Here is a 56,337-nt window from a genome sequence, read left to right as displayed (position 1 = left end):
GGACTACTTGTCGCTTTTGGCTCGTCGTTTGGGCGTGAAAGTCGAGGCACGCCGCTATCCGGACTGGACATCCGTGCTGGACGCGGCATGCCGGGGCGAGATCGATGTGGTCATGAACATCGGCCTGAGTGCCGACCGAACCCGTTGCATGGTCTACACCTCGGCCTATGTCGAAGCGCCGCTGGCGGTGGTCGGACGACCTGGAGACCTGCGTGCTTCGGAGATGCCGGATCTTGACGGACTGCGCGTCGTGATCGAGCAGGATTTCCTGACCGCACCGCAGGTGCGTGCACGATTTCCACGCGCTCGACAACTTGTCGCAAATGGCACTTTGGCGGCGTTGCAGATGGTCAGAGACGACAAGGCCGACGTCTATATCGGTAATGCCTATGTCGCCACCGAGCTGATCGCGGCCCATCAGCTGAAGGGAGTGGTGCTGCTGCGGCCCAGCGATCTGCCGCCGGAGCGGGCGCACTTCGGCGTCCCCAACAGCAAGCAACCGCTGGCCGAGGCACTGGATCTTGCGCTGGCTGCCACCAGCCAGGCGCAGCGGGACGCGCTGGCCCAGCGCTGGCTGCGGCCTCCGGAATGGTCCGCGTCGGCGCAGCTGGCCCTGAGCCAGGCCGAAAAGCGCGTGCTGCAGCAGCCGTTGAAGATCACCTTCGCGCCCAATGCCGCGCCGCTTTCGTTCACCGACGACGACGGCCAGCCCAGCGGCCTGACCAGCGAGTACCTGCGGCGGCTGATCCAGGTCGGCGCCAACCTGGAGGTGGAAACCAGCCACGACTGGTTCGAGGTGCGCGAGAAGGCGCTGCAGGGTGAGGTGCAGGCGGTGATGGGCATTCCCACCGATTCGCGCTACCTGGGGCCGGACTGGGTGTTCAGCCAGCCCTTCATCAGCGTGCCGAGCGTGATCGTCGGCACGCGCGACAGCCCGGCGATCCTGGGGCTGGCCGATCTGCAGGGCAAGCGCGTGCTGCTGTCCGACCCGGAACGCCTGCGCGGCTACGTGCTGCAGCAGGCGCCACGGGCAAAGATCATTCCCGCGCGCAGTGGCGAGCAGGCGTTGCAGCGATTGGCCAATGGCGAGGCCGATGCCTACGTGGGCAACCTGGTCCTGGTCGATCACCTGTTGCGCAACCGCTTCCCGGGCCGTCTGCAGATCCTTGCGCCGGCCGGATTCGGCGACCAGCTGGCGCTGGCTGTCGACCGTCGCCATGCCGCCCTGGCGACCACCTTCGACCGCCTGCTGCTGCAGATGTCACCGCGGGAGCATGAGGCGCTGCGGGGCGACTGGCTGGCCGTGGAGTATCGCAGTGGCGTGGACTGGGACGCCGTGCTGCATTGGGGGCTTCCGCTGCTGCTGGTGCTGCTGACCGGGGCGGTGGTGCATGGCGTCGGTCACTGGCGGCTGCGCCGGGAGGTGGCCGGTCGCCGCCATCTGGAGCAGCGCCTGGCCGAGGTCACCGACAATCTGCCTGCGGTGGTCTACCAGGCACGTCGCGACGCGGACGGCAGCCTGGCCTTCCCCTTCATCGCCGGCGACCTGCAGGCACTGTTCGGCATTCCGCGGCAGCGTGCCGAGCAGGATGCGCAGGCGCTGCTGGCGCGGATCGAGGACACCGACCGCCAGGCCGTGCTGCAGGCCATCGACCAGGCGGCCCGCCAGTTCGCGCCGCTGGCCTTCGAGTTCCGCCTGCTGCCGGGTGATGACGGCACGCCCGCGCGCTGGGTACGCAGCCAGGCTCACCCTTACGCCACCGAGGCCGGCGCCGTCACCTGGAGCGGCTACTGGGTGGACGTGACCCAGGCACGCGCACAGGCCGATGCGCTGGCGGCGGCCAAGATCGAGGCGGAACAGGCGGCCGAGGCCAAATCACGCTTCCTGGCCACGATGAGTCATGAGATCCGCACGCCGATGAGCGGTGTACTGGGCATGCTGGAAGTGCTGGCGCACTCGCCGCTGGATGCAGAACAGCAGCGCATCCTTGCCGTGATCGAGGATTCTGCGCAGATGCTGCGGCAGATCCTCGATGACATCCTCGACTACTCGCGCATCGAAGCCGGCGCGCTGCGCCTGGAACCGGTGCCATTGTCACTGCGGACCCTGCTGGAAGGCGTGTGCCGGCTGATGTCGGCGCAGGCCAGCGCGCGTGGCCTGGCCCTGCACGTGCAGATCGATCCGCAGCTTGCTCCGGCGCATGAAGTGGATGGCGTGCGCCTGCGGCAGATCGTCTTCAACCTGCTCAGCAATGCCATCAAGTTCACCGCGCAGGGCGATGTGTGGCTGCGGCTGGAGGTGCTCGGGCCGACTGCCGCCGATGGCAGCCAGCCGTTGTGCCTGAGCGTCATCGATACCGGCATGGGCATTGCGCCGGAACAGCTGCAGCACCTGTTCGCGCCGTTCACCCAGGCTGGTGCGTACATCCAGCGCGACCATGGCGGAACCGGCCTGGGCCTGAGCATCTGCCAGCGGCTGGTGCAGATGATGGACGGCACGTTGACCCTGCAGAGCACGCTCGGCGAGGGCACCCGCGCGGAGGTCCGTCTTTCGCTGGTGGAAGCCGGCATCGAGGACGTCGCCGTGCTGGCGAGCGAGCACGAGCAGGCGGCGCTGCTGCCGACCGCGCTGCGCCAGAGCCGCGTGCTGGTGATCGAGGATCATCCGACCAACCAGGCGATGATGGCCTGGCGGCTGCAGCAGCTGGGCCTTCCGCACGTGCTGGTGAGTGATGGCCAGCAGGCGCTGGACCGGTTGGCGTCGGAACGCTTCGACCTGGTGATCACCGATTGCCGCATGCCGGTTCTCGATGGCTTTGCGTTCACCCGCCTGCTGCGCGAGCGCGAAGGCCGCCAGGGCCAGGCGCGCATGCCGGTACTGGCATTGACGGCCAGCGTGCTGGACGACGACGCGCGACGTTGCCGCGAGGCCGGCATGGATGAGGTGCTGGCCAAGCCTTTGTCGCTGGCTACGCTGCGCGCGGCGTTGATGCGATGGCTGCCGCAGGCGTCCGTGGCACCGGAGGCGACCGCCGAGTCGTCCGCAGCGGTGGAGGGCGACGCATCGCTGGACCTGGCGGGCCTGCAGCGGCGCTTCGGTTCGCATGCGGTCGCCGTGCAGCTGGCCGCCACCCTGCTGCAGGCCAGCGAGGTGGATATCGCGGCCGTGCAGCGTGCGGTGCAGGCCGGCGACCGCGAGGCCGCCGCCCTGCACCTGCATCGCCAGGCCGGGGGGCTCGGGGCGGTGGGTGCGCATGCGCTGGCAACGCAGGCCAATGCCCTGGTCGAACGCCTGGAAGACGCCGGAGAAGTGGACAGCGCGCCGTTGTTCGCCGAAGTCCAGGCGTTCCTGTCACGCCTGCAGCAGCAGCTGCAGGGGCTGTCTCACTGAGCGGACTGCTGCTGCAGGTAAGCGATCACCAGCGCACGTCGTTCGGCGCTGGGAAACGCGTTGTACATGCGCGTGCCGGGCACCTGCTGCGTTGGTGACTGCAGGAAGGCATCCAGGGTCTGCGCGGTCCAGACGATGTCGGCCCGGCGCATGCCCTGCGAATAGCCATAGTCGGGCAGGCTGCCAGCGCGGCGTCCGATCACACCGTGCAGGTTGGGGCCGAACCGGTGGATGCCACCGGCCTGCACCGTGTGGCAGCCCGCACACAGTTCGAATGCGCGCTGCATCGCCTGTTGTCGCGCCTGCTCAGGCGTGGCCGGTGGCGTGGCCGTGCGCTGGCAGCCGCTGCACGCCAGCAGCAGGACGAGGGCAGGGAGCAGACGGAAGGCACGCATGGGCGGAGAGGATAGCCGTGGCCGCCGTGGGCCGGGCTGCGACACGCGGTCGCAGCCCGCTGCGGTCACATGCCCGAGTAGTTCGGGCCGCCGCCGCCCTGGGGGGTCACCCAGACGATGTTCTGGGTGGGATCCTTGATGTCGCAGGTCTTGCAGTGCACGCAGTTCTGCGCGTTGATCTGCAGGCGTGCGTTGTCGGCTTCGCCAACGAACTCGTACACGCCGGCCGGGCAGTAGCGCGCTTCCGGGCCGGCGTACTCGGCCAGGTTCACCTTCACCGGAATGCTCGGGTCCTTCAGGGTCAGGTGGCTGGGCTGGTTCTCGTCGTGGTTGGTGCTGCTCAGGAACACCGAGCTGAGACGATCGAAGGTCAGCACCCCGTCCGGCTTCGGGTAGCTGATGCGGGTGTGCTGGGCCGCCGGCTCCAGGCAGGCGTGGTCCGGCTGCGTACGGTGCAGCGTCCACGGCGGGTTGCGCACGCCCAGCTTGGGCAGCAGCCACTGCTCCACACCGGTCATCAGCGTGGCCACGGTCTGGCCCTTCTTGAACCACTGCTTGAAGTTCTTTGCCTGCTGCAGTTCGGTGAACAGCCAGCTGGCTTCGAAGGCCTGCGGATAGGCGCTCAGTTCATCGTGCTGGCGATCGGCGGCCAGCGCGTCGAACGCGGCGTCGGCGCACAGCATGCCGGTCTTGATCGCGGCGTGGCTGCCCTTGATGCGGCTGGCGTTGAGATAACCGGCCTCGCAACCGACCAGCGCGCCACCGGGGAACACCGTCTTCGGCAGCGACAGCAGGCCGCCGGCGGTGATCGCACGCGCGCCGTAGCCGATGCGGGTACCGCCTTCCAGATGCTTGCGGATATCCGGATGGGTCTTGAAGCGCTGGAATTCCTCGAACGGGCTCAGCCAGGGGTTCTTGTAGTCCAGGCCGACCACGTAGCCGATGGCGACCTTGCCGCCGTCGGCGTGGTAGAGGAACGCGCCGCCGTAGGTGTCGCTGTCCAGCGGCCAGCCGGCGGCGTGCACCACCAGGCCCGGCTCATGCCTGGCCGGGTCGATCTGCCACAGTTCCTTGATGCCGATGCCGTAGGCCTGCGGGTCCTTGCCTTCGTCCAGCTTGTAGCGGGCGATCAGCTGGCGGCCGAGGTGGCCGCGCGCGCCTTCGGCGAAGACCGTGTACTTGGCGTGCAGTGCCATGCCGCGCTCGAAGGCCGGGCCGATGCTGCCGTCCTTCTCGATGCCCATGTCGCCGGTGGCCACGCCGATCACTTCGCCGGTGTCGCCGTACAGCACCTCGGCGGCGGCGAAGCCGGGGAAGATCGCCACTTCCAGCGCCTCGGCCTGCTGCGCCAGCCAGCGGGTCACTTCGCCCAGGCTGATGATGTAGTTGCCTTCGTTGTGGAAGCACTCCGGCAGCAGCGCATTGGGCGTGCTGCGCGACCCGGTCTCGCTGAGGAACAGGAACTCGTCGCGGGTGACCTTCTGCTTCAGCGGTGCGCCGCGTTCGGCCCAGTCCGGGAACAGTTCGGTCAGGGCGCGCGGGTCCATCACCGCACCGGACAGAACATGTGCACCGGGCTCGGAGCCCTTCTCCAGCACGCACACCGACAGTTCGCGGCCGGCTTCGATCGCACGCTGGCGCAGGCGGATCGCGGTGGCCAGCCCGGCTGGGCCGGCACCGACGATCACCACGTCGAACTCCATTACTTCACGCGGGGGCAGGGCGTTGGCTTCAGCGCTCATCGATTGCATGACTCGTGGGTAGTGCCGGTAGCAGGGCCACCGGCGGTTGCCTGGAAATCGCGCGTGCAGCCACGGCGAAACGGTTGTTTGAATGTGTCAGGGTACCGGGACGGGCGTGATCGAGCTAGATAGACGCCGTTCACCGCACGATTGCTGCAGCGCAGCGTAGTGCCTCAGCCCTGGTGGGGGCTAACCCTGGTCGGCACGCGCTGCCCGGATGACCGACAATGGCCGGGTCCTGACTGCGTGTGAGTGCCATGGCTTTGCATCCGTACGATCTGTTCGATGTCCGTTCCCTGCTCAACGAGGAAGAGCGTGCGGTGCAGGAGAGTGTCGCCCGCTTCACCAACGAGCGCGTGCTGCCGATCATCGGCGATGCCTTCGACCAGGCCCGTTTTCCGTCTGAACTGGTGCCGGAGATCGCGTCACTGGGCCTGCTGGGTGCAACGCTGCCGACCGAGTACGGCGGCGGTGGCCTCGGCGCGGTCAGCTACGGCCTGATCTGCCAGGAGCTGGAGCGCGGCGATTCGGGCCTGCGCAGCTTCGTCTCGGTGCAAAGCTCGCTGTGCATGTACCCGATCTACGCCTATGGCAGCGAGGAACAGCGCCAGCAGTGGCTGCCGGCGATGGCGCGCGGCGAACTGATCGGCTGCTTCGGCCTGACCGAGGCGCACGGTGGGTCCGACCCGGCCAGCATGAAGACCCGAGCGGTACGCGACGGCAGCGACTGGCGCATCAGCGGCAGCAAGATGTGGATCACCAGCGGCCCGGTGGCCGACCTGGCCATCGTCTGGGCACAGACCGAGGACGGCATCCAGGGCTTCGTGCTGGAGAAGGGCATGGCCGGTTTCACCACGCAGGAAATCAAGCACAAGATGAGCCTGCGCGCCTCGTTGACCGGCGCGCTGTTCTTCGACGATGTGCGCGTGCCCGACAGCCACCGCCTGCCGAACGTGAAGGGCCTGAAGGGGCCGCTCGGGTGCCTGACCCAGGCGCGTTACGGGATCAGCTGGGGCCCGATCGGCGCGGCCATCGCCTGCCTGGATGAAGCGCTGGGCTACGCCAAGGAGCGCGTGCTGTTCGGCCGCCCGCTGGCCGCCACCCAGAGCGCGCAGATCAAGCTGGCGGAAATGGCCCGCCGCATCACCACCGCCCAGCTGCTGGCCCTGCAACTGGGCCGGCTGAAGGAAGCCGGCCAGCTGCAGCCGCAGCAGGTCAGCCTGGCCAAGTGGAACAACTGCCGCATGGCCATCGACATCGCCCGCGAGTGTCGCGATCTGCTCGGTGGGGCTGGCATCACCACCGAACACGTGGCGATCCGGCACGCGCTGAACCTGGAATCGGTGATCACCTATGAAGGCACCGAGACCGTGCACCAGCTGGTGATCGGCCGCGAACTGACCGGCATCAACGCGTTCTGACAGCGGGTTCCAGTGGGTGCCAACCTTGGTCGGCACATTTCTTCGGCGCGCATCCGGGCATCGGTGCGGACCAAGGTCCGCACCCACCATAAGCAGGTCACACGTACGTGTAGAGCCGAGCCCATGCTCGGCTGCTTCCTCTCACGCGCCGCCGGCAAACCCGTGCTGCCGCCAGGCTTCATACATCACCACGGCAACGGTGTTGGAAAGATTGAGGCTGCGGTTGTCCGGCCGCATCGGCAGGCGCAGGCGCCGGCCCTCCGGCAAGGCATCGAGCACATCCTGCGGCAGGCCACGGCTTTCCGGGCCGAACAGGAAGGCATCGCCCTCTTCAAAGGCCACGCTGTCGTAGCGCACGCTGGCGCGGGTACTGAGTGCGAACAACCGATTCGGTGCGATCCGCGCCAGCGCGGTGTCCAGGTCGGGGTGCACCTGCAGGCGCGAGTACTCGTGGTAGTCCAGGCCGGCGCGCTTGAGCTGCTTGTCTTCCAGTGCGAAGCCGAGTGGCTCGACCAGGTGCAGCTGCGCGCCGGTGTTGGCGCAGAGCCGGATCACATTGCCCGTGTTGGGCGGGATTTCCGGTTGGAACAGGATCACGTGGAACTGGGGTGCGGCATTCATCGGCGCAGTGTACCTGCGACGGCTGCCAGTACGGCGCACGCCCTGCCAGGGCAGGGCGGGCACCGCTTACGGGCGCAGCAGGACCTGGGCGGTTTCGGTGGCCAGGGCCTGCAGGTCGGCCGCGCTCGGACGCACCTGCAGGGTCGGCAGGTTGACGATCACCTGGTTGGCGACGCTGGTGGCGGCGGCGGCCAGGGTGGCGGCGTAGCGCTGGGCTTCCAGTTCGGCGGCCAGGGCGACGCGCTGTTCCAGGCTCGGGCGCACTTCCACCGAGGCCAGGGTGGTGATCGGCATCGCGGCGGCGACCGGGGCGGCGGTGAAGCCGTCGCGTTCGGCCAGCTGCTCGGCGCTCGGCCGCACTTCCACGGTGGCCAAGGTCGGGATGCTGCTGGCGCGTTCCCAGGCCTGCTGGGCCAGCTGGTCGGCGGCCGGGCGAACCTGCACGGTGTCCAGGGTCTTGATGGATTCGGAGGCCTGCACCGACGAAACAACCGCGGTGCCGGCGATCAGGGCGATGGCGATGGCAATGGTCTTGGCGTTCATGACGGGGCCTGTTTAGTGTTGTTGAGCGGTGGTGTGGTAGTAAGGTAGAACACCAATTCGGGGGATGCAAGGGAAATTTTCGATTTCTTGCATTTGTTCAGTCTTCAGTCAGCTTTTGTCTGAAGCCCTTCTTGGCGCAGGAAGTACCAAGCAAACCCCGTGCCAACTTTTAATCATTGATTTGAAAGGGTTTTTATTCCGCCTGAAAGTGTCCGCGGGGCGGACACCTGTCCATCCGCGGGGGCGCGGACACTGTCCGGACGCGGGGGCGGGGGAGACGTGACTGCTGTCGGGGCCGTCGACAAGGCCCTGAACGGCTGCGAGGGCAAACACCCCCAGTGACTGCTGGCGGATTCCGGGCACCGGATGGGCACGCTAGGATCGGGCTTCACCAACGTGACCAAGGATCCGGAAATGTCTCTCGCCCTGCGCCCGCGTGCTGCACTGCTCGCTGTTGCCCTCAGCACTGCCCTGGGCACGCTCGCGCCCACTCCTGCACTGGCGGCCAAGACGGTCACGCCGGCCAAGGTCGATATTCCGTTCGAGCAGTTCACCCTGCCCAACGGGCTGCGCGTGATCGTGCATACCGATCGCAAGGCGCCGATCGTGGCGGTCAACGTCTGGTATCACGTCGGCAGCAAGGACGAGCCTGCGGGCCGCACCGGTTTCGCCCACCTGTTCGAACACCTGATGTTCCAGAGCAGCGAAAACCACGACGGCGAGTATTTCGAACCGTTCAAGCAGGTGGGTGCCACCGGCCAGAACGGCACCACCAATACCGATCGCACCAATTACTTCGAGAACGTGCCGACCACCGCGCTGGACATGGCGTTGTGGATGGAGTCGGACCGCATGGGCCATCTGCTCGGTGCGATCGACCAGGCCGCGCTGGACGAGCAGCGTGGCGTGGTGCAGAACGAGAAGCGCCAGGGCGAGAACCAGCCCTACGGCCAGGCCTGGGAGAAGCTCAACCGTGCGATGTACCCGGCCGGCCACCCGTATCACCACAGCGTGATCGGCTCGATGAACGACCTCAACGCGGCCTCGCTGGATGACGTCAAGACCTGGTTCCGCACCTGGTATGGCCCGAACAACGCGGTGCTGGTGCTGGCGGGCGATATCGACGTGGCCACCGCCAAGGAGAAGGTGGCCCGTTACTTCGGCAGCATCCCGGCCGGTCCGAGCATGGCGCAGCCGAAGGTCGACGTGGCCAAGCGCCCGGCCGACACCCGCGAGACGATGACCGACAAGGTGCCGCAGTCGCGCATCTACCGCGCCTGGAACGTGCCGCAGGTCGGCACCACCGACGTCGACCAGCTGCAGCTGCTGGCCTATGTGCTCGGCGGCGCCAAGTCCTCGCGCCTGAGCCAGCGACTGCAGCACCAGGACAAGCTGGTGGACAACATCAGCGCCGGCGCCTACGCCTCGCAGCTGGGTTCCAACTTCATCGTCATGGCCACGGTGAAGCAGGGCCAGGATCCGGCCAAGGTCGAGAAGATCATCGACGAAGAACTGGACCGGTTGATCAAGGAGGGCCCCACGGCCGACGAGCTGGCGCGTGCCAAGACCGGCTCGCGCGCAGCGTTCATCCGCGGCATCGAGCGCATCGGTGGTTTCGGTGGCAAGGCCGACGCACTGGCCGAATGCGCGGTCTACACCGGCGACCCGGGCTGCTTCCGCACGTCGCTGGCCAACATCGACAAGGCGACCGCGGCCGACCTGAAGCGCCTGGGCGCGCAGTGGCTGGACGTCGGCAGCCACACGCTGGTGGTCGAACCGGGCGAGCGCGTGGCGCTGAAGGAAGATCCCTCACAGGCGCCGAAGCCGTTCAACGTGCCGGCGGTGGACCCGAAGTACAGCACCCTGCCGGAGCAGGTGGACCGCAAGGCCGGCGTGCCGCAGACCCGTGAATTCCCGCAGCTGAAGTTCCCCGCCCTGCAGCGCGCCACGCTGAAGAACGGCACCCAGGTGGTGCTGGCCGAGCGCCACGAGATTCCGGTGGTGCAGTTCAGCTACCAGTTCCCGGGTGGCTTCACCGCCGACCAGGGCCGCAAGCCGGGCACCGCCAACTTCACCATGAACCTGATGACCGAAGGCGCCGGCAAGCTCGGCTCGCTGGCCTTCGCCGATGCCGCCGATGCGCTGGGTGCCAGCCTGGACGCCGGTGCCGGCCTGGATTCGGTGACCGTGGACCTGTCGGCACTGAAGGAGAACCTGGTGCCATCGCTGGCCCTGTACCGCGATCTGCTGCGCGAGCCGCGCTTCGAACAGGCCGAGATCGACCGGGTCAAGGCCACCTGGATCGCCGGCATCCAGCAGGAGAAGGTCAACCCGAACGCGGTGGCCATGCGCGTGCTGCCGCCGCTGCTGTACGGCAAAGGCCATCCGTACGCCATTCCGTTCACTGGCAGCGGCGATGAAGCGGCCATCAGCAGCCTCACCCGCGAGGATCTGGTCGACTTCCACCGCGACTGGCTGCGCCCGCAGGATGGCACCCTGATCGTGGTTGGCGATACCACGCTGGCCGAGATCGTGCCCCTGCTGGACAAGCAGCTGGGCGACTGGAAGGCCACGGGCGATGCGCCGCAGGTGAAGGCGGCCACCGATGTGGCGCTGCCGAAGGGCCCGCGCGTGTTCCTGATCGATCAGCCGGGTGCGGTGCAGGCAAACCTGTTCGCCGGCCAGGTGGTGCCGCCGTCCAGTGACGCCAGCTCGACCCGCTTCGATATCGCCAACGGTGTGATCGGCGGTGACTTCACCTCGCGCCTGAACATGAACCTGCGCGAGGACAAGCACTGGTCCTATGGCGCGCGCAGCAGTGCGCCGAACTCGGTCGGACAGCGGCCGTGGGCGGCCAGTGCGCCGGTGCAGATCGACAAGACCGGCCCGGCGCTGGCCGAGATGCAGAAGGAAATCGTCGAGTTCAGCACGGGCAGCAAGCCGGCCACCGCTGCCGAGGTCAACCGCATCCGCAACATCCAGACGCTGAGCCTGCCGGGCGCCTATGAGACCGCCAGTGCGGTGGCCGCGACCATCAGCGGCATCGTGCAGTTCAAGCGGCCGGATGACTATGTGCTGCGTCGCAAGGCCGAGATCGAGGCGATGACGCCGGCCCAGGTGCAGCAGGCTGCGGCCGAGATCAAGCCGCAGGCGCTGACCTGGGTAGTGGTGGGCGACCTCAAGCAGACCGAGGCGGCCGTGCGCGCGCTGAACCTGGGCGAGGTGACCGTGCTGGATGCCGAAGGCAAGCCGGTCAAGAAGTAAGGGACAGGCCTGCCCGCCACGGCGGGCAGGCCTCCCGGCTACCCTCGATTCAGGCGGTTCAGGCAGAATCCCCCTCATACCCTTCCAGGATCTGCCCATGCGCGTTCTGCTGCTTTCCTCCCTGCTGCTCACCGTCACCGCCTGTACCTGGGTGCCGATCGAACCGGCCGGGAAGACCGTCCGCGTGCTGCCGGCCGGGCCGGCGCCGACCGGCTGCATCACCAAGGGCGAGGTGGTGGTCACCGTGAAGAGCAAGGTCGGCTTCTACAATCGCAACCCGCTGCGCGTGCAGGAAGAACTGGAAACGCTGGCCCGCAACGAGGCTCCCAGCGCCGGCGCCAATGCCGTACAGGCCGCCGCACCGCCTGCCGATGGCAGCCAGCGCTTTGCCGCCTTCCAGTGCCCGCCGCGCTGAATCCTTCACCATACGGGCAAGCCTGAATTCGTAAAGATGCGGTGAAGGCCCGGGGGGTTATAGAATAGCGCCCCCTTTTGCCTGAGCCTTGGCGCTAACCTCGATGCTCTTCAAGAATGTCTCGATCGCCGGCCTGGCACACGTCGATGCGCCTCATACGCTGACGACGAAGGAAATCAACGAACGCCTGCAGCCGACGCTGGACCGGCTGGGCATCCGCACCGACGTGCTCGGCGATATCGCCGGCATCCACGCCCGCCGCCTGTGGGACAACGGCGTGCTGGCCTCGGACGCGGCCACCATGGCCGGTCGCAAGGCACTGGAAGATGCCGGCATCGAAGCCACCCAGGTCGGCCTGCTGGTCAATACCTCGGTCAGCCGCGACTACCTGGAGCCGTCCACGGCCTCCATCGTCTCGGGCAATCTGGGTGTCAGCGACGAATGCATGACGTTCGATGTCGCAAATGCCTGCCTGGCCTTCATCAACGGCATGGACATCGCAGCGCGCATGATCGAGCGCGGTGACATCGACTATGCGCTGGTGGTGGATGGCGAAACCGCCAACCTGGTGTACGAGAAGACGCTGGAGCGCATGACCGCGCCGGACGTCACCGCCGACGATTTCCGCAACGAACTGGCGGCGCTGACCACCGGTTCGGGCGCTGCCGCCATGGTGATGGCGCGCTCGGAACTGGTGCCGGATGCCCCGCGCTACAAGGGCGGCGTCACCCGTTCGGCGACCGAATGGAACCAGCTGTGCCTGGGCAACCTGGACCGCATGGTGACCGACACCCGCCTGCTGCTGATCGAAGGCATCAAGCTGGCGCAGAAGACGTTCACTGCGGCCAAGATCGCGCTGGGCTGGGCGGTGGAAGAACTGGACCAGTTCGTCATCCACCAGGTCAGCCAGCCGCACACCGCAGCATTCATCAAGAACTTCGGCATCGACCCGAAGAAGGTCATGACCATCTTCGGCGAGCACGGCAACATCGGCCCGGCGTCGGTACCGATCGTGCTGAGCAAGCTCAAGCAGCTGGGCAAGCTGAAGAAGGGTGATCGCATCGCGCTTCTGGGCATCGGCTCGGGCCTGAACTGCTCGATGGCCGAAGTGGTCTGGTAAACAGACCCCTGCGTTGAATCCTGGGGCCGGTACTACCGGCCCTTTTTACAGGTGCGACCCGATGTCCAAGCTTCCCGGTTACCCCGCCCATCCCCAACGCTTCGAGGTCCGCCCCGGCCTGTCGATGAACTATCTCGACGAGGGCCCGCGCGACGGTGAGGTGGTGGTGATGGTGCACGGCAATCCGTCGTGGAGCTATTACTGGCGCACGCTGGTGGCCGGCCTGTCGGACAAGTACCGTTGCATCGTGCCCGACCACATCGGCATGGGCCTGTCGGACAAGCCCGATGACCGTGGCTATGCGTACACGCTGCAATCGCGCGTGGATGACCTGGATGCGCTGCTCAGGCACCTGGGCATCACCGGCCCGGTGACCCTGGCCGTGCACGACTGGGGCGGCATGATCGGCTTTGGCTGGGCGCTGTCGCACCACGCGCAGGTCAAGCGGCTGGTGGTGCTCAACACCGCCGCGTTCCCGATGCCGGCAGCGAAGAAGATGCCCTGGCAGATCGCGCTCGGACGGCACTGGAAGATCGGCGAGTGGATCATCCGCACCTTCAATGCCTTCTCCGCCGGCGCATCGTGGCTGGGCGTGGAGCGGAAGATGCCCGCCGACGTGCGCCGCGCGTATGTATCCCCGTACAACAGCTACGCCAACCGCATCAGCACCATCCGCTTCATGCAGGACATTCCGCTGGGCCCGGCCGACAAGGCGTGGTCGCTGCTGGAGCGTGCAGGCAAGGCGCTGCCGTCGTTTGCCGATCGCCCGGCCTTCATCGGCTGGGGCCTGCGCGACTTCGTGTTCGACCACCATTTCCTGCAGGGCTTCCAGGCGGCGCTGCCGCAGGCCCAGGTGCATGCCTTCAAGGACGCGGGCCACTACGTGCTGGAAGACAAGCACGAGGTGCTGGTGCCGGAGATCCGCGCCTTCCTGGACGCGAACCCGATCTGATCGGATCCCCTCGGTAGCGCCGGGCCATGCCCGGCGTTGTCGTACAGGGGTCAGAGCCCTTCCGTGCCGGAAACGCGCCCGACCCCGACCGTCACGCCGCGATCGGCGCCTGCGGCGGAGACGACGGGCTGCTGCCGTTGTCGTCCGGATGATCGTCGTCGTTGTCCGCCTCGTCGCGCCAGCGCCAGTCGGCCAGCGTCAGCGGGTCCAGGCCGTAGGCGATGCGGGCCTTGTCGCACTGCGGGCTGGCCTTGCCGTACTCCCATGAGGCATCCACTTCGCGGCACACGCTGGGCCGGTTGGGGTGGATCGTGCAGCGCGAATACACGCCGATCTGCGCATCCAGTGCCACGCAGCGCACCGGTTTGGAGTGGGTGCCGCGCATGCACAGGCGATGCGGGTCGAGCACTTCGGTCAGCTGGTGGGGCACGCCGCCCGGGGTGACCTCGTCCGATTCCATCCAGTGGAAGGCCACGCGGTACTGGGTGCAGCAGGCGCCGCAGGTCATGCAGGGGTGTTGCATGGGCAAGTCGCCTCGGGCGGCAGTCGGAATCGGGAACGAGGCTGCGGATTTTCCACGAAGTGAGCCGCCGCGCAAGAAATTCCGTAAGCGGCGACAATGAACGGATGAACCGACCCTGCAACATTGCTGCGCGGTTGCCTGAACTGGCCCGTGAACGCCCCGACCAGATCGCCATCCGCTGCCCCGGCCGCCGCGGCGCCGGCAACGGCATGGCGGCCTACGATGTGACCCTGGACTATCGGCAGCTGGATGCCCGCAGCGACGCCATGGCCGCCGGCCTGGCCGGCTACGGGATCGGGCGCGGCGTGCGCACGGTGGTGATGGTGCGGCCCTCGCCGGAGTTCTTCCTGCTGATGTTCGCCCTGTTCAAGCTGGGTGCGGTGCCGGTGCTGGTCGATCCCGGCATCGACCGGCGCGCGCTGAAGCAGTGCCTGGACGAAGCCCAGCCGGAGGCCTTCATCGGCATCCCGCTGGCCCACGTGGCACGGCTGGCGCTGCGCTGGGCGCCGTCGGCGACCCGCCTGGTCACGGTGGGACGGCGGCTGGCCTGGGGCGGGACCACCCTGGCCGCGCTGGAGCGCGCGGGCGCGCAGGCCGGGCCGATGCTGGCGGCCACCGACGGCGAGGACATGGCCGCGATCCTGTTCACCAGCGGCTCTACGGGCGTGCCCAAGGGCGTGGTCTACCGCCATCGCCATTTCCTGGGCCAGATCGAGCTGCTGGGCAGCGCCTTCGGCATGGAGGCCGGCGGGGTGGACCTGCCGACCTTCCCGCCCTTCGCCCTGTTCGATCCCGCATTGGGGTTGACCTCGGTGATCCCGGACATGGACCCCACGCGGCCCGCGCAGGCCGATCCGGCACGCCTGCATGATGCGATCCAACGCTTCGGCGTGACCCAGCTGTTCGGCTCGCCTGCGCTGATGCGGGTCCTGGCCCGCCATGGTCGGCCGCTGCCGTCGGTGACCCGGGTGACCTCGGCCGGTGCCCCGGTTCCGCCGGATGTGGTCGCCACCATCCGTGGCCTGCTGCCGGCCGGCGCGCAGTTCTGGACGCCGTACGGTGCCACCGAATGCCTGCCGGTGGCGGTGGTGGAAGGCCATGAACTGGAGCGCACCCGTGCGGCCACCGAGGGCGGTGCGGGTACCTGCGTGGGCAACGTGGTGGCCCCGAACGAAGTGCGCATCATCGCCATCGACGATGCACCGCTGGCCGACTGGTCGCAGGTACGCGTGCTGGCCACCGGCGAGGTGGGCGAGATCACCGTGGCCGGCCCCACCGCCACCGACAGCTATTTCAATCGTCCGCAGGCCACCGCTGCGGCGAAGATTGCCGAAACGCTGGCCGATGGCAGTACCCGCATCGTGCATCGCATGGGCGATGTCGGCTATTTCGACGCGCAGGGCCGTTTGTGGTTCTGCGGACGCAAGACCCAGCGCGTGGAAACCCCGCACGGCCCGCTCTACACCGAACAGGTCGAGCCGGTGTTCAACACGGTGCAGGGCGTGGCACGCACCGCGCTGGTCGGCGTGGGTCCCGCGGGCGCGCAGGTGCCGGTCCTGTGCGTGGAACTGCAGCGTGGACAGTCCGACAGCCCGGCGCTGCATGAAGCGCTGCGCGCCCTTGCCGGCGCACGCCTGCCCGAGGCCGGGCTGCAGCACTTCCTGGTGCATCCGGCGTTTCCCGTCGATATCCGTCACAACGCCAAGATCGGCCGCGAGAAGCTCGCCGTCTGGGCCAGCGCCGAACTGGAGAAGCGCGCATGAAGATCCTGGTCACCGGTGGTGGTGGTTTCCTTGGCCAGGCGCTGTGCCGCGGGCTGGTCGAGCGCGGCCACCAGGTGCTGGCATTCAACCGCAGCCACTACCCGGCGCTGCAGGCGCTGGGAGTGGGCCAGATCCGTGGCGACCTGGCGGACCCGCAGGCCGTGCTGCATGCGGTGGCCGGTGTCGATGCGGTGTTCCACAACGGTGCCAAGGCCGGCGCCTGGGGCAGTTACGACAGCTACCACCAGGCCAATGTGGTCGGCACTGACAATGTCATCGCTGCCTGCCGTGCGCATGGCATCGGCAGGCTGGTCTATACCTCCACACCGAGCGTGACCCATCGTGCCACCCACCCGGTGGAAGGACTGGGCGCGGACGAGGTGCCCTACGGCGAGGATTTCCAGGCGCCGTACGCGGCGACCAAGGCGATCGCCGAACAACGGGTGCTGGCCGCCAACGACGCGACGCTGGCCACGGTGGCGCTGCGCCCGCGCCTGATCTGGGGGCCGGGTGACCAGCAGCTGGTGCCGCGCCTGGCCGAGCGCGCACGGCAGGGCCGGCTGCGCCTGGTCGGTGATGGCAGCAACAAGGTCGACACCACCTACATCGACAACGCCGCGCTGGCGCACTTCCTGGCATTCGAGGCGCTGGGCCCGGCGGCGGCCTGCGCCGGCAAGGCCTACTTCATCTCCAATGGCGAGCCACTGCCGATGCGCGAGCTGGTCAACAAGTTGCTGCAGGCCGTGGGCGCCCCCCCTGTGGAGAAGGCAATCAGCTTCAGGACCGCCTACCGGATCGGTGCGATCTGCGAGCGCCTGTGGCCGCTGCTGCGGTTGCGCGGCGAGCCGCCGTTGACGCGTTTCCTCGCCGAGCAGCTGTGCACGCCGCACTGGTACAGCATGGAGCCGGCGCGCCGTGATTTCGGCTATGTGCCGCAGGTCAGCATCGAGGAAGGGCTGCGTCGGCTGAAGGCCGCGTCGTCATGACGGCAGCCTCACGGCGCTGAAGACTTCATCGCGCGCAGAACCGGCCATCACCGGTTGCACACCGCCGGACCGGGAGGATGGACCCCACGCCACCCACGGCCGAATATCTGCGAGGAGCGCCATGCTGCATTACGCCGTCATTTTCTTCGTCATCGCCATCATCGCCGCCGTGCTCGGTTTCTCCGGCATCGCCGGCGCGGCCAGCAACATTGCCTGGATCCTGTTCGTGGTGTTCCTGGTCCTGGCGGTGATCTCGATGTTCCGCAAGCGCGGCTAGTGAGCCCCGGAGCAGTGCCGGTCGATGGCCGGCGCTGCTCCGGCGGAAGCGGTTGTTTCCTGTAGTACCGGGTACTGCCTGGCCTACAGCAGCCTGTGATCGGCTTCGTGCCGTTCCAGCGCCAGTTCGATCAGGCGCGTGATCAGCGTGGTGTAATCCACGCCACTGGCGCCCCACAGCTTCGGGTACATGCTGATGCGGGTGAAGCCCGGCAGCGTGTTGACCTCGTTGATGACGACGCGGCCATCGCCGGTCAGGAACACATCCACTCTGGCCATGCCGGCGCACTCCAGCGCCTGATACGCCTGCAGGGCGATCTGCCTGATCCGCTGCTGGGTGGCATCATCGATGTCGGCCGGGACCACAACGTCGGCGCCATTCTCGTTGAGGTACTTGGTGTCGTAGGCATAGAACTCGTCGTGCACCACTACTTCGCCACACACGCTGGCCTGCGGCTGCTCGTTGCCGAGCACCGCACATTCGATCTCGCGGCCGGCCACGGCCGCTTCCACCAGAACCTTGTGGTCGTAGCGCAGCGCCCGTTCCAGCGCGGCCGCGAAGCCGGCAGCGTCCTTGACCTTGCTCACCCCCACCGACGAACCCTGGTTGGCCGGCTTCACGAACAGCGGCAGACCGAGCTGGGCGATGACGCCGTCGACATCGATGTTCGCAGCCTGGTGGCGACGGATGCACTGCCAGGGCGCCACCTGCAGGCCGGCATCGCGCAGCAGGCGCTTGGTCACGTCCTTGTCCATGGCCACGGCCGAGCCCAGCACCGGTGAACCGACGAAGGGCAGGTTGGCCATGCGCAGCAGGCCCTGCAGCGCGCCATCCTCACCCAGCGGACCATGCACGATCGGCAGGACAACGTCGATCTGGCCGAGCACGGCAGCCGGATCGGCGGGCTGCAGCTGCGCCTGTCCGGCGCCCGGGTGCACCGACAGCGCGACGCCGGACCGGTGCAGCGCGATGCGCGCCGGATCATCGGCGTTGAGCAGGAAGCTCCCGGCCTGGCTCAGATGCCATCGGCCCTGCTTGTCGATGCCGATCAGCACCGGCTCGAAGCGCTCGTGGTCGAGTGCGTCGAGGATGTTCTTCGCCGACTGCAGCGAGACTTCGTGCTCGGAGGACTTACCACCGAAAATGATGCCGACCCGGGTCCTGCTCATGGGCAATGCGATGTCCTGGACGTTGCGTGGCCCCACAGCATGGACCTTCCTTCGCCCGGCAGGTGAGGCGGAGACGAACCCGCACCCATCCGCGCTGCCCGGCCCAAGCCCGGCACCCACGAAGGTAGAATGGGGCCATGGCTCTTTCCCTGCTCAAGTCCCTCAAGCCGGTCGCCGGCCGTGCCCTGCAGATCGCCCTGAACCGCGCCCTGGCGCTGGATCCGGATACCCGCCACGCGTTGGCCGGTCTGGATGGCCGCCATATCGATCTGACCCTGGAGGCTCCTGCGCTGGCCATGCGCATCAGCGTTGACGGTGACCAGCTGCGGGTGGGGCCGGTGGATGCGCAGGAAGCCGATCTGGCCGTACGCAGCAGCCTGTCGGGGGTGCTGGCCCAGCTGCCGCTGCTGGCCAATGCCCGGCGCGCCGACAGCACCGGCAAGGGACGCGTGCGCGTGGCCGGCGATGCCGAGTTGGCGCGCCGCCTGCAGCAGCTGGCCAAGGGCTTCGACCCGGACTGGCAGCAGCCGTTCGTCAGCGTGTTCGGCGAGGTGCTGGGCGTACAGGTGGCCAACACACTGCGCGGCGCGCTGCAGCACGCCCGCCAGGGCGTGATCGATCTGGCGCACAGTGCAGCCGAATTCATTACCGAGGAATCGCGCGACGTGGTGCCGCGCGCCGAGCTGGACGCGTTCCACGACGATGTGGATGTGCTGCGCGATGATGTCGAGCGCCTGGGTGCACGCGTGCAGCGCCTGCGGGGTGCGGCATGAAGGCGGTGCTGCGGGCCAGCCGCATCGGCCGGGTGATCCTGCGCTACCGCCTGGATGACCTGCTGCAGGACACGCCGGCCGAACGCTGGCTGCGCCTGGCCAAACCCTTCGTTCCGCGGGCCTCTGCCGACATCGCCGCGCAATCGCGTGGCGCACGCCTGCGCCTGGCGCTGCAGGACCTGGGTCCGATCTTCGTCAAGTTCGGGCAGATCCTGTCGACCCGTCGCGACCTGGTGCCGCCGGACGTGGCCAACGAACTGACCCTGCTGCAGGACCGGGTCAAGCCGTTCGACGGCGACACCGCGCGCCGCATCGTCGAGGACGCGCTGGGCCTGCCGGTCAGCGAAGCCTTTGCCAGCTTCGATACCGAACCGCTGGCGTCGGCCTCGATCGCGCAGGTCCATGCAGCCACGCTGGCCGATGGCCGCCAGGTGGTGGTCAAGGTGCTGCGCCCGGGCATCGAGAAGCAGATCGACGCCGATATCGCCCTGCTCAATTCACTGGCCACGCTGGTCGAGCGCACCCACCCGCGTGCCGACAAGATCCGCCCGCGCGAAGTCGTGGCGGAAGTGGAGAACACCCTGGCCGCCGAGCTGGACCTGCAGCGCGAAGGCGCCAACGCCAGCGTCCTGCGCCGCTTCTGGGAGAACTCCGACGACCTGTACGTGCCGGAAGTGATCTGGAGCCACACGGCCGAGCGCGCGCTGACCCTGGAGCGCGTGTGGGGCATTCCCTCCGATGACATCGTGGCACTGGACGCCGCCGGGATCGATCGCAAGGCGCTGGCCGCCAAGGGCGTGCGGGTGTTCTACACCCAGGTGTTCCGCGACAACTTCTTCCACGCCGATGCGCATGCCGGCAACATCTGGGTCGACCCCGATCCGGCACGCCGCAGCGATCCGCGCTTCATCGCGCTGGACTTCGGCATCATGGGCCAGCTGTCGCAGGAAGATCAGTACTACCTGGCCGAGAACTTCATGGCCATCTTCAACCGCGACTACCGCCGCATCGCCGAGCTGCACGTGCAGGCGCGCTGGATGCCGGACCACGTGCGCATCGACGACCTGGAAGCGGCGGTGCGGTCGGTGTGCGAGCCGTACTTCACCCGCCCGCTGTCGCAGATCTCGCTGGCGGAAGTGCTGATGAAGCTGTTCCGCGTGGCGCAGCGCTACCAGCTGACGCTGCAGCCGCAGCTGATCCTGCTGCAGAAGACCCTGTTGAACATCGAAGGCGTCGGTCGCCAGCTCGACCCGCAGATCGATATCTGGGCGGTGGCCAAGCCGGTACTGGCGAAGATCCTGCGCGAGCGCTACAGCCCGCGCAGGGTGATGCGCGAGCTCGGCAAGCGCCTGCCGGAAATCATGACCCACGCACCGGACATGCCCCGCCTGGTGCATGCCTGGCTGACCCAGCAGGTGGAGGGACGTCACGAGCTGGCGATGCGCTCGCGCGATCTGGTATCGCTCGATGCCAGCGTGCAGCGCCTGCAGAAGCATGCGGTCGGTGCCATCACCGGCGTCGGCCTGCTTGCCATTGCCGCCTTGATGTACGTGTTGCAGCCGCCCGGCTGGTACTGGGGCGACCTGCCGATGTGGAGCTGGCTGTCGGGCGCGGTGGGTGTGGCCGCATTGGCCCGGGCGTGGTGGAAGTAGCCGGCGTGCTGCAGGCGCTCAAGGACGAATTGGTGCGCTTTGGCGCCGACAACGATGCGCGCGAAAGCGAGCGGGCCCGGCGCATGCTCAACATCACGCCGGATACCGGTGCGCTGCTGTCGCTGCTGGTACGTTTCGGACAGGCGCGGCGCGTGCTGGAGATCGGCACCTCCAACGGCTATTCCACCCTGTGGCTGGCCGAGGCTGCCGCTGCCATCGACGGCCATGTGACCACGCTGGAGTACGCTGCCGACAAGGTGGCCCTGGCCGGCGCGACCTTCGCCCGCAGCGGCCTGCAGGCGCATATCACCCTGATGCACGCTGACGCCGGGGCGTGGCTGGCGCAGGCGGCCGATGCCAGCATCGACCTGCTGTTCCTCGATTCGGATCGCGAGCAGTACGCTGGCTGGTGGCCGCACCTGCGCCGCGTGCTGCGGCCCGGTGGCCTGCTGGTGGTGGACAACGCGATCTCCCACGCCGAACAGATGGAGCCGCTGCGTGCAGCACTGGTGGCCGATCCTGATGTCAGCGTCAGCCTGGTGCCGGTGGGCAACGGTGAACTGCTGGCACTGCGCAACGTTTGACTGCCTCGCGGCACAAACCCGGGGTCAGATCCCTTTTCCGCAGGAAAAGGGATCTGACCCCATACAGGCCGCCCGTATAATCGCGCGGTGAGCACCGAACCCGATACCCTCGCCGCGGTCGAGACCGACACCGCCCCCCTTCGGCTCCTGCACCTGGATGAACGCCTGGCGGTGGTCGACAAGCCGGCCGGGCTGATGGTCCATGACAGCAAGCTGGCCCGTGGCGAAGATGATTTCCTGGCCGATCGCCTGCGTGAGCAGCTCGGGCGCCCGATCTTTCTGGTGCATCGGCTGGATCGTGCCACCAGTGGCTGCCTGCTGCTGGCCTTCGACCGTGACACCGCCAGTGCGCTGGGCAAGGCCCTGATGGGCGGCGAGGTGGCCAAGGACTACCTGACCATCTGCCGCGGCTGGCCGGCCGAGGCGTCCTGGCGGGTCGACCACGACCTCGACGGCGGCCCCGGAAAACCGGTCAAGAAGCCTGCCATCACCGACTTCCAGTGCCTGGCTACCGGCGAGCTGCCGGTGCCGGTCGGCGAGTTCGCCCGTTCGCGCTATGCGCTGCTGCGCTGCCAGCCGCAGACCGGACGGTTCCGGCAGATCCGCCGGCATCTCAAGCATCTTTCGCACCACATGATCGGCGACACCAGCCACGGCGACGGCCGCCACAACCGCATCTTCCGCATGCAGGGGGTGCACCGCATGCTGCTGCACGCCGAGCGCCTGCGTTTTCCGCATCCCGAGGGCGGCACGGTGGATGTGCGGGCGCCGCTGGACCGGGAATTCCAGAAGGCACTGGACCTGTTCGGCTGGCGGGTGGAGTGAAGGCAGCGCCGGGCATGGCCCGGCGCTACCGCCTCACTTCTTTTCCGGCTCGTTGACGATCGCTTCCAGATCCTTCTGCAGGTCGGCGAACAGCGGCTGCATGCGCGACTGGATGGCCACCATCACGTTCTGCATCAGCGCCGGGGTCTTGTCGAGCAGACTCTGGCCCGCCGGGCTCTCGTAGAACTCGGCCATCGCCAGCACGTCTTCCTTGCTGAAGGTCTTCTTGTAGAGATCCACGTACATCGGCCGCAGCTGCTGCCATGACAGGGCCTGGCGCAGGGTCTGGCTGGTCCGTGCCTGGATGCGCTTGAGCTGCTCCTGCTGCTGGGCATTGAGCTGGCGCTGCGACGCGACCTGCTGGAACTGCTGCTGCTGCATCGCCTCGATCTGCGGCAGCATGGTGTCGATCATGCTCTGCGCGCGGGAGGCCGACAGCAGGCGGTTGATGTCGCCGTCGGTCGGCGCGGCGGCCAGGACCGGGGCGCTGGCCACGGCAAGCGCCAGCAGAAGGGCAGCACGGCGTAGCAGGGCGGGCAGGGTGGATGCGGAGCGGATCATGCGAAGCTTCCTGCGGTACATGGGACGGCCAGCATACCCGCTGGCAAGGCGAAGGCGGCGTGTTCGGTGCCTGATCGGCGGCATACGGCGCGCGATGCCGCACTCCGCCACGTGGCTGCCGTTACAATGCGCGGATGGGCAGTGGACCGGTCACCATCAGCGCGCAGCTTGAAATCCCCGACGGCGAGATCGTCGAGCGTTTCGTGCGTGCCAGTGGTGCCGGTGGCCAGAACGTCAACAAGGTGTCCACCGCGGTGGAACTGCGTTTCGACGTGGCCAACTCGCCCTCGTTGCCCGAACCATTGCGCGCGCGCCTGCTGGCGCGGCGTGACCGGCGGATGACCGGCGAAGGCGTGCTGGTCATCGACGCGCAACGCTTCCGGACCCAGGATCGCAATCGCGAGGATGCGCGCGAGCGGCTGGCGGCCTTCATCCAGGCCGGGTTGAGCGTGCCCAAACCGCGCAAGGCCACCAAGCCGACCCTCGGGTCGAAACTGCGTCGTCTGGACGCCAAACGCGGGCGCGCGCAGATCAAGCGCGGGCGCTCCTCACGTGACTGGGAGTGATTGCTTGAACAACCCGACTCCGTTGCTGCCGGCCATCCCGCCGAACATGCCGCAGGTCAGATCCAACCCGTTCCTGCGCTGGCTGGCGCGCTGCACCCTGCGCATGGGCGGCTGGAAGGTGGTCGGCACCCTGCCGGACATCCCGAAGCTGGTCTTCATCATCGCCCCGCACTCGTCCAACTGGGACGGGTTCTGGGGCATGGCGGCCAAGATCGCACTGGGCATGAAGGTCAAGGTGCTGGGCAAGGCGTCGCTGTTCTGGTGGCCGCTGGGCCCGCTGCTGCACCGGCTGGGCGTGATCCCGCTGGACCGCAGCTCGCCGCAGGGAACCGTCGGCCAGGCCGTGGACCTGATCCGCAACAACGACAGGATGTGGTTCGCGATCACCCCGGAAGGCACCCGCAAGGCGGTCAAGGAATGGAAGGCCGGATTCCTGAAGATCGCGCGGATGGCCGACGTGCCGATCCTGACCGCCTATTTCCATTATCCGGAGAAGGTCATCGGCGTCGGTCCGCTGTTCCATCCCACCGGCGATGACGTGGCCGACATGGCCGCCATCCGCGAGTTCTACCGGCCCTGGATCGGCAAGACCCGCGGTACGGTCTGAGCCGGCCGCCAGTGAAGGTCCAGACGCCACGTCCGGCACATGCCGGGCGAGCGCGACAGGAGTAGGGTGGACGGTCGGCATCCCATCCCGTCTGCCCAAGGAGCGTTTTACATGTCGCGTACCGTAGTCCTGGCCGCCGCCATCAGCCTGGCGCTGGCGGCCTGTTCCGGCAAGGAGTCCACCCCCGTGTCCGCAGCCCAGAATACCCCGGCCCAGCAGCCGGCCGATGCCTCCACCAACCCGCTGCTGAGCGCCAGCACGCTGCCGTTCCAGGCGCCGCCGTTCGACAAGATCAAGGACAGCGACTACCTGCCGGCGTTCGAGGAAGGCATGCGCCAGCACCTGGCCGACGTGCGCAAGATCGCCGACAACAGCGAGCCGGCCACCTTCGACAACACCATCGTGGCGATGGAGCGCAGCGGCGAGACCCTGACCCGCGTGTCGCGCATCTTCTTCGGCCTGGTGCAGGCCGATACCAACGATGCGCGCCAGAAGATCCAGGAAGAAGTCGCGCCGAAACTGGCCGCGCACCAGGACGAGATCAGCCTCGACCCGAAGCTGTTCGCACGCGTGAAATCGCTGTACGACCAGCGTGACACGCTGGGCCTGGACCCGGTGCAGAAGCGCCTGGTCGAGCATTACTACGACGGCCTGGTGCGTGCCGGTGCGCAGCTGTCCGACGCCGACAAGGCCAGCCTGCGCAAGCTCAACGTGGAAGAGACCACGCTTTCCACCCAGTTCCATACCCGCCTGGTCGCCGCCACCGCAGCCGCTGCCGTCATCGTGGACGACAAGGCCAAGCTGGCCGGCCTGGATGAGAACGCGATCAACACCGCAGCTGCCGATGCGAAGGCGCGCAAGCTTGACGGCAAGTTCCTGCTGCCGCTGCAGAACACCACCCAGCAGCCGGTGCTTGGTTCGCTGAGCGACCGCGACCAGCGCGCCGCCGTGCTCAAGGCCTCGGAAACCCGCGCCGAGCGCGGTGATGCCAACGATACCCGCCAGACCGTGCAGCGCCTGGCCCAGCTGCGTGCGCAGAAGGCCAAGCTGCTGGGTTTCGACACCTTCGCCGACTACCAGCTGGGCGACCAGATGGCCAAGACCCCGGCCGCCGCGCTGAAGCTGCTGACCGACACCGTGCCGGCTGCCACCGCCAAGGCACGTGCCGAAGCCGGCGAGATCCAGAAGGTGATCGACGCGCAGAAGGGCGGTTTCCAGGTTGCGGCCTCGGACTGGGACTTCTACGCCGAGCAGGTACGCAAGGCCAAGTACGATCTGGATGAGTCGCAGATCAAGCCCTACTTCGAGCTGGACAACGTGCTGCAGAACGGCGTCTTCTACGCCGCCACCCAGCTGTACGGCATCACCTTCAAGCCACGTACCGACATTCCGACCTACCACCCGGACATGAAGGTGTATGAAGTGTTCGACAAGGACGGCACCTCGCTGGCCCTGTTCTACACCGACTACTTCAAGCGTGACAGCAAGTCCGGCGGCGCGTGGATGGACGTGTTCGTCGAGCAGGATGGCCTGACCGGCGCCAAGCCGGTGGTCTACAACGTCTGCAACTTCACCAAGCCGGCCGAAGGCCAGCCGGCGCTGTTGAGCTTCGACGACGTCACCACCCTGTTCCACGAGTTCGGCCACGCCCTGCACGGCATGTTCTCGAACGTGAAGTACCCCTCGATCGCCGGCACGGCCACCTCGCGCGATTTCGTCGAGTTCCCGTCGCAGTTCAACGAGCACTGGGCGCTGGATCCGAAGGTGTTCGCCAACTACGCCAAGAACTACAAGACCGGCGAGCCGATGCCGCAGGAACTGGTCGACAAGATCCTCAAGGCGCGCAGCTTCAACCAGGGCTACGCCACCACCGAGTACCTGTCGGCTGCGCTGCTGGACCTGGCCTGGCACACGCAGAAGGCCGACGCGCCGCTGCAGGATGTCGGAGCCTTCGAAGCCAGCGCGCTGAAGAAGTTCAAGGTCGATCTGCCGCAGGTTCCGCCGCGCTACCGCACTACCTACTTCGACCACATCTGGGGCGGTGGCTACTCGGCCGGCTACTACGCCTACTTCTGGGCGGAGGTGCTCGACCATGACGCCTTCCAGTGGTTCACCGAGAACGGCGGCCTGACCGCGGCCAATGGCCAGCAATTCCGCGACAAGATCCTCTCGCGCGGCAACAGCGTGGAGCTGTCGACCCTGTACCGCGATTTCCGCGGCAAGGACCCGTCGGTGGAACCGCTGCTGAAGTTCCGCGGGCTGAAGTAAGAAAGCGAAAACGGCGGGGGCGACCCCGCCGTTTTTCTTTCTGTAGCGTCGAGCCATGCTCGACGTTCTTCCGTAGAGCCGAGCCCATGCTCGGCTGATGTTTCCTGGAAAGGCAGCCGAGCATGGGCTCGGCTCTACAAACAGCCTTACGTCCCCACGTGCACCCGGTTCGCCTGTTCGGCAAGGCCCAGGTGATCCAGCGCGATATCCAGCGCCAGCACGTAGCTCTGCGCGCCATAGCCGGCGGCGATGCCCAGGCGCTGGCCGATGCCGGCCGGCAGACAGGGCTCAGCCACCGCGCCGTCGTCATGCACCTCCACGTAGGCGTTGTGCAGATAGGGCAGCAGGCGCTGCAGACGCAGGCTGCCGGCACACGCGCCGGGATCGAGCAATGTCACTTCGCCGCGGCTGTGATCGGCCACGCGCAGGGCATCCAGCAGTTCCTGTTCCGAACCGCAGGCACGGATGGCCACGCTGGTGCCGGCATCGATCGCACGGTGTACCAGCGACTTCAGTACCGGTGCCGGCAGCGGCAGTGCGGTACGGATCAATGTGCCGGCCGCTTCCGGGCCGCGGATGATGAAGATCGACATGGCTCAGCCCTCCTGCGCCAGGCGGCGGCCGACGATGGCCAGCGACAGCGGATAACCGGCCTGCTGGCTGCGCTGGTCGACCACCACCGCGGCCGGCCCATGCTGCAGGCGCAGGCGCGCGTCCAGGCCGGGTTCGCGGGCGCTCTGCAGTTCGATGTACTGCGCCGGCAGCCGCTCCAGGGCGGCCTGCAGCGCGCTGCCCTCGGCCTGCCATTGCGCCTCGTCGGCCACGCCCACGTCCAGCAGTACCCAGTCGGCCGAGCGCGCCTGCGGCTGGCACAGGCACTGGCGCACTTCGGACAGGCTGGCGCAGTCGCTGCACAGCACGCGGTGGCCGGACAACTGCGCCGGCAGCTGCGGACGCGGTGCCGATGAAGAGGCGTGGCGGATCACCAGGAGGGTCATACAACACCTTGCGGAAAGCGCCGTTCGGCGCGGTGGGCAGACGATGCGCGCTGTGCCCGTAAAGGTGCGATGCCGGGCGCCGGGCCCGGGCGTAAAACCTGCGTAACCCTGCATCGGCAGCGCCGGGCCATGCCCGGAGACCACATGGCGCGGCCGTTCCAACACTCCGCCGGGCATGGCCCGGCGCGACCGGGAACCTCTTGCACCCGGATGGGGTCTGAAGACCCTGCCACCCCATCGGAACCTGACATGGATGCTGTTGCCCGACCGCCGTTCCCGCAACGCGCTCTCGCCTGGCTGAAGAAGGAGGCGCTGCCGCTGCTGCTCATGCTGGGCCTGCTCGCCGCCGCCCGCGACACCCTCGCCAATCATTACGTGGTGCCCAGTGGCTCGATGCAGCCGACCCTGCAGCCCGGTGACCGGGTGGTGGTGGACATGCGTGCCTATGGCCTGCGCCTGCCGTTCACCAACACGTCCCTGCTGTCCACCGGCCAGCCGCAGCGCGGCGAGGTGGCGGTATTCGATTCGCCTGCCGACGGCACCCGCCTGATCAAGCGGGTCGCCGCCGTGGCCGGCGACCACGTGCAACTGCACGAGGGCCACCTGAGCATCAATGGCCACCCGCTGCAGATGGCCGAGCTGCAGGACGTGGAGGCCTTCGGCAGCCGCCGTGCGCGCCTGGACCTGGACATGGGCGGTGGTCCCGACATTGCGGATCTGGTGGTACCGGCCGGCAAGCTGCTGGTACTGGGGGATCATCGCGGCAACAGTTTCGATGGCCGCTTCTTCGGCTTCGTCGACGCCGACAAGGTCTACGGGCGCGCGGTGGCCGTCTACTACCGCCGTGGCGAGGGCTTCCAGTGGCAGCACCTGTGAGCTGAATCGATACGTCAGGGATATCAATCCTGACTTTTCAGGTTATGGATCGACTGGATGGACGGGCCTACTCTGGGGCCCGTTCCCTCCCACCCCGGCCGCCCCTACGGCCCTTCGATCCCATGACTGGCGAAACCGCCGCGGCCCCCGAACGTCGCTTCCCTCCTGCCGATTCCAGCCCCGAGACGCGCATCCAGCAGGGCACGCCAGCGTTCCGCCGCACGGCGGTCGCGCTGTTCCTGGCCGGCTTCTCCACCTTTGGCCTGCTGTACGCGGTGCAGCCGTTGCTGCCCGAGTTCAGCCGCCACTTCGGCGTCTCCGCCGCCGGCAGCGCGATGTCGCTGTCACTGACCACCGGCACGCTGGCCGTGGCGATGCTGCTGGCCGGGCTGCTGTCCGACGCCGTGGGCCGCAGGCCGTTGATGATCGTCGCCCTGCTGGCCTCGGCCATCCTCTCGCTGAGTACCGCCCTGGTCGATGACTGGACCACGCTGCTGGTGCTGCGCACCCTGCTGGGCCTGGCCCTGAGTGGCGTGCCGGCGGTGGCGATGACCTATCTGGTCGAAGAAATGGACAGCCGCGCACTGGGCCTGGCGATGGGCCTGTACATCGGCGGCAACGCGATCGGTGGCATGAGCGGGCGCCTGCTCGCCGGCATCATCGCCGACCATTGGGGGTGGCGCTGGGGCATCGGCGTGGTCTCGATCATCGCCGTGGCCAGCACCGTGCTGCTGTGGCTGCAGCTGCCACCATCGCGGCATTTCCAGGCCCGTCGCGGCGGCCTGCGCCAGCTGCCGTCGCGCTGGCGCACGTTGTTCGCCGATCCCGGCCTGCCGTGGCTGTTCGCCACCTCCTTCGTGTTGATGGGCGTATTCGTCACCCTCTACAACTACCTCGGCTATCACCTGCTGGCGCCGCCGTACCACCTCAGCCAGACCGTGGTCGGGCTGATCTTCAGCGTCTACCTGGTCGGTACGTTCAGCTCGGCATGGATGGGCCAACAGGCCACGCGGTACGGCCGTGGGCGCGTCCTGTCGATCTCCTTCGTGCTTATCGGTGCCGGCATCGCGCTGCTGGCGATGCCGTGGCTGACCACGATGGCGCTGGGCATCGCGCTGGTGACCTTCGGCTTCTTCGGCGGTCATTCGGTCGCCAGCAGCTGGGTCGGCAGCCGGGCGGGCATGATGCGCGCGGAAGCCTCGGCACTGTATCTGTTCGCCTACTACCTGGGGTCGAGCGTGCTGGGCGGTGTGGGCGGGCTTGCCTACGCCGCGTGGGACTGGCTGGGGGTGTGCGCGTTCGCGGCAGTGCTGACCCTGCTTGGCGGTGGCATCGTCTGGGCGTTGCAGCAGCGCGCCCCGCAGCCGGTGACGGCCTGATGCTCGCCGGGCCATGCCCGGCGAGCGCGCAGCGCGGCGCTTCACTCTTCGGCGAATGCGCCGCGCAGCAGGCCGGCGAAGTTGCGGATCAGCGGCGTCACTCCCTCACGGCGCCATGCCAGCTGCACCTCCGAGTGCGCGCCGGCATCGGCCAGCGCGACAAAGCGCGCGCCTTCCACCCGGATGTGGTCGCACGAGGACGGCAGGATCGCCGCACCCAGGCCAGCCGCCGCCAGGCTGATCAGCGTGGACGCCTCACCGGCTTCCTGCACGATGCGTGGAGTGAATCCGGCAGCCGCGCACAGCGCGATCATGTGGTCATGGATGCCGGCGCCGGCACTGCGTCGAAAGGCCACGAACGGTTCCTGCGCGAACGCACGCAGCGACAGCGTTCCCTGTTCCGGGAGCCGGCGCAGGGCAGGGTGGTCGGCATGCACGATCAACGCCAGCGGATCGACGAACAGGCTGTGCGCAACCAGTTCCGGCGGCAGCGCGCGCTTGCGGATGATGCCCACGTCCAGTGAACCGTCGAGCAGGGCGTCGATCTGCTGCAGCGTGTTCATCTCGCTCAGCTGCAGCCGCACCTGCGGATACTGCTGGCGGTAGCGCAGGATCGAGCGCGGAATCTGCGGCGACAGCGGTGTGGCCCGGGTCAGCCCGATATGCAGCTCACCCTGTTCGCCGCGCTGTGTGCGCTGCACCTCGTCCATTGCCGTCTCCACCTGCTGCACGATGGCCCGCGCGCGCTCCTGCAGCAGTTCGCCGGCAGGCGTCAGCTGCACGCGGCGATGGCTGCGCACGAACAGGCGCGCCCCGATCAGGTCCTCCAGCTGGCGGATCTGCTGGCTGAGCGGCGGCTGCGACATGCCCAGCCGCTCGGCCGCCTGGCCGAAGTGCAGGGTCTCGGCAACGGCAAGGAAATAGCGCAGGTGGCGCAGTTCGATGGACATGCGCCCAGTCTATTCATCGCCGGCCGGAAATGAATCAGAGGTTGGATCCGACCCCGTGCCGACCAACGGTCGGCACCCGCCAACAGCAGCTGGCACTAAACAGCAGAGGGAAACTGTCGAAGGCGGGGTGGGTCCGGTTGCGGGGGTGTGAGCGGCATGGATGCCGCGACCAAGCCCCCATGGACGGGTTTACGGCGCCCCCCGCAACCGGACCCATCCCGCCGTCCCACACATAGCCAGCTGTTGCCGTTGCTTCGGCTTGAGGCTTCGGCAGGTGCAGGGCGGCAGCCCTGCAAACCAGAACCCCCTCACCGCTCGGAGTGCCCGCTCTGGTCGTAATCGCGCGGGCTGAACAGTTCCGGCTGGATCAGCTCGATGAACGCTCGTGCCTGCGCCGACAGCGCCTTGCCGCGGCGCACGATCACGCCATAGCTGCGCTCCGGGAACCAGCGCTTCATCGACCGCGCCGCCAGCCGCTCGTGGTCGGCCTCGTTCAGGCACAGCGCCGGCACGATGGAAATACCCATGCCCATCGCCACGTACTGCTTGATTACTTCCCAGCCGCCCACCTCGAGGGCGACGGTGTACGCGATGCGATGGCGCTGGAACACCTGGTCGACCAGACGGTAGGTGATCTGCCGCTTCGGCGGCAGCACCAGCGGATAGCGGGCGATGTCGGCCAGCTCCAGCTCCGCGCCCCGGGCCAGCGGATGGTCATGCGGCGCGATCAGCACCTGCTCGAAACGATAGGCCGGGGCGTAGCTGAGGTCGGCGGGCACGTCGGTCATCGAGCCGATGGCAAGGTCAGCGGCGTCCTCGCGCAGCAGGTCGGTGCCGTCCGCGCTGATCGCGTTGTGCAGGGTCAGGCGCACGTCCGGGTGATGCATGCGGAAGCGCTCGACGATCTTCGGCAGCAGGTACAGGATGGTCGAACTGTTGGCCGCGATGTTCAGTTCGCCCGCATCCAGCCCGCGCACCTTGTCGCGGAAGCACGCCTCCAGCCCGTCCAGGCTCTCCACCAGCGGTTGCGCCATTTCGTACAGCAGCTGGCCCTCGCGGCTGGGCACCAGGCGGCGGCCGCTGCGCTCGAACAGCGGTACGCCCAGCTCCCGCTCCAGCGCCTGCAATTGCAGGCTGATGGCCGGCTGGCTGACGAAAAGCGCCTCAGCCGCCCGTGAGACTGAACCCAGACGCACGGTCTGGCAGAACGCACGCAAGGGCTTCAGGCGGTCGGATTTGTAGGAAAAACGAGGACTTGGCGAGCTGCGCGTGGTCATGGCGTAACGAGTATTAGCACAATTTATGTAAAGCATTGCAAAAACTGTTTTGCCAAATACTGAGCGCCGGCGGCACGGTGGAGACGTTCCCCACTGCTGGAGTCGTCCCATGTCCGCCGTCGCTTCCGCTGTTCCCTCCCCCGCCGCCAAGGCCACGCCCGGCATCGCCCTGGCGACCCGGGTGGCCGGCCAGGACACCCTGCTGCCGGCGCCGCTGCTGGCCCTGCTGGTGTCGCTGCACCGGGCGGTGGAGCCGGGTCGGCAGGCGCGGCTGCAGGCTCGCCGTGAGCGCCAGGCGTTCTTCGACCGCGGCGGCCTGCCGGACTTCCGTGAGGACACCGCCGCGATCCGCAGCGGCGACTGGACCGTCGCACCGCTGCCGGCCGCGCTGCAGGACCGCCGCGTCGAGATCACCGGCCCGACCGATCCGAAGATGGTCATCAACGCGCTGAACTCCGGCGCCAAGGTGTTCATGGCCGACTTCGAGGATTCGACCTCGCCGACCTGGCGCAACCTGCTGGCCGGGCAGCAGTCGCTGGCCGCTGCGGTGCGTGGTGACCTGGAGTACACCGCGGCCAATGGCAAGCACTACACCCTGCGCCCGTACGACGAGCAGGCCGTGCTGATCGTGCGCCCGCGTGGCTGGCATCTGGACGAGAAGCACGTCCGCATCGATGGCCAGTTCCTGGCCGGTGGGCTGTTCGACGCGGCGGTGTTCGCCTTCCACAACGCCCGCACGCTGCAGCGCAAGGATCGTGGCCCGTACTTCTACCTGCCCAAGCTGCAGAGCATGGAAGAGGCGGCCCTGTGGGAGACCGCGCTGTCGCACATCGAAGGCATGCTGGGCCTGCCGCACGGGCAGATCAAGGTGACCGTGCTGATCGAAACGCTGCCGGCGGTGTTCGAGATGGACGAGATCCTGCACGCGCTGCGCGACCGCATCGTCGGCCTGAACTGCGGGCGCTGGGACTACATCTTCTCTTACCTGAAGACCTTCCGCCGCCACGCCGACCGCGTGCTGCCCGAGCGCGGCCAGGTGACCATGACCCAGCCGTTCCTGAAGGCGTATTCGGAACTGCTGATCCAGACGTGCCACCGCCGGGGGGCACATGCGATGGGCGGCATGGCGGCGCAGATTCCGATCAACAACGACGCCGCTGCCAACGAGCAGGCGATGGCGCGTGTGCGTGCCGACAAGCTGCGCGAGGTGAGTGCAGGCCATGACGGCACCTGGGTCGCGCATCCGGCGTTGATTCCGGTGGCGATGGCGATCTTCGACGAGCACATGCCTGCGCCCAACCAGCACCACGTCCTGCGTCAGGACGTGCGCGTGGGCCGCGACGAACTGATCGCGCGTCCGCCGGGCACCATCACCCGCGCCGGCTTCGAGGGCAATGTCGAAGTCTGCGTGCGCTACCTGGCCGCGTGGCTGGACGGCAACGGTTGCGTGCCCATCCATCACCTGATGGAAGACGCGGCAACCGCCGAGATCAGCCGCAGCCAGTTGTGGCAGTGGCTGCATACCCCGGGCCAGCAGCTGGACGACGGCACTGCCATCGACTTGGCACTGCTCGACACCACCCTGGCGCAGTTGCCCGCACGCCTGGGTGATACCACGGCGCTGCCCGGCGGCGCGCGCATCGGCGAAGCCATCGCCCTGCTTGGCGAACTGAGCCGCAACGATGAACTGACCGACTTCCTGACCCTGCCGGCCTACGCGCGCATCGACTGATCCCCGCGCCCGTTTCCACGCCGCTTCCCTTCCCGCTGCACGCACCACTGAACTGGAGATAGACATGAGCACCCTGCCCACTGCCGAACAGATCCAGCACGACTGGGATACCAACCCGCGCTGGGAAGGCATCCAGCGCAACTACAGCGCCGCCGACGTGGTGCGCCTGCGCGGCACTGTCCATATCGAGCATTCGCTGGCCCGGCTGGGCGCGGAGAAGCTGTGGAAGTCGCTGCACGAGCGCGAGTTCGTCAACGCGCTGGGCGCACTGACCGGCAACCAGGCCATGCAGCAGGTCAAGGCCGGCCTGAAGGCCATCTACCTGTCCGGCTGGCAGGTGGCGGCCGATGCCAACCTGGCCGGGCAGATGTATCCGGACCAGTCGCTGTATCCGGCCGATTCGGTGCCGGCGGTGGTCAAGCGCATCAACAACACGCTGCTGCGCGCCGACCAGCTGCATCACGCTGAAGGCAAGGACGACATCGATTTCCTGCAGCCGATCGTAGCCGATGCCGAGGCCGGCTTCGGTGGCGTGCTCAATGCGTTCGAACTGATGAAGGCGATGATCGAAGCCGGCGCCGCGGGCGTGCATTTCGAGGACCAGCTGGCATCGGTGAAGAAGTGCGGCCACATGGGCGGCAAGGTGCTGGTGCCGACCCGCGAGGCCATCGAGAAGCTCAACGCGGCGCGGCTGGCGGCCGATGTGCTGGGTGTGCCGACCCTGCTGGTGGCGCGCACCGACGCCGAAGCGGCCGACCTGCTGACCAGTGACATCGACGGCAACGATAAGCCGTTCACCACCGGCGAGCGCACCGTCGAAGGCTTCTACAAGACCCGCAACGGCCTGGAACAGGCCATCAGCCGCGGCCTGGCCTATGCACCGTATGCCGATCTGGTGTGGTGCGAGACCGGCAAGCCGGACCTGGAGTTCGCGCGCAGGTTCGCCGAAGCCATTCATGCGAAGTTCCCCGGCAAGCTGCTGGCCTACAACTGCTCGCCGAGCTTCAACTGGAAGAAGAACCTGGACGACGCCACCATCGCCAAGTTCCAGAAGGAGCTGGGCAGCTATGGCTACAAGTTCCAGTTCATCACCCTGGCCGGTTTCCACGCGCTGAACTACGGCATGTTCAACCTGGCCCACGGTTACGCGCGCCGGCAGATGAGCGCCTTCGTCGAGTTGCAGGAGGCGGAGTTCGAAGCGGCCGAGCGCGGCTTCACCGCGGTCAAGCACCAGCGCGAGGTCGGCACCGGTTACTTCGACGCGGTCACCCAGGCGATCCAGCAGGGACAGTCCTCCACCACCGCGCTGACCGGTTCGACCGAAGAAGAGCAGTTCCACAGCGAACGCGCGGCCTGATCCAACGGTGGCCGTGCGATCGGCTGCCGACACCGCTCAGGGTGGCCAGGGAAGGGCCAGACAACGCCGGCCGGTCGGGGGACCTGCCGGCGTTGTTGTATCCCCTCGGCCCGGTCCCGCATGGCATCCGCGTCAATCGGGCGCACGCCTCGCCACGCAACTTGGCCCAAACCCTGTGAAGACGGGCATCAGCTTGATCCGGCAGGAATTTTTACGGACAGTCGTGCTCCCAAGGTGCAGCCCCCGGTCTCCACGCACCTACCGGCTGTCGATTCGTAAAAATGAGATAGGGCGCACACTTTAAAGCGGTGCTATGCTCCGCGGCTCACCAGGGGACGCTGGCGGCGGGTGCAGGGAATGACCGGCAGGGGTGCGGCCGAGAACACTGATGCAACGACCGGTATCGCCCATGTGGCGATGGCCGAGATCGTGCATGCGCTGCTGTCCGATGCCGAGGTCGCATTGTTCGCCAGATTCGGCCGGCCGCGCCGGCTCGAAGCCGGGCAGTGGCTGTTCCAGCGCGGCCATCGTGGCGAGCGCATGTACGTGATCCTGGAAGGCCGGATCGAACTGGATTTCGGCGAGGATCTGGTGATCAAGGTCCTCGGCCACCAGGAGTTCTTCGGCGAGCTGGGCCTGCTGGTCGGCGATCACCTGCGCAGTGCCGGTGCACGTGCGCTGGTCGATTGCCAGGTGCTGGAACTGGGGCCGGCCGATTTCCAGCGTCTGGTCGATGCCGATCCAGGGCTGGTGGCCTACTTCCTGCGCCGTACGATCATGCGCGTGCTGACCAACGAGCAGGCCCTGATCAGCCAGCTGCGGCGCCGCAACCACGATCTGGAAACGGCGCTCGACAATCTGTACATCACCACCCACCAGCTCACGCACACCCGTGAGCTGGTGCGTACCGACGAACTGACCGGGCTGCACAACCGCCGCGGGCTGACCCTGTACCTGCAGGAGTGCCGGGCCGATGGGCAGGGCGCACCGCAGGGCCTGCTGCTGATCGATTGTGATCGCTTCAAGCAGATCAACGACCGGCACGGTCACCAGGCCGGCGACCGGGTGCTGCAGAGCATGGGCAACATCCTGCGCTCGATGGCCGGCGAACACGACCTGGCCTGCCGCCTGGGCGGCGATGAGTTCTGCCTCATCCTGCGGCGCGGCACCCACGAAATCGTGCAGCATGCCGCCGAGTTCATCCTCAGCGCGGTGCATGGTCTACTCGAACGCAGCCATGGCACGCCCCATGTGAGCCTGGTGAGCATCGGCGCCAGCCTGCTGGCGCCGGATGCGGACTGGAGCGAGTGGTATGCGCGTGCGGACCGAGCGCTGTACCAGGCCAAGCGCGATGGCGGCAACTGCCTGCGCTGGGTGGACGCGCCGGACGGGCACTAGAGCGGAGACACCGGTGATGAAGGGCGACAAAGGAACGTCGGCGCCACACAACCAGCAGCTGCGCGCGCTGCTGTTCACCGACCTGTGCGATTCGCTGCAGCTGGTTGAGCGGATCGGTGATGTGGCGGCGGCCGAGCTGTTCCAGCAGCATGACCGTCTGGTGCTGGGTCTGCAGCAGCGCTGGAACGGGCAGCTGATCGACCGTTCCGACGGCCTGTTCGTACTGTTCGAGCGCACCATCGATGGCGTCGGTTTTGCCCTGGCCTACCAGACTGCGGTGGAGGCGCTGGGGCGTGAGCGCGGCATCGTGCTGCGCGCGCGTGCGGGCCTGCATGTCGGTGACGTGCTGTTGTGGAACAACAGTGCCGAAGCAATGGCCCATGGCGCCAAGCCGGTGGAGGTGGAGGGCCTGGCCAAGCCGATGGCGGCGCGGCTGATGCAGCTGGCCTGGCCGGGCCAGGTGTTGCTGTCGGCCACCGCCGAGCAGATGGCACGGCGCGCTACCTCCACGCTGCCCTGGGCCAGCGAGGCGCTGCGCTGGAAGCACCATGGGCGCTGGCGCTTCAAGGGCATCACCGAGCGCCAGGATGTGTTCGAGATCGGCCTGCGTGGCAGTGCGCCGCTGCGTCGACCGCGCTCGGGCGAGAAGGCATGGCGCGATCTACCCTTGTGGCGGCGTCCCGCGGCCGTGGTCACCGAGGCCGCGCTGGCGGTGACGCTGGGCGTGCTGCTGTGGATGCTGCTGCGCCCGGCGCCGGCCATCGCCTTCGCCGAACGGGACTGGGTGATCCTGGCCGCGGTGCAGAACACCACCGCCTATCCGCAGCTGGACAGCAGCCTGGAGCAGGCGCTGTACATCAGCCTGGGTCAGTCACGCTTCGTCAACATCCTCAGCGAGTTGAAGGTGCGCGACACCCTGCAGCTGATGCAGCGCTCGCCACAGGCACGGCTCGACCGAGGCCTGGCCATCGAGGTGGCCCTGCGCGACGGCGCACGCGCGGTGCTGGTACCGAGCGTGCTCGAGCTCAACGGCAAGGTGCGGGTCAGTGTCGAAGTGGTCGATCCGCACAGCGGCCAGACCGTCTATACGCGCTACGCCGATGGTCGAGGCCTGGAATCGATCCTGACCTCCACCGACCACGTGGTGGCAGCGCTGCGCGCCGACCTGGGCGAAGCGTTGCGTGATGTCGGTCGCGATCAGCGACCACTGCCCACCGTGGCGACGGCCAATCTCGATGCCCTGCATGCCTACGCCAAGGGCGTCGATGCCACGGCGGCCGCCCGCTACGACGACGCACTGATGTTCTACGAGCAGGCCACCCGGCTCGATCCCGCATTCGCCTTTGCCTATGTGGGGCAGATGACCATCCAGCACGCCAAGGGCAACCTGGAGCAGGCCGCCGTGCTGTACCGAAAGGCGGTCAGCCAGCGTGCCCACCTGACCGCACGCGACCAGCTGTACCTGGACGCGTGGGCAGCGGATTTCGCAGGCGCACCGCCCATGCGCATCGCCGACAAGTGGCGCCTGCTGACCGAGCTGTACCCGGACGACCCGGCCGGTTGGATGAACTACGCCAAGATCCTGTACACCCAGGGCGACTATGACGGCGCCCTGGCCGCAACACAGCCGCTGCTGGCCCGCCAGCATTCTCGGCGTGCACTGGTGCTGGTGTTCGTGGCGCGGGTGCAGCTGGCCCGTGGCGAAGTCGCCGCAGCCGAAGCGGCGCTGCGTGGCGCACGCCTTCATCCGGGCTGGAATGGCGATGGCATGGAGCCGGTGATCGCCGCGCTGGCTGGTGATTTCGAGGCCGCCAATGCCGGTTTTGCGGCGATGCCCGTATCGGGGCCGGGGACGCGCATGTTGCGCGCGGCGGTGCTGGCCATGCAGGAGCGCGCGCACGAGGCAGCCACCGACATGCGGCAGGTGGCTGCCCAGTGCACGACGGTCGGTGGGCTGTGCGACATCTACGCGCTGCAGGCACTGGCCTGGCGCGAACAGGAAGGCGACCACGTGACGGCGCAGGAATACCTGCGTGTGCTGGACCGGGCGCTGGCCGCGGTCGACCGTCGCCATCCTGCGCCAGCGCGCCGCAATGCATTCATCGCCCTGGCGGCGGCCTATCATGCCGCGCGCGCAGGCCACGCCTCGGTGGTGATGCAGCGCAGGGACCCGCTGCAGGCCCTGCCCGAGCGCGACGCGGATCCGCGTCTGCGCGAGCTCTGGAACCTGCTGCGTGCCCGCATGGCCTTCGACCAGGGTGACCTGGACCAGGCGCAGGACCTGCTGGCGCAGCAGCCGTCGGCGAACCTGTTCCAGTGGCGGGTGCTGCAGCTGGATCTGGTGACCGCGCGCGGCGACCAGGCCGCGGTCGCACGGCAGGCGGCGTGGCTGCAGCGCCACGCCGGCCTGGCATTTGCTGAAGACACCGGTGACTACGCTCTGTTGCCACTGAACGCGATGGACGTGCAGCGGCTGGCGGCAGGCCGCGCCGCCGCAGTGATGCCTGACAAGGGCACGGTGGCCGCGCCCTGAGGCCGGTCTATCGATCCAGGCCGGGCAGGCCATCCTCGAACAGGAACGGCACGGTGAACGAGGCACGCGCGTCCAGCAGCTCCCGCAGGCGCGGAGCGGCCTTGGCGAACTCGGCCTTGCTGCCCAGCGTGGCCAGCGGCGTATGGCAGGCGCGCACGCAGTCTTCATCGGCGCCCAGATCGAGCAGTGCCTGGCCCGGATCAGCGGCGAAAGCCTTGCGGAAGTCATCGTCGCTGGACAGGCGTTCCAGCAGCTGCTGGACGACGTGGGTGGGAAGCGGTGAAGAAGACATGGCGTGCAACCGACGGGCTGGGAAAATGGAAGTATCGGCGGCGATCGTGCGAAGTTGATGGCAGGCACGTGCATCGCGCTATGATCGGCGCCCCCGCAGGCCTTTCGATTGCACGCCGATGAGATTCCGCCGTTGCCGGACACTGTTCGTCGAGCCGGTCGAACGCCCGGCCTTTGCATTGGCCGACCTGATGGCCGGCGGCACCGGGGTGACCTTCGAGCAGCGGCTGCAGGTGCGTACCGCCCACCTGCCTTCGGCATGCGAGATCGATGCCGACAGCTGCGCCTGGCTGTTGGCCTGCAGCGCCGAGCATTGGCAGCCGATGCCGGAGGATGCGGCCTGCCGCCGCCGCGTACTGGCGCTGCTGCAGCAGGGACTGTTGGTGAGCGACGATCCGGCCCATGCCGAGGCCTGTGCGGCCGAGCAGCGCGTGCGCGACAGCCACTGGTGGCCGCTGTCGGCGCTGCACTACCAGCAATCCTGCTGGGATGGCGTGGACAGCAGCGCGGACATGCAGCGTCAGCAGCTGGTGACCGCGCGCGACCTGGTCCGCAGCTTCGGCAATCCGCCGCCGGAGGCGCCGCCACGCCAGCCCGGCGCGCTTGCGCTGCCCCGCTGCGATGATGATCCGATGCAGGAACTGCTGCAGGCGCGTGCCACCTGCCGGAATTTCGATGCGACCCGCGCGCTGCCGCTGCCGTTGCTGGCACGGCTGCTGCAGCAGGTGCTGATGGCGCAGGCACAGGTGGAAACCGATCCGGACGTGCGGTTCCTGAAGAAGAACGTGCCCTCGGCCGGCAGCCTGCATCCGCTGGAAGCCTATCTGATGGTGCGCGACGTGCAGGGCCTGGCGCCGGGGCTCTACCATTACCACGCAGTCGCGCATGAACTGGCCCCGCTGCCGGTGCAGCCCGACGATCCCGCAGGGTTCCGCCTGCGCCTGCTGGCGGGCCAGCACTGGTTCGCCGATGCCCACGTGCTGCTGGTACTGGTGTGCCGCTTCGAGCGCACCTTCTGGAAGTACCGCAACCACGCCAAGGCCTACCGTGCGGTCATGCTCGACGCCGGGCACATCTCGCAGGCGTTCTACAGCGCGGCCACCGCACAGGGCCTGGGCGCGTTCGTCACGGCGGCCATCAACGAGGCCGAGGCCGCGCGCGCGCTTGCCCTGCAGCCGATGGCGGAAGGCGCGCTGGCGGTATGCGGCTTCGGCTGGCGCGCGGCAACGATGCAGACCTCGGAGATGGACCCGGCGGGCCGTGTCTGGCCCGCCAGGATCACGCCGTAGCGTGGCTCAGGTCGCTTCGAAGTCGACCAGCACCGCGCCGTCCCCGACCTGGTCGCCGGCCTTCGCCCGGTAACCCTTCACTGTGCCGTCGGCCGGTGCCTGCAGGGTGTGCTCCATCTTCATCGCCTCGAGTACCACCAGCGGCGTGCCGCGCTTGACCTGGGCACCGGCCTCGACCAGCGTGGCCACGATCCTGCCGGGCATCGGCGCCAGCAGGCTGCCTGCATCGGCCACCGCATGCTCCGACTCGCCGACCGGGTCGTGCAGGGTGAAGCGGTGCTGGCCATCGGCGCCGAACAGATACAGCTGGTCACCCTCGCGCAGCAGCTGCAGTGACCAGCGACGGCCGTCCAGCTGCACCGTCAGGTGCTGGCTGTCGAGGCGACCGAGCACCGACTGCGGGGCCGCATCATCAAATTGCACACGCCAGCCATCGGCCTGTGCCCACACCTTCAGCACGTGCCGGCGCTCTCCCTGCTGCAGCGGCAGCACGCGGGGCGCGGGCGCACCCAGGCGCCAGCCATCCTGTGCGCGCCAGGGCGAATGGGGGTCGCGCGGGTCGCTGCCGGCGTCGGCCATGCTGGCAACCGCGGCGACCGCGGCCAACTGCCACAGTGCATCGTCGCTGTCACCGATGGCGCTCAAGGCGGCCTGCTCGCGTTCGATCAGTGCGGTATCCAGCCGGGCGTGCGCGAATGAATCGGTGTGGACCAGCCGGCGCAGGAAACCGGCATTGGTGGTCACGCCCACCACCTGGCAGTCAGCCAGCGCCTGGCTCATGCGGTGCAATGCGCTGTCGCGGTCCACATCCCAGACGATCAGCTTGGCGATCATCGGGTCGTAATACGGCGTGATGGCGTCGCCTTCCTCCACGCCGGTATCCACGCGCACGGTGGCCGAAGCAGCCGGCAGGCGCAGGCGGCGCAGGGTACCGGTGGACGGCAGGAAGCCGCGGTCGGCATCTTCGGCGTACAGCCGTGCTTCGATCGCGTGGCCTTGGATGGCCAGCTGGTCCTGGCGCAGCGGCAGTGGCTGGCCGCAGGCCACGCGCAGCTGCCATTCCACCAGGTCGGTACCGGTGATGAACTCGGTGACCGGGTGCTCGACCTGCAGGCGGGTGTTCATTTCCATGAAGTAGAAATCACCGTCCGGGCCGGCGATGAACTCCACCGTGCCCGCGCCGACGTAGCCCACGGCGCGTGCAGCGTCGACCGCCGCCTGGCCCATCGCCGCGCGGCGCTCGGCACTCATGCCCGGTGCCGGGGCCTCTTCCAGCACTTTCTGGTGCCGGCGTTGCACCGAGCAGTCACGCTCGAACAGGTAGACCGCATCACCGTGGCTGTCGCCGAACACCTGGATCTCGATATGGCGCGGTCGCTCGACATACTTCTCGACCAGCACGTGGTCGTTGCCGAACGCCGAGGCGGCCTCGCGCTGGCAGCTGGCCAGCGCATCGATGAAGTCCTCGCTGCGTTCGACCTTGCGCATGCCCTTGCCGCCACCGCCGGCGCTGGCCTTGATCAGCACCGGATAGCCGATCGTATCGGCCTGCGCGCGCAGGAAGTCCGGCGCTTGCTGGTCACCGTGATAACCCGGCGTCAGCGGCACGCCGGCTTTGGCCATCAAGGCCTTGGCTGCGCTCTTGTCACCCATCGCGCGGATCGCGCTGGCCGGCGGCCCGATGAAGGTGATGCCGGCGGCGGCACAGGCATCGGCGAAGTCGGCGTTCTCGGACAGGAAGCCGTATCCGGGATGGATCGCCTGCGCGCCGCTCCGGCGTGCGGCGTCGAGCAGGGCCTCGCCGCGCAGATAGCTCTCGCGTGCGGCGGCCGGTCCGATATGGATGGCCTCGTCGGCCAGGCGTACGTGGCGGGCATTGCGGTCCGCATCGGAATACACCGCCACGGTGGCGATGCCGAGGCGGCGGCAGGTGGCGATGACGCGGCAGGCGATTTCGCCACGGTTGGCGATCAGGACTTTGGTGAACATGGCGACAGGCTCGGTCATGGCGCGGGTTACATGCGGAACACGCCGAAGCGCGTCTGCTGCGGGGCGGCGTTGAGGCTGGCCGACAGCGCCAAGGCCAATACCCGGCGGGTATCGGCCGGATCGATCACGCCGTCGTCCCACAGGCGCGCGCTGGCGTAGTACGGGTGGCCCTGCTGCTCGAACTGCTCGCGGATCGGCGCCTTGAACGCGTCCTCTTCCGCGGCGGCCCATTGCCCGCCCTTGGCTTCGATGCCATCGCGACGCACCGTGGCCAGCACGCTGGCGGCCTGTTCGCCACCCATCACGCCGATGCGTGCGTTGGGCCACATCCACAGGAAATTCGGCGAATAGGCCCGCCCACACATGCCGTAGTTGCCGGCGCCGAACGAGCCGCCGATCACCACGGTGAACTTGGGCACCTTCGCGCAGGCGACCGCCATCACCAGCTTGGCACCGTCCTTGGCGATACCGCCCTGTTCGTACTTGCGCCCGACCATGAAGCCGGTGATGTTCTGCAGGAACAGCAGCGGGATGCCGCGCTGGGTGCACAGCTCGATGAAGTGCGCGCCCTTCAGCGCGGACTCGGAGAACAGGATGCCGTTGTTGGCGATGATGCCGATCGGGTAGCCGTTCAGATGGGCGAAGCCGGTGACCAGGGTGGCGCCATAGCGCGGCTTGAACTCATCGAAGCGCGAGCCATCGACCAGGCGTGCGATCACCTCGCGCACGTCGTAGGGCTTGCGCGTGTCGGCCGGGATCACGCCGTACAGTTCGTGCGCCGGCAGCAACGGTTCCTCCGGCGGCTGCATCGCCATCGCCGGTTCCGGCTTGCGCCAGTTCAGCTGGGCGATGATCGCGCGGACCCGTGCCAGCGCCTGCAGGTCGTTGTCGGCCATGTGGTCGGCCACGCCGGAAATGCGCGTGTGCACGTCCGCGCCGCCCAGTTCCTCGGCCGTTACCACTTCACCGGTGGCCGCCTTCACCAGCGGCGGGCCGCCGAGGAAGATGGTGCCCTGCTCGCGCACGATCACCGTTTCATCGCTCATCGCCGGCACGTAGGCCCCACCGGCGGTGCAGCTGCCCATGACGCAGGCGATCTGCGGGATGCCCTGCGCGGACAGGTTGGCCTGGTTGTAGAAGATGCGGCCGAAGTGGTCGCGGTCGGGGAACACCTCGTCCTGCAGCGGCAGGAAGGCGCCACCGGAGTCGACCAGATAGATGCACGGCAGGTGGTTCTGCTCGGCGATCTCCTGCGCACGCAGGTGCTTCTTCACCGTCATCGGGTAATAGGTGCCGCCCTTGACCGTGGCATCGTTGGCCACGATCACGCACTCCACGCCGCTGACCCGGCCGATGCCGGCGACCACGCCGGCTGCCGGCACAGCGTCGTCATACATGCCATGAGCAGCCAGCGGCGCGATTTCCAGGAATGCGCTGCCGGCATCGAGCAGGGCGTCGATGCGGTCGCGTACCAGCAGCTTGCCGCGCGCGGTGTGCTTGGCGCGTGCCGCCTCGCTGCCGCCCAGGGCAGTGCGGGCGAGGGTGGCGTGCAGATCGTCGACCACGGCCTGCATCGCCGCGCGGTTGCTTTCAAACGTGTCGCTGCCCGGTTGCAGCTGGCTGTTCAGGACGGTCATGGGGTGGCCTTACAGAGTGCGCTGGAACAATTCACGGCCGATCAGCATGCGGCGGATCTCCGACGTGCCCGCACCGATCTCGTACAGCTTGGCGTCGCGCCACAGGCGGCCGGTCGGGTACTCGTTGATGTAGCCGTTGCCACCGAGGATCTGGATCGCCTGCCCGGTCAGCCAGGTGGCCTTCTCGGCGGCGTACAGGATCGCACCGGCCGCGTCCTGGCGGGTGGTACGGCCCTGGTCGCAGGCGCGCGCCACGGCGTACACGTAGGCGCGGCAGGCGCCCAGGCCCACGTACATGTCGGCGATCTTGGCCTGGATCAGCTGGAAGCTGCCGATCGCTTCGCCGAACTGGTGGCGTTCGTGCACGTACGGCATCACCACGTCCATGGCCGCAGCCATCAGCCCCAGCGGGCCGCCGGACAGCACCACGCGCTCGTAGTCCAGGCCGGACATCAGCACGCGCACGCCACCGCCGACGCTGCCGAGCACGTTCTCTTCGGGAATCTCGCAGTCCTGGAACACCAGCTCGCAGGTCGGCGAGGAGCGCATGCCCAGCTTGTCCAGCTTCTGCGCGGTGGAGAAACCCGGCATGCCCTTTTCAACCAGGAAGGCGGTGATGCCCCTGGCGCCGGCGTCCATGTCGGTTTTGGCATAGACCACCAGCACATCGGCGTCCGGGCCGTTGGTGATCCACATCTTGTTGCCGTTGAGGACATAGCGATCGCCACGCTTGTCGGCGCGCAGCTTCATCGATACCACGTCCGAACCGGCGCCGGGTTCGCTCATCGCCAGTGCGCCCACCTTGGCGCCGCTGCACAGGTCGGGCAGGAAGCGCTGCTTCTGCGCCTCGCTGCCGTTCTTGCGCAGCTGGTTCACGCACAGGTTGGAGTGCGCGCCATAGGACAGGCCGATGCCGCCGGAGGCGCGCGAGACCTCTTCCATCGCCACCACGTGGGCCAGGTAGCCCATGCCGGTACCGCCGTATTCTTCCTCGACGGTAAGGCCGAGCAGGCCCTGTTCGCCCAGTTTCGGCCACAGTGCCTGCGGGAACTGGTTGGTCGCATCGGCCTCGGCCGCCAGCGGCGCGATCTCGGCGGCGGCAAAATGGGCCACGCTCTGGCGCAGCAGGTCGATCTCTTCACCGAGATCGAAGTTCAGGGATGGCACGTGCATTACAGCGGCTCCACGGCGGCAAAGTGGGGGATGGACGCACCCAGGGCTTGCCGGCGATGGTTTCCAGGACCGCGCCGGCACGGGCGAGGCCCCAGCGTAACGGGGTTCGGGAAAGAAGTGAACACAAATTCAAAAATTGAAACCAGAATCAAAACATGGCCTACAAACGCTCTGCACTGATGGAAGAACGCCTGGCCGGGGCCCGCGAGCGGATCCTGCTGGCAACCCGTGAACGGGTCGCCACCGGCGGCTGGCGAAACGCCCCGGTGACCGCCGTGGCAACCCAGGCGGGGGTCTCCACCGGCCTGATCTACCGTCATTTCCCCTCCAAGGCCGACCTGTTCGTGGAGGTGCTCAACGCGGCGGTGGCCCATGAAGTGGCGATCATGGAACGCATCGCCAGCGGCCCGGAGGCCGCCAGCGAGCGCCTGCGGCTGGCCATCGCCGCCTTCGTGCGCCGCGCCCTGGCGGGTCCGGGGCTGGCCCACGCCTTCATCGTCGAACCGGTCGATCCGGACGTGGAAGCCGAGCGCATGCGCGGCCGCCGTGCCTTCGGTGATGTGTTCCTGCGCCTGGTGGAGGAAGGCGTGGCCGCCGGCGAACTGCCTGCGCAGGATGCGCATGTGGCGGCCGCGTGCCTGGTCGGCGCCTTCACCGAAGCGATGGTTGGCCCGACTGCGCCCAGCCGTGAAGCGCATCGCGACGAGGATGCGCTGGTCGACGCGATCTGCAGCTTCTGCCTGCGTGCCATCGGCGCACCGGTAAATCGGTAGCGCCGTGCCATGCCCGGTGGCTTCTGCGGCGCTGCGTGCTCGCCGGGCATGGCCCGGCGCTACCGCATGTGGCCGATCCCGCAATGCTGCGACGCACCAGCAGCGAAGCCTGTTGTCGCGCGCAGGACGCGTTCTATACTCGGCCCATCACGCAGTCGCTCAGCCGTGGTCCAACGACTACCAGCCAGGGGTAACGAAGAGTGCGGAATTACGATCTGGAGTTCCTGAAACGCTTCTCCATGGTGATCGCGCTGTTGATGGCCATCACTCTGGGTCTGATCTTCCTTGCCGCCTTCCTGCACACCCGGATTCCGCCCGAGGTGTCGCCCACTGCGGCCAAACGTACCGAACAGCGCATCGCGCCGACCGGAGCGGTCTACGCCGGCAGTACCGGTGCAGCCGCGCAGGCGGCGGCCAAGGCGGCCGCGCTGGCCAAGGCCGCCTCGCAGGTGGCCTACGGCGGCACCACCGATGGCAAGGTCATCTTCGACAACCTGTGCACCGCCTGCCACACCACCGGGGTGGGCCAAGCGCCGACCTTGGACCGCGCGCACTGGGACCAGCGCATCACGCAGGGCAAGGACACGCTCTACAAGCACGCCATCGAGGGCTACACCGGCCCGGACGGCGGCATCATGCCTCCCAAGGGCGGCAACCCGGCGCTGACCGAGGAACAGATCCACGCCACCGTGGACTGGATGCTGGGCAACCTGAAGTAGGACCTTTCCGCAGCGCCGGGCCTGCCCTCGGCAGCCTCTGCGCCACCTGCGCGGGCGGCTGCCGGACATGGGCCCGGCGCTGCCATCCCGTCGTCGACGGCCCCCGGGGCTTTGCCCACCCGGGCCGATCGCCGGGCTGCAGTCGGGCGTTCGTATTTCGGGGTTAGTCTGTGCCCCCATTCCGTGGAGTCGCCCGTCGATGCGCCGCCGTTCCCTTGTTCTCGCCCTGTCCCTGCTGCTGCCGGCACCTGCCTTTGCCCAGGCCCAGCCGCAGGCCATGCCGGCCCCGGCGACGTCCACCCCGCGCAACTCCACCGTTGTACTGGCCACCGCGCCGGCCGACTGGCGCGCGCTGGACGGCCAGCGTGTGCGCATCGCTGCGCCGCTGACCCTGGCCGGCACCGACGCTCTGGAACGCTTCGGCCAGCTGACGGTCGCCTTCGGCGGGCGCCTGTGGCAGCCGACCGAAGTGGCCGCGCCGGGCACCGCCGGCATCGAACAGGTGATGGCCGACAACCTGCGTCGCCGCCTGGTGCTGGACGATGGCAGCGACGTGCGTGATCCGGGCAGCGTGGCCTACCTGCCGGGCAACCCGGTGCTGCGCACCGGCATGCTGCTGCGCAATGTGGAAGGCACTGTCCGCGTGGACGCGCAGGGCCGCCCGCAGCTGCAGGTGGAAGGCACGCTGAGCCTGCCCGCACTGCAGCGGCCGGCGGTGCCGGACGTGCCTGGCAGCCTGCGTATCGCGGCGTTCAACCTGGAAAACTACTTCAATGGCGACGGCCAGGGCGGCGGCTTCCCGACGTTGCGCGGTGCCCGCACGCTGGAGGAGCACAAGGCCCAGGTGGCCAAGCTGGTCGCCACCATCAATGCGCTCGATACCCACATCGCCGCCCTCATGGAGCTGGAGAACGATGGCTACGGACCGCAGTCGGCCATTGCCGAGCTGCTGGCCGCGCTCAATGACCGGCCACACGCCGGACCGGACGACGCATGGGTGGCGGTCGATCCGGGCGAAGGCCCCGGCACCAATCCCATCCGCGTTGGCATCATCTACAAGCGCGGTGCATTCAAGACATTGGGCCCGCCGTTGACCAAGCTTGACGGCCCGTTTGCCGAGCACAGCCGCGCACCGCTGGCACAGGCTTTCCAGGGCAAGGGCGCACCGTTCATGGTGGTCGCCAACCACTTCAAGTCCAAGGGGTGCCGCGACGCCAGCGGTGCCGACGCCGACCGCAACGATGGCCAGGGCTGCTGGAATGCGACGCGCGTCGAATCGGCCCGCCAGCTCAACCAGTGGGTGCAGGCCGAAGCCGCGCGCCTGAAGGTGAAGGATGTAGTGATGCTGGGCGATTTCAACGCCTATGCGATGGAGGATCCGATCCGCACGCTGCACACGCTGGGCTGGCAGGACGCCTTCAAGGTGGCCAAGGTCGAACATCCCTACAGCTACGTCTACAACGGCTACAGCGGCCGCCTCGACCACGCCCTGCTGAGTCCGTCCATGGCCCGCCGCCTGGCGGGCGCCGCCGAATGGCACAGCAATGCCGACGAGCAGGACGCCAGCGGCTACCAGGGGCGCAATGTGCCCGGCCCATGGCGCAGCTCCGACCACGACCCGCTGCTGCTGGGCTTCGACAAGTAATGCCCAACGCCGGGGTCGGATCCCATTCCAACGGAATGGACTCTGACCCCGATGCATCGCCGGGCCATGAACGCGTGGGCCGCACGTGGGGTCAGAGCCCATTCCGTTGGAATGGGATCCGACCCCCGGGCCGTACTCACCCCCAGGCGATCAATCCGATCGCCAGCACTGCCAGCGCCAGGCCGGCCCGGTTCCACTTCGTGGTCGGTTCGCCAAAGGCAAACACGCCCACCAGCGCGCCCAGTACCACCACGCCGATGTTCATGCCGGCGAACACCGTGGCCGGGCTGTCCGGCATCGCCTGGTGCGCGTGCACATAGAACAGGATGTTGCCGCCGTTGAGCAGGCCCAGCAGCGCACCCGCGCCGAGGTTGTGCCAGGCCAGCCGGCTGCGACCGCTGAAGTGCCGCCACAGCTGCAATGCCAGCATCAGTACGAAGGCCACGCTGAAGCTGGCCAGCACCGCCGCCATCGACGGCGTGCCGGACAGCGCCACCTGCTTGAGCAGCACGTCCACCACCGCGAAGCCGCCCCACACGCCCAGCAGCCAGCCCCAGCCACCCGGCGAGGACGCCACCGCCGGGCCGCGCGGGCGCAGGCTGATGGCCACCATCGCCAGCAGGCCCAGGCCGAGCCCGGCCAGCTTCCACGGCGTGGCGGTCTGGCCGAAGAACAGGAACGCCGCCGCCAGTGACAGCAGCAGCGACAGCCGCTGCGCCACGTCGCTGCGGACGATGCCGGCCACCGCCACCGCGCGGCCCAGCACCAGGAAGATCGAGGGCAGCACCACCGCCAGCGCCAGCAGCGACGGCCACGGGGCATGCGGCGCGCGCAGTGCGTCCAGCGGCGGCTGCAGCACCACGGCGGTCAGGGTCGCGGCCACCAGGTAGTTCCAGGTGACCATCTGCGCAACATCCAGTTGGCGGCGTCCGGCCACCTTCAACAACACCGAAACCAGCACGCTGCAGATCACGGCCAAAGACAGGTAGAGCATGGGGCGGGCACAGGGCAGGGGCGGGGGACGGTATCATGGTGCCATGCACAAGCCTTCGTTCCCCGTCGCCCCTGGCGAAACCACCTGCCTCGAACTGGACGGCCCGGCCGGCCCGCTGGAAGTGGTCGTCGACCTGCCCAAGGCCGATGTGCCGGTGCAGCCGATCGTGGCCATCGTCTGCCACCCGCTGTCCACCGAGGGCGGCACCCTGCACAACAAGGTGGTCACCATGACCGCCAGCACCCTGCGCGAGCTGGGCATCGCCACGGTGCGCTTCAACTTCCGCAGCGTCGGTGGTTCGGCGGGCACCTTCGATGGCGGCGTGGGCGAGCAGGATGACCTGAAGGCCGTGACCGCCTGGGTGCGCAGCCAGCGCCCCGACGACCGCCTGTGGCTGGCCGGCTTCAGCTTTGGTGCGTTCGTTTCGCTGAAGGCGGCCGCCACGCTGCAGCCGGAGGCGCTGATCTCGATCGCGCCGCCGGCCGGCCGCTGGGATTTCGACGGCGTGCAGCCACCGGCCCGCTGGCTGGTGATCCAGGGCGAGCAGGACGAGATCGTCGACCCGCAGGCGGTCTATCAGTGGCTGGGCGCGCTGCAGGCTCCGCATGAGCTGGTGCGGATGCCCGACACCAGCCACTTCTTCCATCGCAAGCTGATCGACCTGCGCGGTGCGTTGACCCACGGCGTCAAGCACTGGCTGGGCGCAGCGGCATGAGTGCAGTCGAGTTGACCCCGTCGCAGCGGTATGCGGCCGGGGTTGCCCGGGGTGACTGGCAGGACGACCCCGCCCAGCACGCGGCGCTGGCCGAGCTGGACCGCATCCACGTGGGCCTGCTGGACAACGCCGACGACGGCTGGCTGGACCGGTTGTCCTCGTTCTGGAAGAAGCCCGAGCCGGTCAAGGGGCTGTATTTCTGGGGGGGTGTCGGCCGCGGCAAGACCTTCCTGGTGGATCTGTTCTACGACGGGCTGCCAATCAAGCAGAAGTACCGCACCCACTTCCATCGTTTCATGCGCAGCGTCCACGAGCGCCTGCGCGAGCACCAGGGCCAGAGCGACCCGTTGGCGAAGATCGCCCAGGAATGGCGCAGCAACCTGCGCGTGCTGGTGCTGGACGAATTCTTCGTCACCGACATCGGCGACGCCATGCTGCTGGCGCGCCTGCTCGAACGCCTGTTCGCCGAGGGCGTGACCCTGGTCACCACCTCCAATACGGCGGTGGAGAACCTGTATCTCAATGGCCTGCAGCGCGAGAGCTTCCTGCCCGCCATCAGCCTGCTGCAGCGCTTCTGCGTCGAGCTGTACGCCGAAGGCACGGAGGATTACCGGATGCGCGCGCTGACCCGCTCGCCGGTGTACCGCGCGCCGCTGGCCGCCGACAGCGACGACTGGCTCGCCACGCGCTGGAACGAACTGAGTGGTGGTCAGCCCGCCAAGGCCGGCAACATCGAGATCGAAGGCCGCAAGATTCCGGTCCGCGGCCGGGGCAAGAGCATCGCCTGGTTCGACTTCGCCGCCCTGTGCGAAGGCCCGCGCGGCCCATCGGACTACATCGAGATCGCGCACGAGTTCAATACGGTGCTGCTGGGCGGCATTCCCGCCTTCGATCGCCTGAACGAGGACGCCGCGCGCCGCTTCGTCAACCTGATCGACGAACTGTACGACCGCCACGTCAACCTGGTCTGCACCGCCAGCACCTCGCCGGTCGAGCTGTACACCGGCCAGCGCCTGCAGGGCGCGTTCGAGCGCACCGCCTCGCGCCTGATCGAGATGCAGAGCGCTGAATACCTGGGTACCCCGCACCGGGCGTGAGGGCCCGGGAGCTGCACGATCTGCCGGAAGGGCAGCCGCGCGCAGGCGCTGCAGCGGCAGCTCGACGTTACCGGCTGGGCGCCAGTGCGTTGCCCTGCGGCCGCTCCTCCGGCCCGGTCGACACCTGCAGGCCGTTGTCGCTGCGCTCCAGCAGCCGCAGCGGCTGGCCCTGGTAACGCACTTCCAGCGCATCGTGGGTATCGGCCAGCGCACGCACCAGCGGGCACAACGCCATGGCGCTGGCCTCCACACGCTGGGCACCGGCTTCCAGGCGCCGGTCCAGCTCGGCATCCAGGCGCTCGGCACGTTCCTCCATGGCGTCGCTGCGGCCGGTGAAGACCTGCCAGAGCACGCTGCGGGCGATCGAGCCGGACAGCGTCTCGGCCATGTCCTGCACCTTCGCCTCGAATCCGGGACCGAAGGTCGCCTGTTCCCAGTAGCCCTTTCCGAGCGTCCCCTCGATCCAGTCATCCGCCTGCCGCCGCAGGCGCCTGACCTTGCGGCTGTTGGCGGTGCCGGTCAGGCTCTCGTAGACGCCATCGAGCGCGTCGAAGCTCAGCTGGCTGACATCGCGCGCCAATGCCGTGGCGGCGGGCATCAACCGGCGCGCGCCGGCCTCCAGCTGGCGCAGGCGGGCGGCATCGGCGTCGCTGACCGGCACGATCGTGTCATCCAGGCTCAGCACACCATCGTGGAACACCACCTCGTGCGGCGCCTGCGGGCCGTGTCGCAGCCAGATGCCGCCGCTGTCCACCAGCACGTCATAGTCCGTGCGGATGCCACACTGGTCCGCGTGCAGCTTCGGCGCGTCGGCCGCCTGCGCCGGCATGATGCACAGCGCCGACAGCACTGCCAGGGCAGGCAGTCGCAGGTCCATTGGACATTCCTTTTCCAGTCGCCAGAGCCCAGCGTCCGCCTCTCCGGCCTGTCCGTCATCGGCCGAAAGTCACGCCGTCCACCGGCTGCCCACCTTCTATCCACAGGGTTGTCCCTTGGTCATTCCGTTACTGTCATGTGAAGCTGTCATTGTTCTGTTTCCGCACTCCGTTGTACCGCCGGAATGACGCGTTCCGGTCTTGACTGCGCGGCCCGTTCCGGCAGGTCCAAAGCGTCCGATCCGGGCGCCGATGGCACGATCCTTGCGGCGCAAGGGATTGCCGAATTTCACTACATTTGGCGTTGACGGACCCCACCACCCCCACTATCTTGTGGCCATCGGTCGCAGCGACCCCAAGTCGCAAGGACAACGGGGAAGGCGCAGAGGCGGGAGCCACGCGGCACCCCCGTCCGCAGCGATACCCGTCGGCGACCGTCACGGCAGCGGCAGGCGCAGGTCTCACCTCCTGCGACGCCCAGCTGCCATCCTGGGCCGTCATGTCCTGGGCCGCGCCACCGATGCACCTGCAACCACCCCATCACGCCAAGAGGACACACGCCGTGACCACCGAAACCAGCGCCACCATCGAAAAGGAAAGCGAGTTCCTGTTGACGTCGCCGCCGACGGCCAACGCGATGAGTGTGACCAAGCGCAATGGCACGACCGAACTGGTGGACCTGAACAAGATCGTGCGTGCGGTGCAGCGTTCCTCCGAAGGCCTGCACGCCGTCGATCCGATGCGCGTGGCCACCCGCACCATTTCCGGCCTGTACAACGGCGCCACCACCCGCGAGCTGGACGAGCTGTCCATCCGCACCGCCGCCCTGCTGATCGGTGAAGAACCCGAGTACGGCCGTCTGGCCGCGCGCCTGCTGGCCAACTACATCGCCAAGGAAGTGTCGGGCCAGGAAATCTATGCCTTCTCGCAGTCGGTCAGCCGTGGCCATGAAGTCGGCCTGATCAACGACCGCCTGCTGAACTTCGTGCAGACCAACGCGCGCAAGCTCAACGATGCGATCGACATCTCGCTGGACCTGAACTTCGATTACTTCGGCCTGCGTACCCTGTACGACCGCTACCTGCTGCGCCATCCGCACACCCGCAAGGTGATCGAGACCCCGCAGCAGTTCTTCCTGCGCATCGCCAGCGCGCTGAGCGAGGACGTGTCCGAGACCCTGGCGCTGTACAAGCGCATGGGCAACCTGGACTACCTGCCGTCCAGCCCGACCCTGTTCAACTCCGGCACCACCCACGAGCAGCTGTCCTCGTGCTTCCTGCTCGATTCGCCGCAGGACTCGCTGGAGTCGATCTACTCCAAGTACGGCGATATCGCCCAGCTGTCGAAGTTCTCCGGCGGCATCGGCGTCAGCTACACCCGCGTGCGTTCGCGTGGTTCGCTCATCAAGTCCACCAACGGCCATTCCAACGGCATCGTGCCGTGGCTGAAGACCATGGACTCGTCCGTGGCGGCGGTGAACCAGGGTGGCAAGCGCAAGGGCGCGGCCTGCGTGTACCTGGAAACCTGGCACGCCGACATCGAGGACTTCCTCGAGCTGCGTGACAACACCGGTGACGAAGCCCGCCGTACCCACAACCTGAACCTGGCCAACTGGGTGCCGGACCTGTTCATGAAGCGCGTCGAGGCCGACCAGGAATGGTCGCTGTTCGATCCGCGCGTCGTGCCGGAGTTCACCGATCTGTTCGGCGAAGCCTTCGAGCAGGCCTACCTGCAGGCCGAAGCCCAGGGCAAGGCCAACCGCACCATCTCCGCCCGCAAGCTGTACGCCCGCATGATGCGTACGCTGGCCGAGACCGGCAACGGCTGGATGACCTTCAAGGACAAGTGCAACCGCGCCAGCAACCAGACCCTGCGTCCGGGCAACGTGATCCACCTGTCCAACCTGTGCACGGAAATCCTGGAGGTCACCTCCAACGATGAAACCGCGGTGTGCAACCTGGGTTCGATCAACCTGGGCAACCACTTCGACGAGCACAACGAGTTCGACTTCGAGAAGCTGGCCGAGACCGTGCGCCTGGCCGTGCGCCAGCTCGACCGTGTCATCGACCTGAACTTCTACCCGATCGAAACCGCCCGCCGCGCCAACCTGCGCTGGCGCCCGGTCGGCCTGGGCTGCATGGGCCTGCAGGACGTGTTCTTCCGCAAGCGCCTGCCGTTCGACAGCGCCGAAGCCCGTGCCCTGTCCAAGAAGATCGCCGAGACGATCTACTTCCACGCGCTGGAAACCTCGACCGAGCTGGCCCAGGAACGCGGCAAGCACCCGTCGTTCAACGATACCCGTGCCGCCAGTGGCGAACTGCAGTTCGACGCCTGGAACGTGGTGCCGGAAGACACCGCGCGCTGGGATGCCCTGCGTGCCCGCATCAAGGAGCACGGCCTGCGCAACTCGCTGATGATCGCGATCGCCCCGACCGCGACCATCGCCTCCATCGCCGGCTGCTACGAGTGCGTCGAGCCGCAGGTGTCCAACCTGTTCAAGCGCGAAACCCTGTCCGGTGACTTCCTGCAGGTCAACCGCTACCTGGTGAACGAGCTGAAGAAGCTGGGCCTGTGGACCGCCGACATGCGCGATGCCATCAAGCTGGCCGAAGGTTCCATCGCCGGCCTGACGCAGATTCCGGAAACCCTGCGTGAGGTCTACCGCACCGCGTGGGAATTGCCGATGCGTTCGCTGATCGACATGGCCGCCGAGCGTGGCGCCTTCATCGACCAGTCGGCCTCGCTCAACCTGTTCATGGAAAGCCCGAACATCGGCGCGATGTCGTCCATGTACATGTACGCGTGGAAGCAGGGCATCAAGACCACCTACTACCTGCGCTCGCGTCCGGCCACCAAGATCGCCAAGACCACGGTCAGCAACGCGGCCCCGGCCAAGGTGTTCAGCCCGGACGAAGCCATCGCCTGCTCGCTGGAGAACCCGGAAGCCTGCGAGGCCTGCCAGTAATCGCGCGCTGTGCCGTAGATGGAGCCGGGCTCGGCCCGGCTGCGCAATGACAAGGTAGCGCCGGGCCATGCCCGGCGTTTTGACCCGAGAAGACAAGGAAACACCCATGGCCGACAAGCCCAAGCAGATGCTGCTCGATCCCGGTTTTGAACTGACGTTGCGCCCGATGCGCTACCCGCAGTTCTATGACATGTACCGGAATGCGATCAAGAACACCTGGACGGTGGAAGAGATCAATTTCCAGATCGACATCACCGACCTGCACAGCAAGATGTCGCCGGGTGAGCGCCACCTGATCCATCGCCTTGTCGCGTTCTTCGCCACCGGCGATTCGATCGTGTCCAACAACCTGGTGCTGAACCTGTACCAGCACCTCAATGCGCCGGAAGCGCGCATGTACCTGTCGCGCCAGCTGTATGAAGAAGCGCTGCACGTGCAGTTCTACCTGACCCTGCTCGACAACTACCTGCCGGACCCGGAAGAGCGCGCCAAGGCGTTCTCGGCGGTGGAGAACATCGACTCGATCAAGAAGAAGGCCGATTTCTGCTTCAAGTGGATCGACTCGATCCAGGACCTGACCCGCATCGAGACCCGCGAACAGCGCCGCCAGTTCCTGCTCAACCAGATCTGCTTCGCCGCCTGCATCGAAGGCCTGTTCTTCTTTGCTGCGTTCGCCTACGTGTACTACTTCCGTTCGCGCGGCCTGCTGCCGGGCCTGGCCTCGGGCACCAACTGGGTGTTCCGCGACGAAAGCGCCCACATGGAGTTCGCGTTCGAGTCGGTGCGCGTGGTCCGCGAGGAAGAGCCGGACCTGTTCGATGACGAGATGAAGCAGCAGGTGTACGACATGCTGGCCGAAGCGATCGAATGCGAAGTGCAGTTCGCCGAGGACGTGCTGTCCGGCGGCGTGGCGGGCATCTCCACGCGCGACATGCGCCAGTACCTGCAGCACTGCGCCGACCAGCACTTCGCCAAGCTGGGCATGGAAAAGAAGTACAACGTGCGCAACCCGCTGCCGTTCATGGAACTGCAGGACGTGCAGGAGCTGACCAACTTCTTCGAACGCCGCGTTTCGGCCTACCAGGTCGGCGTGCAGGGCGAAGTTGCCTTCGACATGAACTTCTGACCCGTCCGGTCAGGCCTGTCGCAGCGAAAACCCCGGCCGATGCCGGGGTTTTTTGTGGGTAGCGCCGGGCCATGCCCGGCGTGTACCGCCCGGGGCTGCGCGCAGCGTCGACCGCGCTGCGCGCTCGCCGG

General features: G+C 67.7%; 47 protein-coding genes (1 of these 47 only partly in view). 30 read left to right on the top strand and 17 right to left on the bottom strand.

The window, feature by feature from the left end; all coding sequences use genetic code 11:
- A protein-coding gene (locus QMZ25_RS02090; protein WP_283219044.1) for a transporter substrate-binding domain-containing protein crosses the window boundary here: on the top strand, nucleotides 1-3,391 show its 3' portion. 212 nt of this gene lie to the left of the window's left edge; only the last 3,391 of its 3,603 coding nucleotides appear in the window; its start codon lies beyond the left edge, outside the window; its stop codon occupies nucleotides 3,389-3,391.
- On the opposite strand, the gene QMZ25_RS02085 is transcribed toward QMZ25_RS02090, so the two are convergent.
- Both QMZ25_RS02085 and QMZ25_RS02080 read right to left on the bottom strand, forming a co-directional pair.
- The gene (locus QMZ25_RS02085) at nucleotides 3,385-3,786 is read right to left on the bottom strand and encodes a c-type cytochrome (protein WP_053518416.1); all 402 of its coding nucleotides are present in this window, start codon (nucleotides 3,784-3,786) and stop codon (nucleotides 3,385-3,387) included. The two genes, QMZ25_RS02090 and QMZ25_RS02085, sit on opposite strands and share 7 nt — an antisense overlap.
- A gap of 65 nt (nucleotides 3,787-3,851) precedes the next feature.
- Nucleotides 3,852-5,528, bottom strand: a complete 1,677-nt coding sequence (locus QMZ25_RS02080) for an electron transfer flavoprotein-ubiquinone oxidoreductase (RefSeq protein ID WP_283219043.1) — start codon at nucleotides 5,526-5,528, stop codon at nucleotides 3,852-3,854.
- A gap of 257 nt (nucleotides 5,529-5,785) precedes the next feature.
- On the opposite strand from QMZ25_RS02080, the gene QMZ25_RS02075 reads away from it, so the two are divergent.
- Nucleotides 5,786-6,949, top strand: coding sequence for an acyl-CoA dehydrogenase family protein (locus QMZ25_RS02075; RefSeq protein ID WP_057504116.1), 1,164 nt, complete (start codon nucleotides 5,786-5,788; stop codon nucleotides 6,947-6,949).
- Between the two features lie 141 nt (nucleotides 6,950-7,090).
- Here the strand turns inward: QMZ25_RS02075 and QMZ25_RS02070 are convergent, their stop codons facing one another.
- Nucleotides 7,091-7,570 (bottom strand): tRNA (cytidine(34)-2'-O)-methyltransferase, encoded by a 480-nt coding sequence (locus tag QMZ25_RS02070; protein WP_053518419.1) that lies wholly within the window; start codon nucleotides 7,568-7,570, stop codon nucleotides 7,091-7,093.
- A gap of 66 nt (nucleotides 7,571-7,636) precedes the next feature.
- The gene (locus tag QMZ25_RS02065; RefSeq protein ID WP_283219042.1) at nucleotides 7,637-8,113 is read right to left on the bottom strand and encodes a hypothetical protein; all 477 of its coding nucleotides are present in this window, start codon (nucleotides 8,111-8,113) and stop codon (nucleotides 7,637-7,639) included.
- 414 nt (nucleotides 8,114-8,527) lie between these two features.
- Between QMZ25_RS02065 and QMZ25_RS02060 the strand changes: the two genes are divergently transcribed.
- From QMZ25_RS02060 to QMZ25_RS02045, 4 genes are all read left to right on the top strand, one after another.
- Entirely contained in the window at nucleotides 8,528-11,377 is a 2,850-nt protein-coding gene (locus QMZ25_RS02060) for a pitrilysin family protein (protein ID WP_283219041.1), read from the top strand.
- A gap of 97 nt (nucleotides 11,378-11,474) precedes the next feature.
- A complete protein-coding gene (locus tag QMZ25_RS02055; protein WP_053518422.1) occupies nucleotides 11,475-11,792 on the top strand; it encodes a DUF4156 domain-containing protein in 318 nt (105 codons plus the stop codon).
- 103 nt (nucleotides 11,793-11,895) lie between these two features.
- Nucleotides 11,896-12,912, top strand: coding sequence for a 3-oxoacyl-ACP synthase III (locus QMZ25_RS02050; RefSeq protein ID WP_008264841.1), 1,017 nt, complete (start codon nucleotides 11,896-11,898; stop codon nucleotides 12,910-12,912).
- Nucleotides 12,913-12,973: 61 nt separating this feature from the next.
- Complete coding sequence (locus QMZ25_RS02045) at nucleotides 12,974-13,864, top strand: alpha/beta fold hydrolase (RefSeq protein ID WP_053518424.1); 891 nt, start codon at nucleotides 12,974-12,976, stop codon at nucleotides 13,862-13,864.
- Nucleotides 13,865-13,955: 91 nt separating this feature from the next.
- Here QMZ25_RS02045 and QMZ25_RS02040 read toward each other — a convergent pair whose 3' ends face one another.
- Nucleotides 13,956-14,387: a YkgJ family cysteine cluster protein gene (locus QMZ25_RS02040; RefSeq protein ID WP_053518425.1), complete on the bottom strand. Its 432-nt coding sequence runs from the start codon at nucleotides 14,385-14,387 to the stop codon at nucleotides 13,956-13,958.
- A 104-nt stretch (nucleotides 14,388-14,491) separates the two neighbouring features.
- Between QMZ25_RS02040 and oleC the strand changes: the two genes are divergently transcribed.
- The 3 genes from oleC to QMZ25_RS02025 all read left to right on the top strand — a co-directional run bounded on the left by oleC (nucleotide 14,492) and on the right by QMZ25_RS02025 (nucleotide 17,413).
- The gene (gene oleC, locus QMZ25_RS02035; protein ID WP_053518426.1) at nucleotides 14,492-16,150 is read left to right on the top strand and encodes an olefin beta-lactone synthetase; all 1,659 of its coding nucleotides are present in this window, start codon (nucleotides 14,492-14,494) and stop codon (nucleotides 16,148-16,150) included.
- Complete coding sequence (oleD, locus tag QMZ25_RS02030; protein WP_053518428.1) at nucleotides 16,147-17,136, top strand: 2-alkyl-3-oxoalkanoate reductase; 990 nt, start codon at nucleotides 16,147-16,149, stop codon at nucleotides 17,134-17,136. Before oleC ends, oleD begins: the two co-directional genes overlap by 4 nt.
- 121 nt (nucleotides 17,137-17,257) lie before the next feature.
- Nucleotides 17,258-17,413, top strand: a complete 156-nt coding sequence (locus QMZ25_RS02025) for a DUF1328 domain-containing protein (protein WP_004153593.1) — start codon at nucleotides 17,258-17,260, stop codon at nucleotides 17,411-17,413.
- Nucleotides 17,414-17,496: 83 nt separating this feature from the next.
- Here QMZ25_RS02025 and ddlA read toward each other — a convergent pair whose 3' ends face one another.
- Nucleotides 17,497-18,582 carry a D-alanine--D-alanine ligase gene (ddlA, locus tag QMZ25_RS02020; protein ID WP_283219040.1) on the bottom strand — a complete coding sequence of 362 codons (1,086 nt, stop codon included), beginning with the start codon at nucleotides 18,580-18,582 and terminating at the stop codon, nucleotides 17,497-17,499.
- Nucleotides 18,583-18,719: 137 nt separating this feature from the next.
- Between ddlA and QMZ25_RS02015 the strand changes: the two genes are divergently transcribed.
- The 4 genes from QMZ25_RS02015 (at nucleotide 18,720) to QMZ25_RS02000 (ending at nucleotide 22,416) form a co-directional block, all read left to right on the top strand.
- Nucleotides 18,720-19,355, top strand: coding sequence for an SCP2 sterol-binding domain-containing protein (locus tag QMZ25_RS02015; RefSeq protein WP_053518430.1), 636 nt, complete (start codon nucleotides 18,720-18,722; stop codon nucleotides 19,353-19,355).
- Nucleotides 19,352-21,007 (top strand): ubiquinone biosynthesis regulatory protein kinase UbiB, encoded by a 1,656-nt coding sequence (gene ubiB / locus QMZ25_RS02010; protein ID WP_065182047.1) that lies wholly within the window; start codon nucleotides 19,352-19,354, stop codon nucleotides 21,005-21,007. Before QMZ25_RS02015 ends, ubiB begins: the two co-directional genes overlap by 4 nt.
- A gap of 5 nt (nucleotides 21,008-21,012) precedes the next feature.
- On the top strand, nucleotides 21,013-21,591 hold the full coding sequence (locus QMZ25_RS02005; RefSeq protein ID WP_065174174.1) for a class I SAM-dependent methyltransferase: 579 nt from the start codon (nucleotides 21,013-21,015) through the stop codon (nucleotides 21,589-21,591).
- 87 nt (nucleotides 21,592-21,678) lie between these two features.
- Complete coding sequence (locus tag QMZ25_RS02000; RefSeq protein WP_053518434.1) at nucleotides 21,679-22,416, top strand: pseudouridine synthase; 738 nt, start codon at nucleotides 21,679-21,681, stop codon at nucleotides 22,414-22,416.
- Between the two features lie 33 nt (nucleotides 22,417-22,449).
- Here QMZ25_RS02000 and QMZ25_RS01995 read toward each other — a convergent pair whose 3' ends face one another.
- Nucleotides 22,450-22,977 (bottom strand): DUF2059 domain-containing protein, encoded by a 528-nt coding sequence (locus tag QMZ25_RS01995; RefSeq protein WP_065174175.1) that lies wholly within the window; start codon nucleotides 22,975-22,977, stop codon nucleotides 22,450-22,452.
- Nucleotides 22,978-23,111: 134 nt separating this feature from the next.
- On the opposite strand from QMZ25_RS01995, the gene arfB reads away from it, so the two are divergent.
- From arfB to dcp, 3 genes are all read left to right on the top strand, one after another.
- The gene (arfB, locus tag QMZ25_RS01990; protein WP_005420755.1) at nucleotides 23,112-23,543 is read left to right on the top strand and encodes an alternative ribosome rescue aminoacyl-tRNA hydrolase ArfB; all 432 of its coding nucleotides are present in this window, start codon (nucleotides 23,112-23,114) and stop codon (nucleotides 23,541-23,543) included.
- Nucleotides 23,544-23,589: 46 nt separating this feature from the next.
- Nucleotides 23,590-24,150: a lysophospholipid acyltransferase family protein gene (locus tag QMZ25_RS01985; RefSeq protein ID WP_227255266.1), complete on the top strand. Its 561-nt coding sequence runs from the start codon at nucleotides 23,590-23,592 to the stop codon at nucleotides 24,148-24,150.
- A 111-nt stretch (nucleotides 24,151-24,261) separates the two neighbouring features.
- Nucleotides 24,262-26,418: a peptidyl-dipeptidase Dcp gene (dcp, locus tag QMZ25_RS01980; RefSeq protein WP_065174176.1), complete on the top strand. Its 2,157-nt coding sequence runs from the start codon at nucleotides 24,262-24,264 to the stop codon at nucleotides 26,416-26,418.
- 146 nt (nucleotides 26,419-26,564) lie between these two features.
- On the opposite strand, the gene QMZ25_RS01975 is transcribed toward dcp, so the two are convergent.
- A complete protein-coding gene (locus QMZ25_RS01975; protein ID WP_053518439.1) occupies nucleotides 26,565-27,011 on the bottom strand; it encodes a hypothetical protein in 447 nt (148 codons plus the stop codon).
- A gap of 3 nt (nucleotides 27,012-27,014) precedes the next feature.
- A complete protein-coding gene (locus QMZ25_RS01970) occupies nucleotides 27,015-27,416 on the bottom strand; it encodes a hypothetical protein (RefSeq protein ID WP_065174177.1) in 402 nt (133 codons plus the stop codon).
- A 249-nt stretch (nucleotides 27,417-27,665) separates the two neighbouring features.
- Between QMZ25_RS01970 and lepB the strand changes: the two genes are divergently transcribed.
- Nucleotides 27,666-28,292, top strand: coding sequence for a signal peptidase I (gene lepB, locus QMZ25_RS01965; protein WP_283219039.1), 627 nt, complete (start codon nucleotides 27,666-27,668; stop codon nucleotides 28,290-28,292).
- A 122-nt stretch (nucleotides 28,293-28,414) separates the two neighbouring features.
- Nucleotides 28,415-29,671 (top strand): MFS transporter, encoded by a 1,257-nt coding sequence (locus QMZ25_RS01960; RefSeq protein ID WP_283219038.1) that lies wholly within the window; start codon nucleotides 28,415-28,417, stop codon nucleotides 29,669-29,671.
- A 41-nt stretch (nucleotides 29,672-29,712) separates the two neighbouring features.
- On the opposite strand, the gene QMZ25_RS01955 is transcribed toward QMZ25_RS01960, so the two are convergent.
- Together QMZ25_RS01955 and QMZ25_RS01950 are read right to left on the bottom strand one after the other, a co-directional pair.
- Complete coding sequence (locus QMZ25_RS01955; RefSeq protein ID WP_065174180.1) at nucleotides 29,713-30,621, bottom strand: LysR family transcriptional regulator; 909 nt, start codon at nucleotides 30,619-30,621, stop codon at nucleotides 29,713-29,715.
- Nucleotides 30,622-30,929: 308 nt separating this feature from the next.
- Nucleotides 30,930-31,898, bottom strand: coding sequence for a LysR family transcriptional regulator (locus QMZ25_RS01950; protein WP_283219037.1), 969 nt, complete (start codon nucleotides 31,896-31,898; stop codon nucleotides 30,930-30,932).
- A 109-nt stretch (nucleotides 31,899-32,007) separates the two neighbouring features.
- Between QMZ25_RS01950 and aceB the strand changes: the two genes are divergently transcribed.
- The 4 genes from aceB (at nucleotide 32,008) to QMZ25_RS01930 (ending at nucleotide 38,918) form a co-directional block, all read left to right on the top strand.
- Nucleotides 32,008-33,630, top strand: a complete 1,623-nt coding sequence (aceB, locus tag QMZ25_RS01945) for a malate synthase A (RefSeq protein ID WP_053518609.1) — start codon at nucleotides 32,008-32,010, stop codon at nucleotides 33,628-33,630.
- 64 nt (nucleotides 33,631-33,694) lie between these two features.
- Complete coding sequence (gene aceA / locus QMZ25_RS01940; protein WP_053518608.1) at nucleotides 33,695-34,987, top strand: isocitrate lyase; 1,293 nt, start codon at nucleotides 33,695-33,697, stop codon at nucleotides 34,985-34,987.
- A gap of 357 nt (nucleotides 34,988-35,344) precedes the next feature.
- Nucleotides 35,345-36,385 carry a GGDEF domain-containing protein gene (locus QMZ25_RS01935; RefSeq protein WP_053518607.1) on the top strand — a complete coding sequence of 347 codons (1,041 nt, stop codon included), beginning with the start codon at nucleotides 35,345-35,347 and terminating at the stop codon, nucleotides 36,383-36,385.
- A gap of 16 nt (nucleotides 36,386-36,401) precedes the next feature.
- On the top strand, nucleotides 36,402-38,918 hold the full coding sequence (locus tag QMZ25_RS01930; RefSeq protein ID WP_164151113.1) for a putative peptide modification system cyclase: 2,517 nt from the start codon (nucleotides 36,402-36,404) through the stop codon (nucleotides 38,916-38,918).
- A 7-nt stretch (nucleotides 38,919-38,925) separates the two neighbouring features.
- On the opposite strand, the gene QMZ25_RS01925 is transcribed toward QMZ25_RS01930, so the two are convergent.
- Entirely contained in the window at nucleotides 38,926-39,210 is a 285-nt protein-coding gene (locus QMZ25_RS01925) for an NHLP-related RiPP peptide (protein ID WP_053518604.1), read from the bottom strand.
- 118 nt (nucleotides 39,211-39,328) lie between these two features.
- Between QMZ25_RS01925 and QMZ25_RS01920 the strand changes: the two genes are divergently transcribed.
- Nucleotides 39,329-40,498, top strand: coding sequence for a putative peptide maturation dehydrogenase (locus tag QMZ25_RS01920; RefSeq protein ID WP_053518602.1), 1,170 nt, complete (start codon nucleotides 39,329-39,331; stop codon nucleotides 40,496-40,498).
- 6 nt (nucleotides 40,499-40,504) lie between these two features.
- Here the strand turns inward: QMZ25_RS01920 and QMZ25_RS01915 are convergent, their stop codons facing one another.
- From QMZ25_RS01915 to QMZ25_RS01905, 3 genes are read right to left on the bottom strand one after another with little or no spacing between them, the layout of a single operon-like run.
- A complete protein-coding gene (locus QMZ25_RS01915) occupies nucleotides 40,505-42,487 on the bottom strand; it encodes an acetyl/propionyl/methylcrotonyl-CoA carboxylase subunit alpha (RefSeq protein ID WP_197600133.1) in 1,983 nt (660 codons plus the stop codon).
- A 26-nt stretch (nucleotides 42,488-42,513) separates the two neighbouring features.
- A complete protein-coding gene (locus QMZ25_RS01910) occupies nucleotides 42,514-44,124 on the bottom strand; it encodes a carboxyl transferase domain-containing protein (protein WP_074902259.1) in 1,611 nt (536 codons plus the stop codon).
- Between the two features lie 9 nt (nucleotides 44,125-44,133).
- Entirely contained in the window at nucleotides 44,134-45,297 is a 1,164-nt protein-coding gene (locus QMZ25_RS01905) for an isovaleryl-CoA dehydrogenase (protein WP_053518598.1), read from the bottom strand.
- A gap of 155 nt (nucleotides 45,298-45,452) precedes the next feature.
- Between QMZ25_RS01905 and QMZ25_RS01900 the strand changes: the two genes are divergently transcribed.
- The 3 genes from QMZ25_RS01900 (at nucleotide 45,453) to QMZ25_RS01890 (ending at nucleotide 48,434) form a co-directional block, all read left to right on the top strand.
- The gene (locus tag QMZ25_RS01900) at nucleotides 45,453-46,070 is read left to right on the top strand and encodes a TetR/AcrR family transcriptional regulator (protein WP_053518597.1); all 618 of its coding nucleotides are present in this window, start codon (nucleotides 45,453-45,455) and stop codon (nucleotides 46,068-46,070) included.
- Nucleotides 46,071-46,270: 200 nt separating this feature from the next.
- On the top strand, nucleotides 46,271-46,789 hold the full coding sequence (locus tag QMZ25_RS01895) for a c-type cytochrome (protein WP_053518595.1): 519 nt from the start codon (nucleotides 46,271-46,273) through the stop codon (nucleotides 46,787-46,789).
- 199 nt (nucleotides 46,790-46,988) lie between these two features.
- Nucleotides 46,989-48,434 (top strand): ExeM/NucH family extracellular endonuclease, encoded by a 1,446-nt coding sequence (locus QMZ25_RS01890; protein WP_283219036.1) that lies wholly within the window; start codon nucleotides 46,989-46,991, stop codon nucleotides 48,432-48,434.
- A 136-nt stretch (nucleotides 48,435-48,570) separates the two neighbouring features.
- Here the strand turns inward: QMZ25_RS01890 and QMZ25_RS01885 are convergent, their stop codons facing one another.
- Entirely contained in the window at nucleotides 48,571-49,428 is an 858-nt protein-coding gene (locus QMZ25_RS01885) for a hypothetical protein (protein WP_053518593.1), read from the bottom strand.
- A gap of 43 nt (nucleotides 49,429-49,471) precedes the next feature.
- On the opposite strand from QMZ25_RS01885, the gene QMZ25_RS01880 reads away from it, so the two are divergent.
- Both QMZ25_RS01880 and zapE read left to right on the top strand, forming a co-directional pair.
- Nucleotides 49,472-50,143 (top strand): CocE/NonD family hydrolase, encoded by a 672-nt coding sequence (locus QMZ25_RS01880; protein WP_283219035.1) that lies wholly within the window; start codon nucleotides 49,472-49,474, stop codon nucleotides 50,141-50,143.
- Nucleotides 50,140-51,240, top strand: coding sequence for a cell division protein ZapE (zapE, locus tag QMZ25_RS01875; RefSeq protein WP_053518589.1), 1,101 nt, complete (start codon nucleotides 50,140-50,142; stop codon nucleotides 51,238-51,240). The genes QMZ25_RS01880 and zapE overlap by 4 nt, the downstream gene beginning before the upstream one ends.
- Nucleotides 51,241-51,307: 67 nt before the next feature.
- Here zapE and QMZ25_RS01870 read toward each other — a convergent pair whose 3' ends face one another.
- Nucleotides 51,308-52,117, bottom strand: coding sequence for a DUF2884 family protein (locus tag QMZ25_RS01870; RefSeq protein WP_053518587.1), 810 nt, complete (start codon nucleotides 52,115-52,117; stop codon nucleotides 51,308-51,310).
- Between the two features lie 560 nt (nucleotides 52,118-52,677).
- Here QMZ25_RS01870 and QMZ25_RS01865 point away from each other — a divergent pair.
- Nucleotides 52,678-55,080 carry a ribonucleoside-diphosphate reductase subunit alpha gene (locus QMZ25_RS01865; RefSeq protein WP_053518585.1) on the top strand — a complete coding sequence of 801 codons (2,403 nt, stop codon included), beginning with the start codon at nucleotides 52,678-52,680 and terminating at the stop codon, nucleotides 55,078-55,080.
- 106 nt (nucleotides 55,081-55,186) lie between these two features.
- Entirely contained in the window at nucleotides 55,187-56,206 is a 1,020-nt protein-coding gene (locus tag QMZ25_RS01860; RefSeq protein ID WP_005420683.1) for a ribonucleotide-diphosphate reductase subunit beta, read from the top strand.
- Nucleotides 56,207-56,337: the final 131 nt, after the last annotated feature.

This window comes from Stenotrophomonas sp. RS-48 (genome assembly GCF_030053245.1).
Lineage (GTDB): Bacteria > Pseudomonadota > Gammaproteobacteria > Xanthomonadales > Xanthomonadaceae > Stenotrophomonas > Stenotrophomonas maltophilia_P.
Note: the sequence above shows the minus strand (reverse complement) of the source record. Positions and strands in the feature narration are given on the sequence as shown.

What these genes read in the sequence shown, in the direction of transcription:
- QMZ25_RS01930 (WP_164151113.1), top strand. Translation starts at nt 36,402, where the DNA reads ATGAAGGGCGACAAAGGAACGTCGGCGCCACACAACCAGCAGCTGCGC.
- QMZ25_RS02060 (WP_283219041.1), top strand. Translation starts at nt 8,528, where the DNA reads ATGTCTCTCGCCCTGCGCCCGCGTGCTGCACTGCTCGCTGTTGCCCTC.
- QMZ25_RS01995 (WP_065174175.1), bottom strand. Translation starts at nt 22,977, where the DNA reads ATGATCCGCTCCGCATCCACCCTGCCCGCCCTGCTACGCCGTGCTGCC.
- QMZ25_RS01860 (WP_005420683.1), top strand. Translation starts at nt 55,187, where the DNA reads ATGGCCGACAAGCCCAAGCAGATGCTGCTCGATCCCGGTTTTGAACTG.
- QMZ25_RS01870 (WP_053518587.1), bottom strand. Translation starts at nt 52,117, where the DNA reads ATGGACCTGCGACTGCCTGCCCTGGCAGTGCTGTCGGCGCTGTGCATC.
- QMZ25_RS01955 (WP_065174180.1), bottom strand. Translation starts at nt 30,621, where the DNA reads ATGTCCATCGAACTGCGCCACCTGCGCTATTTCCTTGCCGTTGCCGAG.
- lepB (WP_283219039.1), top strand. Translation starts at nt 27,666, where the DNA reads ATGGATGCTGTTGCCCGACCGCCGTTCCCGCAACGCGCTCTCGCCTGG.
- aceA (WP_053518608.1), top strand. Translation starts at nt 33,695, where the DNA reads ATGAGCACCCTGCCCACTGCCGAACAGATCCAGCACGACTGGGATACC.
- oleD (WP_053518428.1), top strand. Translation starts at nt 16,147, where the DNA reads ATGAAGATCCTGGTCACCGGTGGTGGTGGTTTCCTTGGCCAGGCGCTG.
- QMZ25_RS01910 (WP_074902259.1), bottom strand. Translation starts at nt 44,124, where the DNA reads ATGACCGTCCTGAACAGCCAGCTGCAACCGGGCAGCGACACGTTTGAA.
- QMZ25_RS01985 (WP_227255266.1), top strand. Translation starts at nt 23,590, where the DNA reads ATGCCGCAGGTCAGATCCAACCCGTTCCTGCGCTGGCTGGCGCGCTGC.
- ubiB (WP_065182047.1), top strand. Translation starts at nt 19,352, where the DNA reads ATGAAGGCGGTGCTGCGGGCCAGCCGCATCGGCCGGGTGATCCTGCGC.
- QMZ25_RS01925 (WP_053518604.1), bottom strand. Translation starts at nt 39,210, where the DNA reads ATGTCTTCTTCACCGCTTCCCACCCACGTCGTCCAGCAGCTGCTGGAA.
- QMZ25_RS02025 (WP_004153593.1), top strand. Translation starts at nt 17,258, where the DNA reads ATGCTGCATTACGCCGTCATTTTCTTCGTCATCGCCATCATCGCCGCC.
- QMZ25_RS02055 (WP_053518422.1), top strand. Translation starts at nt 11,475, where the DNA reads ATGCGCGTTCTGCTGCTTTCCTCCCTGCTGCTCACCGTCACCGCCTGT.
- QMZ25_RS02045 (WP_053518424.1), top strand. Translation starts at nt 12,974, where the DNA reads ATGTCCAAGCTTCCCGGTTACCCCGCCCATCCCCAACGCTTCGAGGTC.
- QMZ25_RS02085 (WP_053518416.1), bottom strand. Translation starts at nt 3,786, where the DNA reads ATGCGTGCCTTCCGTCTGCTCCCTGCCCTCGTCCTGCTGCTGGCGTGC.
- QMZ25_RS02065 (WP_283219042.1), bottom strand. Translation starts at nt 8,113, where the DNA reads ATGAACGCCAAGACCATTGCCATCGCCATCGCCCTGATCGCCGGCACC.
- arfB (WP_005420755.1), top strand. Translation starts at nt 23,112, where the DNA reads ATGGGCAGTGGACCGGTCACCATCAGCGCGCAGCTTGAAATCCCCGAC.
- QMZ25_RS02070 (WP_053518419.1), bottom strand. Translation starts at nt 7,570, where the DNA reads ATGAATGCCGCACCCCAGTTCCACGTGATCCTGTTCCAACCGGAAATC.
- QMZ25_RS01975 (WP_053518439.1), bottom strand. Translation starts at nt 27,011, where the DNA reads ATGTCGATCTTCATCATCCGCGGCCCGGAAGCGGCCGGCACATTGATC.
- ddlA (WP_283219040.1), bottom strand. Translation starts at nt 18,582, where the DNA reads ATGAGCAGGACCCGGGTCGGCATCATTTTCGGTGGTAAGTCCTCCGAG.
- QMZ25_RS01960 (WP_283219038.1), top strand. Translation starts at nt 28,415, where the DNA reads ATGACTGGCGAAACCGCCGCGGCCCCCGAACGTCGCTTCCCTCCTGCC.
- QMZ25_RS01950 (WP_283219037.1), bottom strand. Translation starts at nt 31,898, where the DNA reads ATGACCACGCGCAGCTCGCCAAGTCCTCGTTTTTCCTACAAATCCGAC.
- QMZ25_RS01880 (WP_283219035.1), top strand. Translation starts at nt 49,472, where the DNA reads ATGCACAAGCCTTCGTTCCCCGTCGCCCCTGGCGAAACCACCTGCCTC.
- QMZ25_RS01935 (WP_053518607.1), top strand. Translation starts at nt 35,345, where the DNA reads ATGACCGGCAGGGGTGCGGCCGAGAACACTGATGCAACGACCGGTATC.
- zapE (WP_053518589.1), top strand. Translation starts at nt 50,140, where the DNA reads ATGAGTGCAGTCGAGTTGACCCCGTCGCAGCGGTATGCGGCCGGGGTT.
- QMZ25_RS02040 (WP_053518425.1), bottom strand. Translation starts at nt 14,387, where the DNA reads ATGCAACACCCCTGCATGACCTGCGGCGCCTGCTGCACCCAGTACCGC.
- QMZ25_RS01900 (WP_053518597.1), top strand. Translation starts at nt 45,453, where the DNA reads ATGGCCTACAAACGCTCTGCACTGATGGAAGAACGCCTGGCCGGGGCC.
- aceB (WP_053518609.1), top strand. Translation starts at nt 32,008, where the DNA reads ATGTCCGCCGTCGCTTCCGCTGTTCCCTCCCCCGCCGCCAAGGCCACG.
- dcp (WP_065174176.1), top strand. Translation starts at nt 24,262, where the DNA reads ATGTCGCGTACCGTAGTCCTGGCCGCCGCCATCAGCCTGGCGCTGGCG.
- oleC (WP_053518426.1), top strand. Translation starts at nt 14,492, where the DNA reads ATGAACCGACCCTGCAACATTGCTGCGCGGTTGCCTGAACTGGCCCGT.
- QMZ25_RS02080 (WP_283219043.1), bottom strand. Translation starts at nt 5,528, where the DNA reads ATGAGCGCTGAAGCCAACGCCCTGCCCCCGCGTGAAGTAATGGAGTTC.
- QMZ25_RS02015 (WP_053518430.1), top strand. Translation starts at nt 18,720, where the DNA reads ATGGCTCTTTCCCTGCTCAAGTCCCTCAAGCCGGTCGCCGGCCGTGCC.
- QMZ25_RS01890 (WP_283219036.1), top strand. Translation starts at nt 46,989, where the DNA reads ATGCGCCGCCGTTCCCTTGTTCTCGCCCTGTCCCTGCTGCTGCCGGCA.
- QMZ25_RS02075 (WP_057504116.1), top strand. Translation starts at nt 5,786, where the DNA reads ATGGCTTTGCATCCGTACGATCTGTTCGATGTCCGTTCCCTGCTCAAC.
- QMZ25_RS01970 (WP_065174177.1), bottom strand. Translation starts at nt 27,416, where the DNA reads ATGACCCTCCTGGTGATCCGCCACGCCTCTTCATCGGCACCGCGTCCG.
- QMZ25_RS01915 (WP_197600133.1), bottom strand. Translation starts at nt 42,487, where the DNA reads ATGTTCACCAAAGTCCTGATCGCCAACCGTGGCGAAATCGCCTGCCGC.
- QMZ25_RS01885 (WP_053518593.1), bottom strand. Translation starts at nt 49,428, where the DNA reads ATGCTCTACCTGTCTTTGGCCGTGATCTGCAGCGTGCTGGTTTCGGTG.
- QMZ25_RS01920 (WP_053518602.1), top strand. Translation starts at nt 39,329, where the DNA reads ATGAGATTCCGCCGTTGCCGGACACTGTTCGTCGAGCCGGTCGAACGC.
- QMZ25_RS01905 (WP_053518598.1), bottom strand. Translation starts at nt 45,297, where the DNA reads ATGCACGTGCCATCCCTGAACTTCGATCTCGGTGAAGAGATCGACCTG.
- QMZ25_RS02050 (WP_008264841.1), top strand. Translation starts at nt 11,896, where the DNA reads ATGCTCTTCAAGAATGTCTCGATCGCCGGCCTGGCACACGTCGATGCG.